Genomic DNA, 57,671 nt, shown 5'->3' on the forward strand with positions numbered 1-57,671 from the left:
GCGGTCGGCGTCGAGGCTGGCCACGTCAGTGAGTTGCTGCTCGATGCCGGCGAAGATCGCCTCGACCGCCGCCCGACGCGCCGGCACATCAACGAACTGCTGTTCCGGGTCGAATTTGGTGCGAAACGCCGTGATCAGCGCGGCGGCGATCTCGGGGTTGTCGTTCAGCGCGGCAGCCACGTAGGGCTGGCTGTAGGGGCTTCCGGCCTGCACCAAGTAGCGCGAGATGGCCCGCAACCAAGCGATCTCTTGCCAGGTGAGCCCGCCGGTCATCACCAATCGGTTGAATTTGCCCGGCTCGGCCAGCCCCCGGTAGGTCGCGTCGAAGGCAGCGATGAACCGGCTCTGCAGTTCTGGCCCCCAGTCTTCGGCGGCGTCCATGTCGCCGGTGAGTTTGAGCCCGAAGTCGTATAGGTAGACCGGCGTGCCGCGCAGCAGCCACTCGAACGGACGCTCGTCGACCACCTCCACACCCAGCACCGACAGATGCGGCATCGCATCGGCCAGCGACATGTGCCTGAAGCCGATCACCTTGAACCGCATGTCGGCCTCGTCCGACTCCCAGTTCGGCGAGTACACGTCGTAGGCGCGGTCGTTCAGATCACTCAGCCCGTTGGCCAACTGCAGGTCGCGGACCGCCATCGCGGCCGGGAACTCCTCCTTGTACGCGTCGCTGAACTCGACGCCGCGGGCCTCGCTGGCCAACCCACGGGCGGCCTGTTCGAACTCGTCGGCCCAACTTCTGGTGGCCGCTCCGATGCGTTGCTGCAGTAGGTCGAGGTCGACCCGGGCGTCGATCGGGTTGCCGTCGGGCCGTTTCACCACGAAGAACAACCGGGCCAGCACCCCCTCCGAGGCTCGCGCCTGGTGCTCCAGGGACTCCCCGCCCAACTCGTCGAGCAGAATCTGCTGTATCGCCTCGCGCACGTCGGTGGTGTAACGATCGCGGGGCAGGTACACCAGCACCGAGACGAACCGCCCGTAGGTACCGAATCGCACGAACACCCGCACCAGGCGGCGGTCTTTGAACTGAGCCTCTTGCGAGATCACCGGGAATAGCTCGTCGACACTGGCCTGGAACAGTTCATCACGAGGAAAGGCGCCGATCACCTGGCGCATGGCCGAACCACCGTGACTTTGCGGGTCGAAGCCCGACCTGTCGATCAGGAGTTGCGCCTTCTGGGCCAGAATCGGAATCTTCCACACCGTTTCGCCGTACGCGGCGGCCGAGAACAAGCCCAGAAAGCGGCGCTCGCCGGTCAGCTCGCCGTGGGCGTCGTAGCTACGCACCCCGATGTAGTCGAGATAGGCGGGCCGATGCACCGGCGAGCGTCGGGAATCTTTGGTGATCACGAGCAGTTCGTGGTCGCCGGACCGCGGGAACGCGTGAAAGGCCGTCTCATCGCCCTGTTCACCACGCAGAATGCCGAGCCCCGTGCCCGGTACGGTCACATACCGATCGGCCTCGCGCCGGTATTCGCGGTAGCCCAGCAGGACGAAGTTGCCACTCGACAGCCAGTCCAGCAAATCGGTGACCGCACGCACGTCGTGCGGGCTGACCGGTTGCAGCTTGTCGTTGAGCCATTCGATGGTCTGGGCCAACCGCTGCTGCATCGCCCGCCAGTCGTCCACGGCGGCCCGGACGCTATCCAGCCCCTGGCCGACGGCCTCGGCGAGCAGATCGGCCGATTCCGCAGCAGCGTGACCCAGCGGCGGGAAGGCTTCGACGCAGATCCACGACTCGGGAAACACCGAAGGGCCGTCGGCCAGGGCCGTCATCGTGCAATCCGCACCGCGCTGCACGCTGTACTGCGGGTGGTAGAGCGCCCTGATGCTCCAGTCACGGCGCACGATGTTCATGCTCACGGTGTCGACCAGGAACGGACGGTCGTCGGTGACGATCAGAATCAAGGTGGAATCGCCGGGGCGGTCGACCGGCGGCACCACGATCTGCACCTTGGCCTCACCCGGGTGCCGGACGCGTCCGAGCGCCACGTGAGCACGAATCAGCGCAGCAACGTGGGAAGGCTGCAACTGGGTGAGTTCGCCGTCGGGAAGATGCCGCAGGTACTGTTCGACGAACCCGGACGGCAGTACACACGCCGATGAATCCTCAGGCAGATCGGCCAAGCAACCATCCAATTTGGTGATCCACTCGGAACGCGACGCAATTGCCACGGTCACCATGCCTCCTTGTGGGCCACAACGCTGTTGGCAGCCAACTCTAGTCAGCAACTGCCCGAACGTCTGTGGACGCCCTGGCGTTGTCGCAGCCGAGAACCGGGGGTTGGCGGTGTGCGAGGAATTCCCCCCCGTGGCCGCCCCCTGCCGGCGGTCCAGTGTGAATTCTTCGCACGCGTGGCCAGTGCCTGAGGCGGCAACCCCTACCTGCCACACCACTGATGCGAAGAAATCACACTGTTCTGACTGGTCCTCAACCAGGGGCCACGCCGCCGCACGACCCGCACGACCCTCGCCCGGCCGCGGTTGCAGTGGGCCGCTCCCCGTGCTTGCCATTGCGGCACAATGGCGCGCATGCAGATCGAGGCCCGCAATGAATTTGCCGCTGACCCCTTCGCCACGCACGCCATGCTGACCGATCCGGTCTTTCTGGCGCGGGTGTGCATCGAATCCGGAGACCTCGATCACCGGGTCGACGCGGTTGCGGCCCACAGCGCCGTGCATCGCACGATGCGAACGCCCGGTTCGGTGCAGAAGTTTCTGGGCGACACCCTCACCCTGCTGCAAGACGTGCGCTGGAACGGCCCGGCTGCCGACGGGGCACGTACCGGCACCCTGCAGTTGACGGTTCAGGGCATGCCGGCCAGTGCGGAGGCCGCGATCGACCTGCACCCCGGAGGTCGGGGCACCGTGGTGAACGTCAGCGGAGACTTCACGATCAAGATCCCCTTTGTGGGCAGCAAGCTGGAGGCTCAGGCGGCACCCGCGCTGCTGGAGGGATTCGCGGTGCAGCAGCGGGTCGGTGACAACTGGCTAGCCCGACGGGACGGCTGATCACACCGGTCGGCGCCCACGGTCGCCCGTCGGCACGAACGCGCACAACGGGTCAGACTCGAGCGGATCGCCGGTCCAGGCATAGGCACGAGCCCGTGAGCCGCCGCACCAGCGCTTGAACTCGCATCGGCCGCAGCGTCCTTTGAACTCCTCCGGACGACGCAACGCCCGCATGGTCGGGTGGTTGCGGTACACCTCGACCAGTGATTGCTGCTTCACGTTGCCGAGTGCCAGCGGCAGGAACCCCGACGGCGTCACGTCGCCGGTGTGCGATACGAACACGATGCCGTTCCCGTCGCGAATGCCGAAGCCCCGTGCCATCGGCAGAGCCTCGATCTGGGCATCCGACAGCCCCCGACGACGGGCCGCCCGCGCGGCGATCCGCCGGTAGTGCATGGCCTCGGTGGTCTTCACCTGAAACGGAGCGGTGCGGGCAAGCCCGTTCAACCATACGATCAACTTCTCGGCCTCCGCCGACGTCAGCTCGACCAGTTCGCTGCCGCGGCCGATGCTGATCAGAAAGAACAGACTCCAGCGCAGCAACTTCTTGGTGACCAGCAGGTCATAGACGGCCGGAAGATCAGCGGCGGTGGTGTCGGTAACCAGTGTGTTCACCTGCACCGGGAGCCCCAGCTCAGCGGCCCAGTCGAGCGCCTGCAGGGTCGCTTCGAAGGTGCCCTCGACCCCCCGGACGCCGTCGTGCAACACCGCGGACGATCCGTCCAAGCTCAGCGAAATGGCCTGCACACCGGCCTGCTGCACCTGCGCCAAACGCTCGGCCGTGAGCAGCGGGGTGACGGCGGGAGCCAAGGAGACCCCGATGCCCCGGCGACCCGCCTCAGACAACAGCAGATCGAGATCGTGCCGGCGCAGCGGGTCACCGCCGGTGAAGACCACGTGCGGCAAGGGGTCGCCGAAGCGGGCCAGGTCGTCCATCAGGGACAGCGCCTGATCGGTGCTCAACTCACCTGGGGCGGGCAGCGGCATGGCGGTCGCGCGACAATGCCGGCAGGCCAGCCCACACGCATTCGTCAACTCCCAATAGACGATCATCGGCGCTCGGTCGTAGGCAAAGTCGACGGGACGCACAGCCCCGATTGCATGCCGATGAGCTGAGCGAATGGTCATCGTCGATCCCCTTGTAGCGGTGGGTTTGGCGGCGCCGACGGCGCCCGCAGACGGCTGGTGCGCCGTTCCTGGTTCCGTCCTATCACCGGTTCGCATGCCTCGGGCGCGGTTTCGCCAAACCGTCGAAACCCCTTGCCCCGGCATGATGTCCGAGGCTCGACAAGCTCGACCAACGAAAGAGCAGCGCGCCGTAGCTTGAGCGTGCGTGCAGTTGCCACGGCGAAACCTGGTGCCGGGCGCAACGCGGTGAACTACTCGAAGCCACCCGCCGGTGCGGCTGGTGCGAGGTCTCGAGCAACGGCCTGGACGAGTGGCGCGCGGGGTCTCAATAAGGCCACTCGGCTGAATCACTCAGACCATGTGCGGGTAGCCCGTTGAGGTCGGCGGCACCAGGGTCTCTTTGATCGCCCGGGGGCTCGTCCAGCGCATCAGGTTCCACAGCGATCCGGCCTTGTCGTTGGTGCCGGACGCCCGCGCACCGCCGAACGGCTGCTGGCCGACCACCGCACCGGTCGGCTTGTCGTTGATGTAGAAGTTGCCCGCGGTGTACCGCAGCCGGTTCTGGGCGAGCTGGATCGCCTCCCGGTCGGTGGCCAGGATCGACCCGGTCAGCGCGTAGGGCGACGCGCTGTCGACCAGTTCGAGCACCGCCTCGAAGTCGGCGTCGTCGTAGACCAAGATGCCGAGCAACGGGCCGAAGTACTCGGTGACGAAGATGTCCTGCTTCGGGTTGTCCGAGACGGCCAAGGTGGGCCGGATGAACCAACCCTCGCTGCGGTCGTAGCTGCCGCCGGCGACGATCTCGGCGTCGGGGCTGGCCTTGACCGCATCGATCGCACCGGTCACCTTGTCGAAGGCCCGCTCGTCGATCACCGCGGAGGTGAAGTTGGTGAAGTCGCGCACGTCGCCCACCTTCAGGGCTTCGACCTGCTCAATCAGATCCCTTGAAATCGCATTCCACAGGCTGCGCGGCAGATAGGCGCGCGAGGCCGCGGAGCACTTCTGGCCGGAGTATTCGAACGCGCCGCGGATCAGCGCAGTGTTCACCATCGCCGGATCGGCGCTGGGATGCACCAGGATGAAGTCCTTGCCGCCGGTCTCACCGACGATCCGTGGGTACGACCGGTACCCGGCAATGTTCGCACCAACCTGTGACCACAGGCTCTGGAACACCCGGGTGGAGCCGGTGAAGTGAATGCCGGCCAGATCAGGGTGCGCCAGCGCGACGTCCGACACCTCGGGGCCGTACCCCGGCACCAAGTTGATCACGCCGTCGGGCAACCCGGCGGCCCTCAGCACGTCGGTGAACACCGAGGCGGCCAGCATCTGGGTCAGCGCCGGCTTCCACAACACGGGGTTACCCATCAGCGCGGCCGAACTCGGCAGGTTGCCGGCGATGGCGGTGAAGTTGAACGGGGTGATCGCGTAGACGAAGCCCTCCAGAGGGCGGTAGTCCATGCGGTTCCACACCCCGGGGCTGCTCTGCGGCTGGTTGGCGTGAATCTCCTGGGCGAAGTGGGCATTGAACCGCAAGAAGTCGATCAACTCGCATGCGGAGTCGATCTCGGCCTGCTGCACGGTCTTGCCCTGACCCAGCATGGTGGCGGCGTTCATCCGAGCCCGGAACGGACCCGCGATCAGATCAGCGGCGCGCAGAAAGATCGCGGCACGCTGATCGAAGGCCAGATCGGCCCATCCGGGCGCCGCTGCCATGGCCGCGTCGACGGCCTGCTGCACATCACCGTGGCTGACCAGTTGCACCGTTCCCAGCACCGTGTGGCGATCCGAGGGCATGGTGACCTCGAAACAGTCCGCACCGCGGCCCGGCCTGCGTTCGGCCCCGAAGGTGCCGGTCAGCTCCACCGGCGCCGCCGACAGTTCGGCCAAGGCTGCCTCGAGTTCGGCGCGCTCGGCGCTGTCGGGGGCATAGCTCTTCACCGGCTCGTTCACGGGTAGGGGCACACGGCTGACGGCATCCACGGCTTGAGATTACCGCAGGCTCTCAAGAAGAAGCCATGGTGGCACCCCTCACCCAACTGGCGATTCTTCGGCACAACCAGTCAGATACAAGAACATCTATGCATATCAGCTCGCCTGCGCAGCTTCTTCGCGTCGTTTCTTCGCCGCCTCGACGGAGGCCCGCAATGCCGCCACCAGGTCGACGACCTCGGCCTGCGCGGGAGCTTCCTCGGTGGTCTCCGGAGCCGGCGCGCCGGCCAGCTTCGCCTGCACGACCGACTCCAGTGCTTCCCGGTAGACGTCGGTGAACTGGGACGGGTCGAAGTCGCCGGTGAGCTGGTCGATGAACATCCGCGCCATGTCGACCTCGGCGGCCGACACTTTGACGTCTTCGGACGGCGCCGCGAACGAGCCGTCCCGCAACTCGTCGGGCCACAGCATGGTGTGCATCAGCAGTAGGTCGTCCTTGGCCCGGATCAACGCCAGCGACTCCCGCGACCGCAGCGCCACCTTCACCACCGCAGCCTTGCCGGCGTCGGCCAGCGCCCGGCGCAGCAACACATACGGCTTCGTGCCCGGGCCGTCCGCCTCGAGAAAGTAGGTGCGCTCGAAATAGGTGGGGTCGACCTCGTCCACCTCGACGAACTGGACGACCTCGACCGCCTTGGTGGTGGGCAGCGGCAGGTTGTCGAAGTCCTCGGCCTCCAGGATCACCATCCGGCCGTCGCCGGTCTCGTAGCCCTTGGCGATCTCGGTGTAGGGGACCTCCTTGCCGCACACGTCGCAGACCCGCTTGTACTTGATCCGTCCGCCGTCCTCGGGATGCACCTGGCGAAACGACAGGTCCTTGGTCTCGGTGGCGCCGTAGACCTTGACCGGAATAGTGATCAGGCCGAACGAGATCGCACCCTTCCAGATGGAACGTGGCATGGCTTCCTCCTCGTCACGCACGGACTGGCGGCTCCCAAGCCTGCCGCATCGCCCGAAGTCACACCAGCACCAGCTTGTGGCTGACCGAGCAACATGATCATCCGACGTGCAGACGAACGGGTGACCCTGCGCGATGCTGACCGGACTGCACCCGGATCGCGGGCCCCACTTCCGGAAAGACCGAGGCTAATGACTTCAGTAAACCAGTTCGACGAAAACGGGCGCCGATTCAGCTATGGCCGCCGGTTCACGAGGTCGCCGCTCGGTCCCGCCGTGACCGCCTCACGAATCGCCATGCAGCGAGCCCGAGCGCGAGCGTGAGCCACGCCCACCACGACTCATTTGTTCCCGGCGGATCTGCCCAGGGGCCGTAGTACGTGCATATGCCCCCTATCACCAGCGTGGCGACGGCAGCGATGCCGGCGAAGATCGCGGCTTCCACGGCCAACCAGATGACTGCTCGCAGACTCGTGATCGGAGTTCCGCTTGTGTGCATCGTTCCCCCTAATCACACCATATTTGGACGAGCCACGTACCACCCCAGAGTCCGCTCAACGTCACCCAGCCTGTGCTGTGGAACGGATAGTACAACCCGAGAGCGGGCGCTTGCGTCATGCACGAGTTGGACGGGTGATGGCAACCATCCGTATCCGACCTGTCACCTATATCCGCGCTGGCTCGGTCGGCCCTCCGATGGTTCCACGGCCGATCTCGCGGTCGCCGTAGATGAGGGTGAACGGGCGACCCGGCGTTGCCAACTCACGAGCGGCCGGTGCCCAGAACTGCAGCGCAACTGCCCGACCGGAGTCTCCCGGGTTCAACGGCACCTGGTCGTCGGTGTAGATGTAGGCCCCCAACTCCACGTCACCGATCAGGAAGAGGAAGGACTGGGCCGGCGTCTCGAACCAGGTGCGCTTCAGTCCGCCGTCCGCGGTGCTCCGCACGTCAAGGGACGCGGTGACCCAGGTGGACTCGAACCCTGTCGCCGAGTCCGACGCCCGTTCGTGGTCGAGCGCCACCGGAGCCCCTGCGTCGTCACCGTCGAGCGGCCCCACCAGCGTGCTCCACTCCCCGGGACCGTGCCAGAGCAGTTCGTGCTCGGTCAGGAAGTCAGCGACCTCCTGCTCATCCCAGGCCGTTGCCAACGACCGGCCGCTCAGCCGCTTGCGAAGGACAGCGGCGGCGTCCGCGGCGTCGTCGCTGAACAGTGCGGTCACCGCGGTCCAGGGCAGCTCACCCACCGTGACCTCGCCGAACTCTGACCCAGGTACCGGGCGAGCGGACGCCTCCACGACCGCCACCAGCCGCTTCCGGCCGTACAACAGCCCGGCCAGGCCAGCAATGTGCAGCACGGTGTGCTCGGCGTCCTCCTCGTCGTCGGCGGTGAACCCGAACGCCTGCCGCAGTGAACTCGTCACAGCGAACGCCTGCCTCGGAACGATCGGGCCGCCCACGGCCCACCCGGTCAGCCGCGAGGCGGTCAGCGGCACGAAGACCAGCATCAGCGCACCTCCCGCCGCAGCACACCGAGCTCTTCGACGACGTCCCGGGCGAAGGTCGGCAGCGGAGCGATCGCGGTGGCGGCGAAGGTGACCCGACCGTCCAGGCTGCTGACGCCGACGCTGATCTGTTGGTCGTCGATCGTGGACGCGAAAGCGTGCAGGGCCCGCACCCGTTGCTCGCCGAGCCAGCGCGGCGTCGCCGGCCCGGGCACGTTCGCGATGAGCACCTGGTGCGGACGCCCCGCGGCCACCGTGGCGGCAGCGACCGCATGGGTGCTGGGTGGTGTGAAACCGGCGAGTTCAGTCAGCTCGGTCGCCGGCACCAGGCGATCGGAGTCGATCCGGGCCTGGGTGAGGGTGGCGATGGCGATCAGCCGTTCCCTCGCCGTGATCGTGGTCACCGGTAGCTGGATGAACTGGGGCACCACCTGGCAGCCCAGCGCGCTGGTTCCACCGTCGTCGACCGCCAACGGGATCAGTGCCACGGGGTCGTACAGGGGTTTGTCCCGGGCGGCCTGCCAGCCACGGACGCCGGCCGTGGCCAGCGCGACGATCACGTCATGCACCGCACAGCCGACGGCGCGGGCGATCGCGGCCAGATCGGCCAGCGGGCACTCGACCGACGCGACGTGACGCGGTTCCGGCACCGTCATGACCTGCCGGACGCCGTACTCGGCCAGTCCGCCCAGGCCGGCGGCGGTGTCCCGCAGCGCTCGCATCGGATCGCTCACACCGCGCAACAGACCGGCGATACCGAGTGATGGCTCCTCGTCGGACGGCCGCCACTCGGGCACGTCGGCCGCGATCGGGGTGGCTTCCTCATCGAGCAATTCGTGCAGCAGGTGGACATTGTCCGCACCGTCGATCAGGGCCGGATGGGCCCGCACGACCAACGCCCACGCACCCCCGGCCAGCCCGGTCAGGATCGTGGCGTCCCACAACGGGTGCAGCCGATCCAGCGGGACGGCGAGTTGCTCGGCCAGCCACTCCTCGATGGTCGTACCGGACGGCAGGGTGACGCTGTGCAGGTGGCCGCCGATGTTGAAGCCCCGGTCGTCCGCCCAGGCCTGCAAGCCGGTGCCGGCGAGCTTCTGCCGGAAGCGCGGCGCGTAGCCGATCCGTTGCCCGACCAGCCGGCCCAGGTCGGACGCCGCCGGCGCCGGCCCGTCCACCACCAGCACGCTCAGCTGATGCCAGGGTTGCGCCGGTTGGTCGCGGGCGAGCAGTTGTGCCTCGGTCCTGCTCACGGAAGCCACCACGTGCGGTTCTCCTTGCTGTCGCCGACTCGTCCGATCAGCCTACTTCGTGGGTATCACGGCCGACTGACGCGGAGAAACGTGCGTATTGATCCACGGCTACTGAATGTCTCGCTCCGGACGCGGCGAAATGAGCGTTATGGGCCTGGCGTAGCGGCCGCATAACGCTCGTTTCGGCGCGAGGAGCTTCGCTGCAACCGCCGGCGATCCTGAAAACGCACGTATCGCCGCGTCAGCCGGCCGAGGTCGACCTCTCCGAGATAGGCCCGATTCCGCCGATCCGCCCCCGGGTGTTCGACCGCCCGGCGGCCCGGTGCCGTGCCCACGCATGCAAGAATCGGCGGGTGCGCAGAATCCTTCCCGTGGCCGCTCTTCTCGTGCTCGCCGCCGGCTGTGCCGGTGCCCCGGCGTCCTCGCCGAATACCAGCAGTTCGCCGCTGGTGACCCCGGGGTCCGCGACGTCCTCCAGCAACCCGACGCTGGCCAGCCCAAGTTCCGCGCCGACTACCATCACCATCGAGCTTGCCGACGGGAAGGTGTCACCCAACGGCAGCCGGATCGACCTGACCAAGGGCGAGACCTTCGTGCTGGACATCACCTCCGACCGCGACGACGAGGTACACGTCCACGGTTTCGACAAGGAGATCGAGGTGAAGGCCGGCAAGCGGGTCAGGGTCGAGATGGTGGCCGACCGCACCGGCCGATACGAAGTGGAATCGCACCATCCCGAGCTACTGATCGCCGTCCTGCAGATCCGGTGAGACTGCCGCTGCACGGACTCGGCTCGCGGCAGGATCTGCCGCTGCCGTTCGAGTTCGTCCTGCTCGGCGCCGCGGTGGCGCTGGTGGTGTCCTTCGCGGTGCTGATCGCTGCCTGGCGCCGTCCCCGGTACACACGACCGTCCGGGCTCGCGCTGCCGGGCCTCACCCGCCTGGTCGACCACCCGGTTGCCCGCGCCGCCGTCCGGATCGTCGTACTGGCACTGTTCGGCTGGATGGCGCTGGCGCTGTGGTTCGGCCAGGACCTGGTGACGAACCCGATCTTCGGGTTCGTGTTCGTCTGGGTCTGGGTGGGCCTGGTGCCGCTGTCGCTGCTTTTCGGACCGGTCTGGCGCCGCGCCAACCCACTGCGGACGCTGGCCCGGCTGGTGCTCGCCGCGCGTGCCCCCGTCCGTCCGTTGCGGCAGGCGACCTGGGAGCGGATCGGCGTCCTGCCCGGTGTGCTGACCCTGCTCGGCTTCGCCTGGCTCGAACTGGTCCAGCCCGACAACAACACGCTTGCCGTGCTGCGCTGGTGGATGATCGCCTGGCTCGTCCTCACCCTCGGCGGTGCGCTGCTGTTCGGCGAACGCTGGATTGCGGCCACCGATCCGTTCGAGGTGTTCGCCGAGCGGATCGCCACGCTCTCACCGTGGCAATGCATCGACGGCGTGATCCACCTGGTCAACCCGCTCCGGCATGCCGCGACCGAGGTGGTTCCCCGCGGCGCAGCCTGGGTGAACTGCACCCTGTTGGGCATCACCGCCTACGACAGCTTCACCAACATCACCGGCTGGGTGGGGTGGGTGCAAACCTCGACCCTGCCCCGCGAGATCTGGGGCACCGCCGGGCTGATCGGGATGACCCTGCTGGTCGGAGCGGCTTTCGCGCTGGCGGCACGAGCCACCGCCACCGGCTGGTCCGACACCGCGTCATCGAGCCTGGTACCGATCGTGGTCGGATACTCGTTCGCGCACTACCTGAGCCTGCTGGTGCTCGAGGGCCAGCGGACGGCGATCCTGGCTTCGGATCCCCTCGGCCTCGGCTGGAACGTCTTCGGCACCGCCGAACTCGGGGTCAACACCGGCATCTTCGACTACCCCGAAGTCGTGGCGGTCATCCAGTTGACCGCCATCGTGGTCGGCCACCTGCTGGGTGTGCTGCTCGCTCACGATGAGTCGCTGGCCGTGCTACCGACCCACCGGGTGATCATCGGCCAGCTGCCCATGCTGGTGCTGATGATCGGCTACACCTGCGCCGGCCTGCTGCTGCTCTTCTCGCCCTAGGCAGGTGCTGAGCAACGCAACCAGCTCTCGCAGACCCGTTCATCAGCGCATCCCTGGGGAAACACTGACTTCCGCTGGTCGAGCCAGTCGAGACCCCCAACAGAGTGCCCCCACGAAGGGTTTCGACAAGCTCAACCAACGAAGGTTGCCTTCACCAGCGCATCCCTGGAGAAACACTGACTTCCGCTGGTCGAGCCAGTCGAGACCCCCAACAGAGTGCCCCCACGAAGGGTTTCGACAAGCTCAACCAACGAAGGCTGCCTTCACCAGCGCATCCCTGGAGAAACACTGACTTCCGCTGGTCGAGCCAGTCGAGACCCCCAACAGAGTGCCCCCACGAAGGGTTTCGACAAGCTCAACCAACGAAGGCTGCCTTCACCAGCGCATCCCTGGAGAAACACTGACTTCCGCTGGTCGAGCCAGTCGAGACCCCCAACAGAGTGCCCCCACGAAGGGTTTCGACAAGCTCAACCAACGAAGGTTGCCTTCACCAGCGCACCCTAGTTGTCCACAATTTCGGCTGCGGTGGGGCCCTGACACGCCTTCGGGGGGCGAGCGTGGGCCATGGTGTGGCTCATGACCGATGCAACCATCAGGCTGATCAGGGCACCGCTCGCGCTGGCACCGGCGGTGCGGCTGGTCGAACCGGTGTTGCTGCAACCGGTGCAGGAGCCACTGCTGCCCTGGCCGCCCGCCGCGCAGGCGGCGTCCGTCCTGGTCGAGATAGAGCCGCGGGTGCAGCGCATCGTGGGTCAGTTGACCGCTGCCGTGGTCGAGGTGCTGTGCGGACGACGCGCCCTGGAGCACCTCGAACCGCATCTGCACCCCAACGCTTACCAACTGGTCGGCCACCTGCGAGGTGCCGGATGTCTGACCGCCGTCCGGCTGGCGTCACTACGTCTGCAGCAGCCCGCCAAGCAGGTGATCGAGGCGTCCGCCAGGCTGCGACACGGCCCCCGTTCGCTGGCCGCGGCACTCTGCTTCAGGTGCGCCCCGAACGCCGAGCGGTGGCGGCTGGCCGAGCTCGAACTCGCGGTCGACCCCGCGGTGGTGCTGCGCAGCGGTTGAGAACACGGGCGCAGTCGGGTCTCGGCCACCGATGAACTGATCACCAGACGCGTCGCTGGTCAAGGTCGAAACCGGTTACCAGAGGTCCAGCGTCGAGGTCTCGACAAGCTCGACCAGCCGAGGCAGGGTCAGCTCTCGCGGCCGCGGCAGATCATGAGGTCCGACGTCGAGGTCTCGACAAGCTCGACCAGCCGAGGCAGGGTCAGCTCTCGCGGCCGCGGCAGATCATGAGGTCCGACGTCGAGGTCTCGACAAGCTCGACCAGCCGAGGCAGGGTCAGCTCTTGCGGCCGTGGCAGACCTTGAACTTCTTGCCTGAGCCGCAGGGGCAGGGCGCATTGCGTCCGACGCCTGCGTACTCATCGTCCGGGGTGCCGCCGCTCGTGGTTGCCGCTCCGGTCTCGGACGGCGCCGAGTAGCTCATCGGCGTGCGCTTGCGCTCCCCCAGCCCCTTCGCCCGCACCACCGGACGCGCCTTCGCCTGCTCCCCCGCCGGGCTCTGCTCGGGCTCGTCCACCCCTGCGCCGAGACTGCCCAACGCATCGGCGTCCGGGCCCGAAGCGATCAGTTCGTCGAGCACCTCCGCAGACATCGGCACCGCTTTGCCGGACGCGTCCGGCACCAGCCCGACCGGCTGCTGCACCTTGACCTCAAGGTTGAACAAGAAGCCGACGACCTCTTCCATGAACGCCTCCATCATGGCGTTGAACATGGTTCCGCCCTCGCGCTGGTACTCCACCAGCGGGTCGCGCTGGGCCATCGCCCGCAGACCGATGCCCTCGCGCAGGTAGTCCATCTCGTAGAGGTGTTCGCGCCACTTGCGGTCGAGCACGGTGAGCAGCACCTGCCGCTCCAGCTCGCGCATGGTCTCTTCGCCGAGATGTTCCTCGCGCTTGTCGTAGGCGGCCTGGGCATCGGCCTTGAAGTCGTCCACCAACTCGTCGGCGGTCAGATCGACACCCTGGTAGTCCTCGACGGCGAGCCCCACCGGGTACAGCGTGCCCATCTGGGTCCACAGTTGCTCCAGGTCCCAGTCCTCGACGAACCCCTCGGTGGCGCCTCGCACATACTGCTCGACCACCTTGTCGACGGTGCCGCGCAACTGCGTCTCGACATCGGCGCCCTCAAGCACCGCCCGACGGTCGCCGTAGATGGCATGCCGCTGCCGGTTCATCACGTCGTCGTACTTGAGCACGTTCTTACGCATCTCGAAGTTCTGCGCCTCGACCTGCTCCTGGGCCTGCTGAATCGAGCTGCTCACCCGCTTGTTCTCGATCGGGACGTCGTCGGGCACCTTGAGCGCCACCATCACCCAGTTGATGATGTCGGACTTGAATAGCCGCATCAGGTCGTCTTCGAGGCTGAGGTAGAACCGGCTCTCGCCCGGGTCGCCCTGGCGGCCGGACCGGCCCCGCAACTGGTTGTCGATGCGCCGCGATTCGTGCCGCTCGGAGCCGACGACGTACAGGCCACCGAGTTCGACCACCTCGTCGTGCTCCGCCGCGACCTGCGCTTCGATCTCGGCGATCACCTCATGCCAGGCCACCTCGTACTCGTCGGCGTGCTCCACCGGGTCGAGGCCCTTGGCCCGCAGGGCCGCATCGGCGAGAAACTCTGGGTTTCCGCCCAGAATGATGTCGGTACCGCGGCCGGCCATGTTGGTGGCCACGGTGACGGCGCCCTTGCGCCCGGCAAGCGCGATGATCGCCGCCTCACGGGCGTGGTTCTTGGCGTTCAGCACCTCGTGCTTGACTCCGGCCTTCTTCAGAGCCCTGCTGAGCAGCTCTGACTTGGCCACCGACGCGGTGCCGATCAGAACCGGCTGGCCCTTTTCGTGCCGCTCCGCCACATCTGCCACCACGGCGGCGAATTTGGCCTCTTCGGTGCGATAGATCAGGTCTTTCTCGTCGACGCGGATCATCGGCTTGTTGGTCTCGATCGGCAGCACGCCCAGGCCGTAGATCTTCTGGAACTCGCTCTCTTCGGTCTTGGCCGTGCCGGTCATGCCCGCCAGCTTGTCGTACATGCGGAAGTAGTTCTGCAAGGTGATCGTGGCGAGGGTCTGGTACTCGTCCTTGATCTCGACGCCCTCTTTGGCCTCCAGAGCCTGGTGCAGGCCCTCGTTGTAGCGGCGGCCGACCAGGGTGCGGCCGGTGTGCTCGTCGACGATCAGCACCTCGCCGTTGAGAATGACGTAGTCCTTGTCGCGCTTGAACAGTTCCTTGGCCTTGATCGCGTTGTTCAGGTAGCTGATCAGGGGCGTGTTGGCGCTCTCGTACAGGTTCTCGATGCCCAACCGGTTCTCGACCTCGGTGATGCCGGCCTCGAGAATCGACACGGTGCGCTTCTTCTCGTCCACCTCGTAGTGGGTGTCACGGGTCAGCCGGGCGGCGATCTTGGCGAACTCGGGGTACCAGTCGTGGTTGTCCTCGGCCGGGCCGGAGATGATCAGCGGGGTGCGGGCTTCGTCGACCAGAATCGAGTCGACCTCGTCGACGATCGCGTAGTGGTGGCCACGTTGCACGCAGTCGTCGAGGCTGAGCGCCATGTTGTCGCGCAGGTAGTCGAAACCGAACTCGTTATTGGTGCCGTAGGTGATGTCGGCGGCGTACTGCTTGCGCCGTTCGGCCGGCGACATTGACGCCAGGATCACGCCGACGCTGAGGCCAAGGAAGTGATGCACCCGGCCCATCTGCTCCGACTGGTACGTGGCCAGGTAGTCGTTCACCGTGACGATGTGCACGCCCTTGCCGGTGAGCGCGTTCAGGTAGGACGGCATCAGCGCGACGATGGTCTTGCCCTCGCCGGTCTTCATCTCGGCGATGTTGGCCCGGTGCAGCGCCACCCCACCCATCACCTGCACGTCGTAGGGCCGCTTGCTCAGCACCCGCCTGGTGGCCTCGCGCACGGTGGCGAATGCCTCGGGCAGAATCTGGTCGAGCGTCTCGCCCTCGTCGATCCGCTTGCGAAACTCGTCGGTCTGGCCGCGCAGTTCGTCGTCGGTCATCGCCTCGTAGTCGGGCTCGATCATGGCCACCTGTTCGGCGACCTTGCGCAATTCCCTGAGCTTGCGCCCGTCGCCCATGTTGAGCAGCTTGTCCAGTACACCCACGGCGGTATCAACACTTCCTGGTCGATGACATTCTCAGCCATCGTAGTGCGCCGGTCAGAAGAAGGTGCGCACGGTGTCAACCACCACCGCACGAGTCGGGTCGGCGGACTGATCGAGCACGGGGATCAGGGCCCACTTGTCGAACGCAGTGCAGGGGTGCGAGAGGCCCAGCCGCAGCACGTCGCCGGGCCGCACGTCGGCGTCCGGGTCGTGGCGCACGAACGCGTGCTGGTCGTTGAGCGCAGTGACCGTGGCACCGGCCAGCGGTTGCAACGGAAGGCCCAGCTCGCGAGCGGCGCCCTGCGGCACCGGCAATCCCTCGTCGAACGGAAAGTCTCGCCTGCCGCCGTCGATGATCGCCAGGCCGGATTCGGTTCGCGATACCACGCGTGCCCAGCCGTGCATCGCAGCCCTGAAAGCGCTGGCGGCGTCGGGGTCGTTGCGCCCGAAAGGTGAGATGCCGCGATAGAAGCCGTCGTCGTGAATCAGGTAGGCGCCGCTGCGCAGCAGCACCCGGACCCCCTGCGAAGCCAGGGGCGCCAGCGATTCGACCACGTCGTCGAAGTAGGCGCTGCCCCCGGCGGTCACGATCACCTCGTCGCACTCGTACAACCCGTGATCGGCCAGGGCGCGGTGCAGCCGGACGAAGTCGGCCAGGTAGCGGCGCACGCGGGCCAGGTCGGCGGCGCTCCGGGTATGCGCGAGCGCACCCTCGTAGCCGCTGACCCCGCCGAGGGCCAGCCTGGGCGCCTGTGCGACGGCCAGGGCCACCTGCACAGCGGCGTCGTGCCCGCGGGCACCGGTGCGTCCGCCCGAACCGCCGAGTTCGACCAGAACCGGTAGCGGCCCGGCGCCGGTTTGGTCGAGCACCCGCTGCAGCCGCTCGACCGCAGCGAGTGAGTCGACCCACGAAACGATCCGTGCGCCGGCCGCCACCTCACCGGCGACCCAGGTGATGGCCTCCGGGTCGGTGAGGCAGTTTGCCAGCATCAGGTTGCGCACGCCGAAATGCCGGCCCACCCGTAACTGGGCGGCGTTGGCGAGTGTGATGCCCCAGGCACCGGCGTCGAGCTGCCACTGCCACAGCGCCGGCGCCATGGTGGTCTTGCCGTGCGGTGCCAGGCCGACACCCCAGTGTGCGCACCAGTCGGCCATCAGGGCCGCGTTGTGCGCCAGTGCGCCGGCGTCGAGGGTGAGCAGCGGCGTCTGCAACTCGGCCAGCGGCACCCCGGCGGCCGCGAATTGCCCTGCGCTGACACCGTGAAACCGAGCCGGGATCGCCTTGTGCCGCCAGTCGAGCACCTCGTTTGCCAGGCCTGCCACGACAGCGGCGGCGATGCCTTCGTCGGGGCCTTCGACGAACCGGTCCCGACACGTCATCGCTCACCCCGTGAGCCACGCGAAGCCACGGCGAGGTCGTCGGCGAGTGTTCCGGCATGGTGCACCCGCACGTCCGGCAGCCCGAGCCACTGCGCCATCAGCCGCAGCTCGGCCAACAACCGCGACGCCACCTCGGAGCGTCGCCGCTCGCCGTGCGGTTCGAGCCACGCCGACAGCACCTGCAGCACACCGGCAGCGCGATCGGCCTTGAGGTCGACCCGGGCGACGATCTCGTCGTCGGCCAGGAACAGGTACACGTAGTACCCGTAGTCACGCTGCGCGGCCGGAGTGTAGATGCCGATGCGGTAGTGCAAGCCGAACAACTGCAACACCCGTGGCCGATGGTGCACCAGGGTGTCGAATGGGGCGATCAGTGCCTGCCCCTCGATGCGTCGTGGACGCCGGGCGCCGGACGCCAGCCAGAACTGCTGCGGTAGCCCCGCAACCGTGACCGGTTCGAGGGTTCCGGACGCCTGCAGCCGTTCGATGGCGGCTGTGGCCGGGGCGTCACGCAGATAGAAGTAGTCGATCAGCGCCTTTCGGTCGGCGACTCCGAGTGCGTTTGCGGCGCGGGCCATCAGGGTGTCGTAGGACGTGTCGTCACTCGGGTCGGGCAGGGCCAGCACACTCGGCGGCAGCACCCTGTGATTGAGGTCGTAGAGCCGCTCGAACGCGGAATTGCGGCCGGCCACGCCAAGCACGCCGGCGTCGAACAGATGCTCCAGCAGGTACTTGGCCTCGGACCAGTTCCACCCCCAGTTATCGGTGCGGCGAACCTCTTCGTTGTTGATCTGCCGAGCGGTCAACGGCCCGCGACGCGTCACATCGTCGAGCACCTGATCGAGCAGGCCTGGTTTCGTGGTCACGATGCGCTGCACTGCCTCGCGCTCGAGCCCCTGACGCCGGCGCATCGCCATGCGGAACGCGGGCTGCAGGTTCACGTCGATCAGGCATGCGGCATGCCCCCAGTACTCGAAGAGCCTTCTGGGCGCCTGGCCCGCGGCCCGCTCGAGCAGGCCGACGTCGTAGCTGCCCAGCCGGCTGAACAGTGGCATGTAGTGAGCCCGGACGGCCACGTTCACCGAGTCGATCTGAAACTGGCCGACGGTGTCGATCACCCGCTGCACCTGCCGCATCGTCACCGACTCGGGCCGGGGACGCCAGAAGCCCTGCGCCGCGAGTGCGATGCGACGGGCCTGGGCCAGGCTCAGTTCAACCATGCCACGACCCTAGTGTCGACGGCCGACACAAACCGGCTCAGGCACCCACGCCGCACCCGCCACCCAGGCGAGGGATGCGCTCAGCAATGCGCCCACCGCTGGTAGAGCTTGCCGAAACCCCTTGCCAGAGCACCAGATCCGAGGTCTCGACAAGCTCGACCAACGACGGATCAGGCGCTCTGCTCGCTCACGGATCGGTCGAGTTCGAGGTGGATCACGCCGTAGTCGTAGGCCCTGCGCCGGTAAACCGCGCTCGGCGCCCCAGACTCGGCGTCGACGTAGAGAAAGAAGTCGTGCCCGACCAGCTCCATCTCGTCCAGGGCCTGGGCGAGGGTCAGCGGGGCTGCCTTGAACAACTTCTCGCGCACCACCAGAGGCCCGTCGCCATGCACCTCCAGGCCGGCGATCTTGCGAATCTCGGGACGCTCCTCGTCTTCGATCTGCGGAGTAGTGGGAGGCAGCGGCGGCTCGCCGAACTGTTGGCCCGCGCGAAGACCGCGGTGCACCTTGCGCCGGTCGGCAGCGCGGCGCAGTTGCGACTTCAGCCGGTCGAGGGCGTGATCGAAGGCGATCAGCTTGTCGTCGGCGTTCGCCTCGGCGCGCACCACCGGACCCCGGCTGCGCAGCGTGATCTCGACGGTGGTCGCCTGGTCAGGCTGCCGGGCATGGGGATTGGCCGACACCTGCACCTCGACCCTGATCACCCTGTCGCGCAGCTTCTCAACCCCGCTGATTCGTTGGCCGACATGAGTGCGAAAATCGTCGGTGATCTGGCAGTGCCGGCCGGTGACGAGAACGTCCACAGCAACCTCCTTGGTCGATCGAGCCCGCTCAGGCGAGCGGACGGGACGCGAAAGCGCCAGGCTCCCCCCGCGAAGCGGCAGTACAGCTTGGCGCCATGTCGTTGACCCTACTAAGGCCCGCTGTGCAATGCCAGGGTGTCGGCTGTGCGCCGCCTGGAACGGCACGCAACATAGCTGTAACACCCCGCAATCCACGTGTAACGCAGCCCGAATGCGGGAGAAACACCCATCCCCGATTGTTCTGCCATGAACATCCTTGAAATCGACTCCGGCGACACCGCCTGGATTCTCGTCAGCGCCGCCATGGTGCTGTTGATGACCCCCGGTCTCGCGTTCTTCTACGGGGGCATGGTCAGGGCCAAGAGCGTTCTCAACATGATGATGATGAGCTTCATCTCGATGGGCGTCATCGGAGTTCTCTGGATCCTGTTCGGCTACTCGATGGCGTTCGGCAACTCGGTGGGCGGAGCCGGCATCATCGGCGATCCGTTCGAGTTCGCCGGGCTCAAGGGCCTGCTCACCTACAGCCCGGACGCCGGCTACCCGGCGCTGGCTTTCGTGGCCTTCCAGGCCTGCTTCGCGATCATCACCGTCGCGCTCGTGTCCGGCGCCATTGCCGACCGGGCCTCTTTCGGCGCCTGGACCCTGTTCACCGTGCTCTGGGGCGTGTTGGTCTACTTCCCCGCCGCCCACTGGGTTTTCGCCTTCAGCAGCGCCGACGGCACCGTGGTCGGTGGCTTCATCGCCAACGTGGTGGGTGCCCTCGACTTCGCCGGTGGCACCGCGATTCACATCAACGCCGGCACCGCGTCACTGGTGCTGGCCCTCGTCATCGGCCCGCGGGTCGGCTTCGGCAGCAAGCCGATGCGTCCGCACAACATGACGCTGGTCATGCTGGGCGCGGCCCTGCTGTGGTTCGGCTGGTTCGGCTTCAACGCCGGCTCGGCCGTGGCTGCCAACGGCCTGGCCAGCCTGGCCTGGGTGAACACCCTGGCCGCAACCGCCGCCGCCATGCTCGGCTGGCTGATCGCGGAGAAGTTCCGCGACGGTCACGCCACCTCGCTAGGTGCTGCCTCGGGCATCGTGGCCGGCTTGGTCGCGATCACCCCGGCCGCAGGCTCGGTCGACCCGCTCGGCTCCCTCGCGATCGGCCTCATCGCCGGCGTGGCCTGCGCCTACGCCGTCGGCCTGAAGTACAAATTCGGCTACGACGACTCGCTCGACGTGGTTGGAGTGCACCTGGTCGGCGGCCTGGTCGGCACCCTGTTGATCGGCTTCTTCGCCTCGCCGCTGGCGGCCACCACCGTCGCCGACGGTGACGACCCGACCAAGGCTGCGGCCGAGGGCGTGGCCGGGCTGTTCTACGGCGGCGGTTTCGACCAACTCGGCAAGCAGGCCATCGGCGCCATCTCGGTGATGGCCTACTCGGCCGTCGTCACCTACCTGATCGCCCTGCTGATCAAGCACACCATCGGCTGGCGGATCAGCACTGCCGATGAGGTCAGCGGCATCGACCTGATCGAGCACTCCGAGGCCGGCTACGACCTCAGCCCGGTCTACTACAGCAACAAGGTTCAGCGCACTCTCGTTCTGAGCAAGGACGACCTGCCCGAGACCGAAACGACAGGAGCAAGCAAGTGAAGCTGGTTACCGCGATCATCCAGCCCGAAATGCTGGAGCAGGTCATGAAGGCTCTGGTCCGGCACGGGGTCGGTGGCATGACGATCAGCGAGGTGTCCGGCTACGGACGCCAGCGCGGTCACGTCGAGGTCTACCGCGGCGAGGAGTACACCATCGACTTCATCACCAAGGTGCGGCTCGAGATTCTGGTCGACGACCCCGAGTGCGAAGAGGTGGTGCAGGTCATCGCCGGCGCGGCTCGTACCGGCAATGTGGGCGACGGCAAGGTCTGGGTCACCCCCGTCGACGCCGTCGTGCGGGTGCGCACCGGCGAGAGCGGGCTGGCCGCCGTCTGACGAAACCCGCGTCAGCGCCGCTGGGAGGACGGCGCACGCACAACTGAACGTGCAGGGGCTCCGAGTAATCGGGGCCCCTGCAGTCACGTTCGACCCTTGGAGAACCTCTGATTCTTCGCTGGTCGAGCTTGTCGAGACCTCAAACGGGATGCTCCGGCAAGGGGTCTCGACAAGCTCGACCAGCGGTGGTCGGGTTGATCAGCCTTAGTGGATTCCGGTGCGCGATGCGGTTCGGGTACCCGGCGTTCCGGTACGTGGCGTGGCCGCCACCACGGCCGCTCCCAGCACCGAGTGACCGGCCACGGTCAGCGCACGCCGCGCTTCGGCCAGCGTCGCGCCGGTGGTGACGATGTCATCGATGAGCAGCACCTGCACAGGCTCGCCCGGCCGGGCCACGAGGCTGGCCCGTCGGTTGGCGGCCCGCTCTGCGATGCCGAGACCGGCCTGGTCGGCCGACCGACGCACCGGACGCAACGCCCGCCAGCCGCGGACGTCCATGCCCACACCGCGCAGCGTGACGGCCACTCGCCCAGCCATCATGCCGGTGAGGTCGAAGCCGCGTTCGCCGATGGTCGAGCGGGCCGACGGAATCGGAGCGACTCGCACCGCCGCGCCCGACCAGCGCTCGTGCAACAGCGCCGCGGCGCTGCCGGTGACCAGTTCGGCCAGCATCGGCACCAAACCCAGGCCCTGGCGCTCCTTGCAGGCCAGAATCACGGCACGCAACTCGTCGGCGTAGTCGCCGCGGGCGATCGTGGGCGGCACCCCCGGCCGCACCGGCACCGCCTGGGTGGGCAGTCGACGCAATAACCCAGCACAACCCGGGCAGAGCACCGGGCCTGGCGCGGCGCAGGCCGCGCACGCCCCGCCCCAAGCCAGGTCGGCCGCCGCTGCGGCCAGTGCACGCCACCCCATTCGTCCGATCATGCCGCGCGCCGAGCCTCCGTGGGCCGCTCTCCACAGGTCAGGGCATCGAAACGTGCTGCACCTTCGATAACCACGGCTCCCAGGTGAAGTCGTCGACGAACCGCCAGGTCTGGCCGTCCGAACCGCGCAGCACGGCCCGTCCGGCACCGCCGACGGCCAACTGGGCGGTGGCCGATGAGTCGGTGGGCCCCACCGCCGTGGCGACCGCTCCTTCACTGTCAACCCGCACCACCTGCGGAGTGCCGGCCACAGTCAGCAGCACCAGCAGTTCGGCGGCGTCCGACCAGCCGACATCGACCGGCCGGTGGGTGGACGGCGCCCACCACGTGCCCGACAGCTCGCGCCACCCCGTGAACCACACCTCGTCGCCCTCCCGCACCATGGCCGTGGTGCCGAGCACGGAGCGTCCCTGTTCTTCAATCACCAGTGCGACCCGCACCCCGTCGGGAGCGACTGCGAGCGACCTGATGCGTCCAGTCGGCAGAGCATCGGTGCGCACGGGCACAGTCGTTGCATTGCGCACCATGCGCAGGCGCGTGTCGTGGGTGCGCTCCAATGCCACCAGCAGCTCGTTCTGCCGGGTCCAGCGCACAAGCGCCAGGCCCTGGGCGGCAAGTTCGACCCGCGCCGTGCCCTCGCGCACCTGCACGGTGCGCAGCCGTGTCCCGCCGTCGGTGACGACCGCCACCACTTGGCCGTCGGAGCGAGCCGCGATGGTGCTCGCATTGCCGACGACACCGGCACCCAACGGCTGGGCATCGCCGGCCGGCGCGTCCCAGCCGAGCCGCTGGATCGCACCGTCACGCAGCACGAAGACCTGGTCAGAGACGAGCGGTTGAACCGGTGCACCGGTCATATTGTCGGCGGTGGTGATCAAGCCCGCACTGTCGCCAACGTCCCACAATGCGCCGTTGCCGCGAATGCGGATCGCCGTCACGCCTTCGAGCGAGGTGAGCGACCAGACCAACTCTGCCGCCAGCCGCCGCTTGGCCTCCTGGCCGAGTTCGTCGGTGGCGCCGCCCAACTCGACCTCGGCCAGGCCATTGGCGCTCAACGACACCGCGGTGGCCTGGAGCTGCGCCACCAGTGGCACTCGGTACGCGGCTGCAGTCAACGAGGACGGCCCCATGAGCACCGCGCGGACGGTGTCGAGCAAACCGATCCTGCCTTTGGGCACGAAGCGCGGGTCTGGCACCAGAACCGTTCCGGTCGCGTCCCAGAAGCACACGTCGGCACGCACCCAGGTGCTGACGAACAGCGACTGCGAGATCAACAAGCCACGGGGTGGCTGCGAGATGCGCCACTGATTGTCGGCGTCGCGCACCAGACCGAAGTCATGCAGGTACTGCGGGGCGCTGGTCGAGACCGTGGTGAAGCTGCCCTGCGCGTTGAGCCGTCCGATCAACGGGGCGGTCAATACCACGCCCGAATCGCTGACCTGTGGCGGGTACCCGGCGGCGTAGATCTCAACCCCGGCCTCGGGTTGCCACAGCTCGCTGGCAGCACTGGTGAGAAACTGCCGGGCCACCGCATAACCGTCCTGGTAGGTGGCCATCGCATGCAGAAAGCCCTCCACGATCAAGCCCGGCGGTGCGTCGGCCGCCGGCGGCACGGGTGCGATCTCGACCCCCGGGTTGGCCTGCTCGGCCGCCGGTGAGTGTCGCTCGACCGGTCCGCTGGTGGGCACGGCCACGCAGCCGGCGAGCACCATCGCCAGGCATACCGCCATGCCGCCGAGCCGCCTCACGCCGAGACCTCCGCGTCGTCGGGCACCACCGGCCAGGGCGAGCCGAACACGATCCCGCCGGCCCGCCGTGGCACGGTGAGGCGAAACTGTGCCCCCTGGCCGGGGCGGCCCCACGCGTTGAGCCAGCCGCCGTGCAACCGGGCGTCCTCCAGCGCGATCGACAGGCCGAGCCCGGTGCCCCCGACGGTGCGGCGACGTGACGGGTCGGCCCTCCAGAACCGGTTGAACACCTGATGGGCCTGCGCGGCGCTGAAGCCGACGCCGTGGTCGCGCACGGCCACCGCCACTGCCGCATCGTCGGCGTGCACGTGCACCGTGACCGGGCGTCCCTCGCCGTGCTCGATGGCATTGGTGATCAGATTGCGCAGAATCCGTCGGATGCGCCGCAGATCGACTTCAGCGACACACGGCCTCGGTGCGTCCAGCACCAGCGGCGTCGCGTACTTCTCGGCCAGGCGAGCCTGAGCCCTGAGTTCTTCGGCCGCAGTCTGGCTGAGGTCGACCTCTTCGAGACTCAACTCGGCCGCGCCCGCATCGAACCGGCTGATCTCGAGCAGATCGGTGAGCAATACCTCGAAATGATCGAGTTCGGCCGACAACAGTTCGCTGCTGCGGGCGGCCAGAGCGTCGAACTCGTCGCGCCGTCCGTACAGCACGTCCGCCGCCATGCGCACGGTGGTGAGCGGGGTGCGCAACTCATGGGACACGTCCGAGACGAACTGCTGCTGCACCGTCGAAAGCTCTTCGAGTTCGGTGATCTTGCGGTCGAGCTCGGCCGCCATGTGGTTGATCGACCGGGCCAGGCTGGCCAGATCCTCGGTGCCGACCACCGTCATCCGGTCGTCCAGATGACCCGCGGCCAGCCGCTCGGCGGCCAACCGAGCGGCCCGGATCGGCCGCAGCACCTGCAACGCGATCAGCCACACGGTGGCCACCACGCCGACCAGCACGATCAGGCCGGCGACGACGGTGGCGCGCTGCACCACGGCCAGGGTCTCGGCCTCGGGCTGATTGGTGAACACGAAGTAGACCGGGTAGCGCTTGCCGTCCGGCGCGGTGAGAGCCGAACCGATGGCCAGCCCCGGTGCTGTCGGACGGGCGTCGGCGAAACTGATCTCGGTGGGAGTGGAGTACAAGCCGTCGGACGCCAACACCGCCCTGCGCAGCGACTCGGGCACGCTGCTGTAGTCCAGCCCCGCCGAGCCGATGTCAGACACCGGGCCGGCAACCACCACGTAGTACTGGTTGCCCACCGAGCCGCGGTAGGCGGCGTCGCGAGCCAATTGGGTGAGCCGCTCGTTGATGGACGCCTGCCGCAGGTTCAGGGTGCGCAGGTCGCGCTGCATGCCGTCGAGCACCACGGACGCCTCGGCCAGGCTCGACTGCCGTTTGCCGTCGATGATGCCGCGTGAGGACTGGTCCATCAGGAACCAGCCGGTCGCCGCCAGGATGGTCAACGCCGCCACCAGGGTGGTGGTGACCACCCGGAACGGCAGCGAACGCGACCACAGAGCGCGGCGGGCGGGCGGCTGCCCACCCGGCCGAGTCACGAGACCTCGCGAGCGTCTCCGGCCCGGTAGCCCACGCCTCGTACCGTGACGATGATCTCGGGGTGCTCGGGGTCATGCTCGATCTTGCTCCGCAGCCGCTGAATGTGCACGTTCACCAGCCGGGTGTCGGACGCGTGCCGGTACCCCCAGACCTCTTCGAGCAGCATCTCGCGCGTGAACGCCTGGCGGGGCCGTCGGGCCAGGGCCAGCAGCAGGTCGAATTCGAGCGGGGTGAGCGCGATCAGGTCGTTGCCACGGCGCACGGTGTGCTCGGGCACGTTGATCACCAAGTCGCCGATGGCGAGGGTTCCCGAGTTCTCGGTGGGCACATGGCGGCGCAAGCGGGTGCGAATGCGGGCCAGCAGCTCTTTCACCTTGAACGGCTTGGCCACGTAGTCGTCGGCACCGGCCTCCAGGCCCTGCACCACGTCGCGGGTGTCGGTCTTGGCCGTGAGCATGACGATCGGCACCCCTGAGACGGCGCGGATGTCGCGGCACACGTCCACCCCGTCGCGGCCCGGCAGCATCAGGTCAAGCAGCACCAGGTCGGGCTTGTGTCGCTGAAACGCCTCCACGGCACCGTCGCCGCAATTGCACCAGAAGGCGTCGAAACCGTCTGCGCGAAGCACCAACTGCAGCATCTCGGACAGTGCGACATCGTCGTCGACCACCAAGATGCGCTGTATGCCTTCCGACACCCGTCACCTCACTCGCCGAAGCCCGTGGCTGTTGGGTCGCAGTCTAGAGCGTGAGTCCCAACCCGGCGCGCAAGGCTGCTTCAGCGCGCGCGTACGGCACCCGAAGCCGGCTCAGTTTCGTTCGGGAGTAGCGGTCCAGCTCGCCAGCAACGCCAGCTCACCGCCCTGCCTGCGCAGCACCCGGCGCCACAAGGTGTCGGGGTCTGGGTCGTACACGTCTGCGTACGAGGCGCGCACGACGTGCCACCACCCCTGCTCCAGTTCGCGCTCCAGTTGGCCGGGGGCCCAGCCGGCGTAGCCGGCGAAGATGCGCAGGTCGCGGTAGGCGCCCTCGGCGATCTCGACGGGAGTGTCGAGGTGCAGCAGCCCGACCGCGTCGAACAGCGAGCGCCAGCCCGGCGGCTCCTCGTCCGGACGGCGGGGGCTGGCCAGGCAGATGGCGCCCTCTTGCGAGACCGGGCCGCCCTCGAACAGCACCTTCGGCTCGCTGACCAGCGGAGCCCAGGCGGGCAGTGCGGTGCGTAGGTCGATAGTGGCCTCGCGGTTCAGCACGACCCCGAGCGAGCCGGACTCATCGGCGTCGAGCACCAGCACGACGGTCTGGTCGAAGACCCCGTCGCTGAGTTCGGTGCTGGCCACGAGCAGCACGCCAGGCGTTGCTTCACCGGTCATTCCGCTCCCCCATCATGGCTCCAAGCATGCCATTGCAGAATCGATGGGTTCCTGCTCACTGAGCGACCACCAGCAAGCCTCAGACCAGTCGCGATCACAGTGCCGGCTCAGAGCCTCGCCCGTCGGGGGCGTCCCTGACGGCGGGCGGCAACCGGACCTCCGCCAGCAGTTCGTCCAGCCCCACGCCGAAGGCGCGCGAAAGCCTGAGCCAGGTTCGCAGGTCGCCGTTGGATTTACCGGACGACACGTTCAGCAAGGTCTGGCGGCTCACACCAGCCCGACCAACGAAAAATTCGCAATTTCCTAATCGTCGGTCCACCCCTGGCCGAGCCGCTCGCCACCATCATCGGCGAAGCCGATGACAGCGGTGACGACGGCAAGCAAGCCAAACGGGAACACTCAACATCGTCCGATGTCGTGTGTTCCCGTAAGACACTTTGGGTGGAGGTGGGGGGAGTCGAACCCCCGTCCTCAGAAGGTGAACCAGGACTTCTCCGGGCGCAGTTGACGATTCGGTTTTCTCGGCTCCTACCCTCGTGTCAACCCGTGGTAGCCAAGCCCAGTTCCAGTGAAGTCCCGAGCCGCCCCTGGAACCCAGGCGGCTCAGCAAGCCTTCTAGACGAGGCCAGTGATCGGACGGAAGGCTACGTCCGGACTGACCCTTCGGTCACTGCTCAGGCAGTGAGAGCGAAGTCTGCGCGAGTGTTTTCGGCAGTTGTTGTTTTCCAGGAATCGTTAACGAGATGTTCCTGGATCCTCGGCCCGCTTCTCCTGGGACTACCGTCCCGAGTCGAAACCAGTCACCCCCTGTTGAGTTGTGCACCCGCCATCGCTGGCGAGCGGTACAGCATATCAAGCCCGGCGCTCAGACAAAACTTCCAGCGGCACAAGCCGGCGAATCGGGTTGGTCCAGTCGGCACCCTTTCCCGCCATGACGGCACCGAACACGGTCAGGATCACCCACCCGGCCGTCCAGATGCCGGTGATCGGGTTGCCTTGGCCGGGAATGATCCAGCCGATCACCGAGACGAGCATTCCGCCGATGGCGGCCAGCACCTGCCAGTTGAACGCCTTGGCGGCCTCGCGACGCTGGTACGACCCCTTCGCGCTGATCGCCCAGATCACCGCGGGCCCGATCAACCAGGTGAGAAACGGTGCCAGGTGGGCGATCACGGCCATGGTGGTGCCGTTGCCCGCCAACGGACGCCGGCTGGGCAGCACGCTGCCGGCGAACGTCGGTTTAGCGGGTGGGATGCTGCCACCGTAAGACGGGAAGCTCGTGCTGCTGGGCAGCGGCCCGTCGACAGCCGCCGCCAGATCGCTTTGCCGCTCGGCGGTGATCACGCGCGCCATGCGAACGTCGAACTCAGTGGCATTGATGCGGCCGAGTTGATGGGCTTCGCGCAGCCGCTGTTCGGCACGATCGCGGTCGGACTTGGTCACGCTGACGACGGGAGCAAAGAAGTCGTTGGTCATCGCTCCAGCATGACCTCATCGCGTCCGAGCCAGTATCGGGCCGGTCCCGGTCCCGGCCCGGAACGCCTGGGTCAGGGTGAGCCTCCGGGCCGCGATCCGTCCGAGATCATCCCTGACCACGCCCGCCACCGTGGTTGAGCGTCGAAACATCTGAGTGGGCTGATCAAAGCGACCACCACTGGTTGAGCTCGAAGCCCTTCCCACGGCGGTCTGTCCGAGGTCTCGACAAGCTCGACCAGCGACAACCAGAGACTCCCTCACAACCGAGGTCTCGACAAGCTCGACCAGCGACAACCAAGGTCGCGACCAGCCGCCATGCCGGGCTGTTCTGGCGAACTCGGCACGCACGACACTAGGGTCGCAGCATGCCCACGACGCTCCCCTTAGCAGAACTCGGCGAAGGCATCGGCGACGCCACCGCCGTGCTGCGCAACAATGCTGCGGTCGCGGGTTTGGACGCGACGGTCCCGACCTGCCCCGACTGGACGGTGCGCGATCTGCTGACCCACCAGGGCCTGGTGCATCGCTGGGCTGCCGGCATGGTGCACGGCGAGGCCGAACGTGCCGAGGCTGAGGTCGAGGCCGAGGCCGCGCAGGCTCCCGATCTGCTGCAGTGGCTGGACGACGGCATGGTGCTGCTGCTCAACGCGCTGGCCGGTGCTCCCGCCGACCTCGATGTGCCGTTCTTTCTGGACGACGCTCCCTCGCCCCGACAGGCCTGGGCACGCCGGCAGTGTCACGAGACCACCATGCATGGGGTCGACGCCATGGCCGCCCGACTGGGCCGGGCACCGCGTCCCGACGAGTTGTGGTTCTCCCCTGCACTGGCCCGCGACGGCATCGACGAGTTGCTGCTCGGGTTCGCGCCGCGCGCGAAATCCAACCCGAAGGCCGACGCCCCCACCAGCATCGCCGTGGTCACCGACGACGGGCTCGGCCGTTGGACACTCAGCCTCGACCTCGACGGAACCAGGGCCTCGGTCGGAGCCGACGACGACGCGGACGTCCGCATCGCAGGCACCGCCCGCGGCGTCTACACCAGCCTGTGGAACAGGGGCAGGCACTTCGAAGTCACCGGCGATGCCACCGTGGTGGAGTCATTCCTCAATCAACTCAGGGTGACCTGGTAGCCGTGGTCGAGCGTGCCGGACGGCACACACAGGAGTTTCGACAAGCCCGACCAACGGGAACTCGCCGCTCAACGAAGCGCCTACCGGTGGTTGAGCGTGTCGACACCTCGCAGCTCAGGGCAGGTCCGGGGTCTCGACAAGCTCGACCAGCGTTTAGCTCAGCGACGGAGGCCTCCCCACGATCGGCCAGCGAAGGGGTTACGACTTCAGGCTCAGCAACCAGGCCAGCGTGTAGCTGTAGGTGTTGCCGTCGTCGATCTTCGCCTTGTCGAAAGCACGCAGTTCGTCGAGGGCCTTGACCCTGGCATCCTCCCCCGCCAGTGCGGAGTACATCAGGATGTAGTCGCCGTACTGCTGGTTGAAGCCCTTGCTGCCGATGCCTTCGGCAACGTTCTTGGCGATGCGCTCGGCGTCACCCTTCAACTGGTCAGAGCTGGGGCTGACCGGAATCAACAGAATCGCCAGGGCGGCAGCCGGCTCGGCCGAGAACCAGGTGGCGTAGTCACGCTTGCCACCGAAGTTGAGCGGAATCACCGAGTGCCCAAACCCGGAGTACACCGGCTGCGTGGTGTCGAAGTTCGTCCAGTAGGCCTGGGCAGAGGCACCTTCAAGTGCGTGCATCCAGCGGGCCTCAACCTGCAACGACTCATTGCCGGACGCCTGCGCCCACAGGGTGAGACCCGCGTAGGCGGTGACCGCCTCGGAGGCCGACTCCTGGTTGTTGGCGTCGGCGAACGGCGAGGTGCCCGAGGCCCACGAGTGCGCCGCGTAGCTGTCGAAGTTGCGCCGCGACACGAAGTACTCGGTGCCGGGCGAACTGGCGATGTCGGCCGCCAGCAGGTTCATCACCGGGGCCAGCTTCTCTGCCAGGGCCGAGTCGTCGGCAGCCAGCACTCCCGCGGCGTACAGAAAGTACCCGTAGTGAAAGTGATGATCGTTGTACTCGTCGGAGCCGAACGACGGGGTCTGGCCGATCAGGCCGTGGTTGGTGGTGTCGTAAAAGAAGCAGAACGCGTCGCGGGCCTCGCAACCCTTGGGGTCGGTCCACTTCTCCAACTCGGCGGTGACCTGCTGTTTCAGCGTGTCGGCCACGTCGTCGGCACCCACCTGGCGGGCGATCTGCAGTAGTTGGGCATCGCGGTAGAGCGCCTTGCCGCCGAAATAGGTGTCGGCCGGGTACGGTTCGGCCGCTTCCACATCGGCCTTGACCGCCTCGGCGACCTCGGTGCGCTCGGCGTCGGTCAGCCCCGACAGATCCAGCCCTGGGCGTGCTGCCAGCAGCTCGTCTGTCCAGGTCAGCTTGTTGCCGGCGTAGACCTTGAGCGTGCCGTAGCTGCTGGCGTAGCTGCCGAGTTCGTCGCCCTGGCCGCTCAGCGTGCCCTGCTGATGCGGCATGGTCGCGAAGGCGGTCTTGCCGCCCCCCGCCGTGGTGTAGTTCAGCGTCGTGGACGCCTTGTCGGCCACCTGGTACTCGACGGCTGTCGAGGTGACCGGGTCAGCGGCCAACGGTGCCATCGCCTCGAGCGAGCCACCGTCGGGAACGGCGAACCAGGTCGCCGTCTGCCCCTTGCCCAGAGTGACCGCCGTGCCCGACACCTCGCCCTTGGTGACCAGGCCGTAGACCGAGGCCCCACCCTGCACCGAATAGGCGTCGCCGGCCACGGCGAACGGCAGATTCGTGGTCAGGCTGACATCACCGGCGGCGGTAAAGGTGACGAAGGGTGAGCCCTCCGCGATCAGCACGCTGCCGACGACGTCGCCATCGGCGGTGCCGGTCAGCGTCACCGAGAGCTCGTCGTAGGCGGTGACCTGCCAGGTGGTGGTCGAGCCGGTGCCCACGGCGATGATCGGGGCGTAGCCGCCCATGATGGTCTTGTCGGTGGTGGTCACCGTGGGCATGCCGAACGCGAAGCCCTTGGCATCCACGCCGAAGCTGAGCGGCAGCGGGAACACCGGCAGTGCGGTGTCGCCGAAGACCAGCCCCGAGAACCACTTGTTGGTCGGGGGCAGCAGGCCCTCGCCCAACCGCTCGGGCTTGAGATCCTTGCCGGCCTTGCTGACGATGTTGCTCACCAGCGGGCCGACCTGATCGGCACCGAACACGGTGCCCGATGGGCCGCTGGCGCCCGCGGTGACGGTGGAGCCGGCAGACCCGGTGGCCCCGCCCGCCGTCGGTGACGACGACGAGCAAGCCACCAGGCCGCCGATCAGACCCCCCGCGAGCACGCCGAGAAAGGTACGTCGAGTGGTATCGATGACAATCACCTCAAGCCGATCTTGGTGAAGAAGGCGAGCATGGCCTCGGACGGGCCGGCCAACCAGCCGTCGTCGCGCAGTTCCATGATCACCGTGACCGGCGTGTCGAGGCGGGTCAGGGTAGTCAACTTCGCATCCAGCAGCGCATCGCTGTCGATCGTCACGAACGTGATCGCCTTGCCCTGGTCGTTGGTTTTCACCTCAACGCCGGCGACCGTTCCGGCCACGGTCTGGTTGTTGGGCAGCACGATCCGCGCATCGGCACCCTGCTCGACCCGTCCGTAGTCGGTCGATTCGAGTTCGAACTGCGCGGTCACGGTGCGCTGGCCGTCGGCGACCACCACCGCCATGGACGATCCCCCGGCGAGAAAGCTGCCGGGGGCGGCGTCCAGCGAAGCGACGTAACCGGAGCTGACCGCTTTGTAGGTGATCGTGCCCATCTTGGTGTCGATGGTGTACGCGTCGGTCGACGTGGGCCGCAGGCCGTTGCCGACGTCCTGCTGCAACTGCACGCTGGTCAGCGTGAACAGTTTGTCGCCGGCCGACACGGCATCACCCTGCTTGACGAACACCTCAGTGACCACGCCACCGTAGGACGAGCCCACGATCGAGGTCGGGGCTTCCACGGCGGCACTGACGCTGGCCACCTGGGACTGGCGCTGGTTGAACAGCACGGTGAGCGCGAAAACGAGTGCGGCGATGCCCAGGATGCCGCCCCACAGTTTGAGTCGATTGATCCAGGTCATGATGGCTGTTCCTCAAAACTTTCTTGGTGTGATCGGTGAGGGCATTCAGTTGATGCCTGCGGTGTCGACCGCACGCTTGGGGGTGACTTCGGTCGGCGTCGAATCGGCGGGCGCGACCTCCAGCCCCGGGTCGACCGGCGGCTCTTGGAGCCACTCGCCGGCGACCTCGGCCGGAGCCGAGGCGAGTAGCTCCACCTGACGGCGGGCCCTGGCGATGTCGTCGCGGCTCAAGGCAACCAGGGTCTGGTTGTCGACCAGCGCGGCGGCCAGGTCGACATCGGTCGGGTCGGCGACGCCCTGCACCTCGCGGGCCTCGCGAAAGGCGACGCCGATGAATGCGGCGATCGCCAGGGTGTTGACGATGCTCCAGAAGGTGGCCACGTTGAACTGGTCGAGGTTCAGGTCACGCCAGATCGAGACGATCGAGACGCCCAGCAAGAAGACGAAGGTGAGCACCTGCGGAATGATGAAGTTGAAGGCGGACGACTTCTTGGTGGCACCGGTGACGTGCCACTTGGTGTCGACCCCGATGAAGGCGTTCTTGAAGGCCCGTAGGTAGATCGGGAACGAGTTCGCGGCCAACAGCAGCACCTCCCAGCGGAACGTGCCGAGGGTGAGGGCGGCGAGCAGAATCTGCAGCACGTAGAAGCCGGCATAGAACATGAACCAGGTGGCCACGTCGACCTGCAGGTTCACCGGATGCAGGTCGAAGAAGACCTCCAGTGCCGGAACGAACAGCAGAATGCCCGGAGCAATGCCGGTGAGGTAGAAGGTCGCGGTCACGAAATACATGAAGCGCTGGTCGAGCGTCAGCTTGTGCTTGGGGTTGAACGGGTTGTGGGTGAAGAGAATCTCGAACCCGCCGGTGGCCCAGCGCTGTTGCTGCTTGGTGTACGCCTCGATGGTCTCGGGGGCATCGCCCACGGCCAGCGTCTTGGCGATGAAGATCGACTTCCAGCCGCGCTCGTGCAGCATCAGTGAGGTCCAGACGTCCTCGGACTTCGACTGGGTGTACATGCCGCCGATGTCGAGCACTGCGGCACGCCGGAAGAGCACGTTGGTGCCCACGCAGAAGGCGGCGTTGAACTCGGTGCGACCCGGCTGAATGAAGCGGTAGAACATCGTCTGCATGTAGCCGGCCCCACGGCTGATGATGTTGTGCATGTTGCCGTAGGTCTGCGGGGTCTGAACGAACGCCACGTTGCTGTCGACCATGAACGGCAGGGTCTCTTCGAGAAACTCTGGGCGCGGCACGAAATCGGCGTCGAGAATCACGAAGTAGTCGCCCTTGGCCACGGTGAGCGCGTTGTTGACGTTGCCCGCCTTCGCACCATGGTTGGTCAGTCGGCGGATGTAGCCGATCTGCAGGCCGGCGGCCAGGTCGCGCACCTCGTCGGACTTGCCGTCGTCCAGAATCCAGGTCAGATGGGCCCCCCGGACGGCCTTTGCCGCCACGGCGGTGCGCCGAATGACGTCCAGCGGCTCGCCATACACCGTGATCAGCAGGTCCGCGGTCACGGGCTCGCCGTCCAGGTGCAGTGGCCACTGGGTGGGGTCGTCGGTCACCCTGAGACCCTCGTTGGCAGCGGGATCGTACAGGGCACGCCGAGCGTCATGAAAGGCGAACGTCCGCGGATCCTTCTGTCCCGCCAGGATCGCCCACATCGCCATCAGCGCGTGAAAGATCAGAACTGCCTCCGCGACGATCACCATGGCCCAGGGCAAAATGTCGCCACGATTGCCGGGGTTCAGCAGAAACCAGGCGTAGGCCAGAATGCCGAGGGTCGCCGCGATCGACACGGCGAGCATCACGGGCGTGAACGGGGTCTTGGTCCGGGCCCGTCTGGCCTCGGGCGCGAGGCCGTCGACCGGCACAAAGTCGTTGGTGATGATGGGTGTGGACATAACTCTCCCCCGGGAGCTCGTCTTTGGGTGTAAAAGTCCGCCTCGTCCGCGGCGGTTGCCGCGGGGGCTTTGTTCACCGGCCGGTGCTGCCGGCTCCAGGGAGTTCGGGAATCGTTCCTCGCCGTGGAGTTACTACCAGAGTAGGCACGCGGGAGGCCGAAAAGCAATGTATTGGTCCCAGATACTAAAAACTGCGTGACGACCGTGTTCCAGGGGTCCGGACGAGGGCTGCCCCGACGCCCCGTCGATCGGAACCGGTCCCCAGGGAATGCCCTTGTCAGACCGATTGCCGAGGCCCGGGCCCGTCGCCGCAGGACTCCCCGCCACGACCACCACCACCACCACGGAAAACAGACCCGCCGCGAAACCTCTGTCTCCGCTCAGGTCGGCCGCGGCCGTCGCGGCCGCGTTCACCGCCGACGCCTCGCCGTCCAACCCGGCAGCCGTCCCGGCGGAATCTCTGCAGATCCGCAGACTCTCGCTGGTCGAGCCTGTCGACACCACAGTCACCACCCTGGGGCAAGGGATTTCGACACGCTCAACCAACGATGAGCGCATAGATCAGCACGTCCCCAAGCTTCCGCTGGTCGAGCCTGTCGACACCACAGTCACCACCCTGGGGCAAGGGATTTCGACACGCTCAACCAACGGTGAGCGCATAGATCAGCACGTCCCCAAGCTTCCGCTGGTCGAGCTTGTCGAGACCACAGTCATCACGCTGGGGCAAGGGGTTCGACACGCTCAACCAACAGTGGTGCACGTCGAAACCCCTAGTGAGGGCACTCCGTTCGAGGTCTCAAACAACTCGACCAGCGAAAAATCGGCGTTTCCCTCGTCGTCGCTGGCGCCGGGCATCGCCAACAACACAAGCGTGAGCGCGATCAGGCCACGAACGCGCCAAGGGCGAGTCTGCCCATCACTCACCCCGGTTGCGCGCCGCCAGGGCTCGGGCCGCATCACGATTCGCTTCGCGCTCGGCAATGGTCTGACGCTTGTCCCAGTCCTTCTTGCCGGTCGCCACGGCCAGTTCGACCTTGGCGTAGCCGTCGTTGAAGTACACCGCCAGTGGCACGATGGTGCGTCCGGACGCCGCGGTGGCCCGGTCGAGCTTCTCGATCTCACGCCGGTGCAGCAGCAGCTTGCGCTTGCGCCGGGTGGCGTGGTTGGTCCAGGTTCCGAAGGTGTACTCGGGAATGTGCGCGTTGCGCAGCCACACCTCGCCATCGTCGACCGTGGCGAAGGCGTCGGCCAGCGACGCCCGGCCCAGCCGCAGCGACTTCACCTCGGTACCGGTGAGCACCAGGCCGGCCTCGAAGCGATCGCCCAGGTGATAGTCGTGGCGCGCCTTGCGATTCTGGGCGACCATGATGCGCCCCTTCTCACGTGGCATGGTGCTGGAACTCCTTTGGTTGGACGCCGTTCAGAATAGCTTGCAGCGCCGACTGGGCCTCGTTCCGCCTTCGAGGAAGCGCTGATTATCGCTGGTCGACCAGCGCTTCCCGCAACCTCGATCCACCGATCTACGCCTCCTGCGCGACTCCAGTCAGGCGCGCACTGGCTGCACCGGGCACGCTCGCCGCACGACCCGATACTCCTTCGCATGCCAGGCTCGCCAAGGCATCCCTCTGCTGCCGCTTGCTAGATGACTAATTCCAGGGGGTGTTAGTGGTCGTAGGCGACCAGGTTTCTTCTGGCTAGGGAGTTTGCTTGGTGGTTGTGCCAGATGGCGGTCGTGAGGGCGAGGATGCGTTGCGCGACCCGGGCGGCGACACCGGCCGGGGTGCGTCCGCCGTGTGCTTCGAGGTCGAGTTGGCCTTTCAACGTGTCGTTGACCGATTCGATGATTTGGCGCAGTGGCTTGAAGAACCGCTGCCCGGGTCGGGGCTTCTCTCCTTTACGGGCCGGGCGGAGCAGATCAATCCCGACCTCGGTCAGTCCGGTTTCGAACTCGCGGCCGCTGTAACCCTTGTCCGCGATGATGATCTGGCGTCGCCGGGTGGGCCGGTCCTGCAACGCCGCAGTGGAATCGAGCAGGTGCTCCACCACGTCACGTTCGTTGGCTTTCGCGCCGGTCAACGCCCACGCCAACGGCAATCCGTGCAGGGTGCACACCAGATGCAACCTGAGCCCCCAAAAGTAACGGGAATGGGACGCGCAATAGCCGTACTCGGCCCATCCGGCCAAGTCAGAGCGTTTCGCGGTCTCCCGAGACCGGCCACACTCCACCGGGGTGGAGTCCACCACCCACACATCATCACTCGCGACCGGCACATGTCGGGCCAGCTCGGCAGCGAGCCACGCCATGGTGCCGTTCAGCTTCCGTAACCGCTTGTTGTAGCCGGATTGTCGCGGCAGATACGGAAACATGCCGGTGAGATGCCGGTGGGCGTACCGCAACCAGCGGGCCTCCGAGGTGTAACCCAGGAACGCCTGCATCACCGCCAACACGATCAGCTCAGCATCACTGATCCGCTCCACGAACCCGACCTCAGGCCGTTGCGGAACCTGTTCGGGATGAGCCTTCAACAGATCATCAGCAGTCACGTAGAGTGCAGTCGCGAGGGTGTCCAGATCGGTGTCCATCAAAGCCTCCAGAGCTTGACATGGGTTAGCAACACCGACTCTGCGACACCCTCCCCTTCAACCCCCAGACGCCACACCGACCTTGGACTTACTCATCTAGGCCGCCCATCGGTGAATCAAGGCTTGAGGGGAAGTTCCGATCGATACGTCCACCGCTGGTTGAGCCCGTCGAAACCCCTCGCCCCAACGTGATGACCCAGGTCTCGACAAGCTCGACCAACGAAAGAGCACCGCTTCCCCAAACGCACGTGTCCACCGCTGGTTGAGCCCGTCGAAACCCCTCGCCCCAACGTAATGACCCAGGTCTCGACAAGCTCGACCAACGAAAGAGCACCGCTTACGTAAGAGAATCTGCAGGTGGGCGAAGGTGGCTGGTCGCCGCCCCGGCACACACCTGACTCGACACTCCTACCAGCGGAATCTCCTACGGGATGTAGATCAGCGGGTTCACGACGCCCCCGTTGACGTACACCTGCAGGTGCAGGTGGCAGCCCGTCGACAGTCCGGTGGTGCCCACGTAGCCGATCAACTGGCCCTGCTTCACCCTCTGCCCCCGCTTCACGATGATCCGCGACTGGTGGGCGTAACCGGTCGAGACGTATTTGCCGCCGATGATGCCGTGGTCAATCACGGTGTAGTTGCCGAAGCCCCCCTGCCGGCCGGCACTGGCGACCCGTCCATCGTTGGCGGCGTAGATCGGCAGCCCGCAGGCAGCCCCGAAATCGGTGCCCCGATGCATGCGCCACACGTGCAGAATCGGGTGGAAACGCAGGCCGAACGGCGAGCCGGGCGAGGCATTGACCGGGCGAATGAAGCCCTTGGACGACTCGGCACTCGACACATAGGTCTTGCCGGCCTTCTTCGCGGCGGCACGGCGCTTCGCTTCGGCCGCGAGCGCCTTCTTGCGAGCGATCGCGGCGCGGCGCTTGATCTCGGCCGAGATCTGCGCCTCTTGAGACTGCAGCTTGCGGTATTCGGCCTGCTCGGCGTCGAGGTCGGCTTGAGCGGCCTTCTTCGCCTTGGCCAGTTCGGCCACCTTGCTGGCCACGCCCGCCTTGGCCAGAACAGCCTTGCTCTGGAGCACCTTGAGCCAGGCCAGGTTGGCCTCGGACTCGGCCTTGTCGGCCGAGATCTGCTGCTCGATGGCTGCTTGTTCCTTCTGAGCCTCCACCACCTTGGCCTGCAGGTCACGCAGCCGCTTCATCTGGGCCGTGGTGGCGTCGAAGATGGTGGTCGACCACTGCAACCGCTGCGACAGGTCGCCGGTGTCGGCAGAGTCGAACACCACACTCAGCCCGACCAGATCGGTCTGCTGCTGGTATGCCTCGCGCGCGGCCTGCCCCATTAGGCTGAGTTGCGCCTCTACCGCTGCCTTCGCCTTAGCGACGGCTCGCTTGGCGGCGGCGAGTTTGTCACGCGCCGTGGCCAGCCGGGCGCCGATCTGGGCGTCCACGGCTTTTGCGTCGCTGACTGCGTCGCTGGCCGCGGTGAGTGCCCGCTGGGCCTTGGCAAGGCTGGCCTGTGCCTTGGCAAGCTTCGCCAAGGCCTTGGTGGTCTCGGCCTTCGACTCCGACACATCCTGTTTCGAGGCGACGATGGCCTTGCGCACGTGGTCGCGCTTGTCGTTCAGGTCGTCGGCGACAGCCGGCGAGCCGAGGCTCAGTGTCACCCCGACCGCCAGCGCGGCGATCAGCGGACGAAACCAGCGCCGAGCGATGGTCTTCGAGTCTTTCGCTGTGCAGGTGGGGGAAGTCACCTGGTTCACGATTGGGCCCCAATCAGTTGGCGAGGGCCGATCGGTGTTTAGACCCTCAAGTACTTTCGAGTGGCAATCAATGTGGGGACGACGGAAAGCACGACACCCACTGCAACAACAGCGAGCATGGCCAACCCAACGTGTGACCAGCCAATCCACTCCACACTCTTGAGTGAGGGTTGAGCCTTGTCGATGATCAAGAACTTCTGCAGCGCCGCCAACGATCCGCAGGCCAAAAGTGCTCCACCCAGAGCCGCGACGAGAGATTCGAGCAGGAACGGCAGCATGATGTACCAATTCGATGCCCCTACCAGGCGCATGATCCCGAGTTCGCGGCGCCTGGAGAAGGCCGCCATGCGAATCGTGGTGGCGATCTGCAGGGCAGGCCGCCAGCAACAGCAACAGGCTGATCCCGATGGTCGTCCACTTGGCCAGGTTGAGCCACTCGAACAGCGGGTCGAGGTACTGCCGCAGGTCTGAGACGGTCTGCACCCCCGGCAGCCCCGAGACCGCGGACACCACGCCCTCGTACTGTTCGGGGTTCTTCAGCTTGATGCGAAAATTGTCTTGCATCATCTCCTGGGTCATGTCGGCCAGCACCGGCGAGTCCTTGTAGACGCGCTGGAAGTCGGCCCAGACCTCGGCCTTGCTCTCGTAGTAGACCGTCGCCACCTCGGGGTTGCTCTCAAGGGTCTGGCGAATGGCGTCCTTCTGGGCTTCAGTGGCCTCTTGCCCGGGGTCGCAATTGCCGCCCTTGGAGTCTTGGACGCACAGAAAGACGCTGATCTCGATCTTGTCGTACCAGCGGCCTTTGAGCAGTTCCACCTGTTGCGCACCCAGCAGGCCGCCACCGAAGAGGGTGAGCGAGACCCACATGGTCACGATCACGGCGAACGTCATGCTCAGGTTTCGACGTAGGCCAGACCAGGCCTCACGCAGGGTGTGCCGCATGGCGGGCTCCTTCGGCGGGTCGGGACGGGCGGGGTTGGAGTGTGTCGCAGATCGTCATCAGTACCCGTAGATGCCTTTGCTCTGGTCGCGGACGATCTCGCCGTCCACCAACTCGATCACCCGCTTGCGCATCTGGTCGACGATCGTCGAGTCGTGGGTGGCCATCACGACGGTGGTGCCGGTGCGGTTGATTTGGTCGAGCAGTTTCATAATGCCGATGCTGGTGGTGGGGTCGAGGTTGCCCGTCGGTTCGTCGGCCAGCAGGATCGCCGGACGGTTCACGAACGCCCGGGCAATCGCCACGCGCTGTTGCTCGCCACCCGACAGTTCGTCAGTCTGCCGCGAGCCCTTGCCCTCGAGGCCGACCAGTTCGAGCGTCTCGGGCACCAGACGCTTGATGGTCGACTGCGGCTTGCCGATCACCTGCAAGGCGAATGCAACGTTCTCGGTAACCGTCTTGCCGGGCAACAGCCGAAAATCTTGAAATACGGTGCCGATCTGCCTGCGCAGACCGGGCACCTTCCAGCCGTGCAACTTGGTCAGATCTTTGCCGGCCACGAAGATGCGGCCCTTGGTGACCCGGTACTCACGCAGCACCAGGCGCATGAAGGTGGACTTGCCACTACCCGAACTACCCACCAGAAAGACGAACTCACCCTTGTCGATGGTCACGTCGACCCCCGACAGGGCAGCCCGGCGCTGGCCCTCGTAAACCTTGGTGACGTCTTCGAACGTGATCACGTTGTGCACTCCGGTCGGGTTCGACGATGGTGAAGTTTCTGAGAAATGCTCAGCCGACCAGGTTGGAGTCTAGGCGAGCCGGCTATGCCCCTGGACTCGCCACGCCCGCACCCGACCGGTTCGACGCTGCTTGCTCCGCCGGGGACGATCAGCGCTCCCCCTGCTGACGCCTCCAGCGGATTCCGGCGTCGATAAAGCCGTCCAGATCGCCGTCGAACACGGCATCGGGGCTGCCCACCTCGTGGTCGGTGCGCAGGTCCTTGACCATCTGGTAAGGGTGCAGCACGTAGCTGCGCATCTGCGAGCCCCACGAGTTGCCGGCGTCGCTCTTGAGCGCGTTGAGCTCTGCCTCGCGGTCGCGGCGCGCCTTCTCGAGCAACCGCGACTGCAGCACCTTCATGGCCGCCACCTTGTTCTGCAGCTGGCTCTTCTCGTTCTGGCAGCTCACCACGATGCCGGTGGGCAGGTGGGTCAGCCGCACCGCCGAGTCTGTGGTGTTGACGCTCTGCCCGCCGGGGCCCGAGCTGCGGAACACGTCGACCCTGATGTCGGCCTCGGGAATATCGATGTGGTCGGCCTCTTCGGTGACCGGCAGCACCTCGACCCCGGCGAACGACGTCTGGCGCCGGCCCTGGTTGTCGAAAGGGCTGATTCGAACCAGCCGATGGGTGCCCTGCTCGACGCTCAGCGTTCCGTAGGCGAACGGGGCCCGGACGGTGAACGTGGCCGACTTGATGCCGGCCTCTTCGGCGTAGGAGGTGTCGTAGACGTCGGCGGCGTAGCCGTGCCGCTCGGCCCAGCGCAGATACATGCGCAACAGCATTTCGGCGAAGTCTGCCGCGTCGACACCCCCCGCCTCGGAACGAATGGTGACCACGGCGTCGCGTTCGTCGTACTCGCCGTTCAACAGGGTGCGTACCTCCAGCCCCTGCACGTCGCTGGCCAGCCGGTTCAGTTCTTTCACGGCCTCGGCGAGGGTGTCGGCGTCATCCTCCTCCTGGCCCAACTCGATCAGCACGGCCAGATCGTCCACCCGCTGACGCAGGCCGGTCAGCCGATCAACCTCGGCCTGCAGCACCGACAGCTTCGAGGTGACCCGCTGCGCGTTCTCCTGGTCGTTCCATAGGTCGGGGGCGGACGCCTGCTGCTGCAGGTCGGCGATCTGCTGCCGCTTGCCCGTCGGGTCGAGAACGGTCTCGATCGACGTCAGGGTCTTGTCGAGGTCGGCGAGATCAGAGAACAGGTCAGCGGCAGCCACGAGGGAACAGCTTACCCGCGAGTTGCCTGGGCAGCGCCGAGGCGATCGTGATGAGCGCCACGGCTCACGCTGCCAGCACGCGACCACCGCTCGACAAGGCATTCCTACTCGAGGCTTCGAGCAATTCGCGCGGCCTCATCACGGGCGTCCTGGAAAGGTGGGCCAGGTTCAGATCGCGCGCGACCCGGTTGTGAGTTTCCCGTACCCGCAGTACCGTTCGCCAGACGACTGCTGGCTTCTGTGATGATGCGGACGCCTATCGCGCGAAGGTGCCCTGCCCACCGGCCACTCGCGCACCGTGTTGTGGTTCTTCAACGAGGAAGTTGTACGCAATGTTGGCATTATTCGGACTGATCATTGTCGCCGGATTCATGACGCTCATCATGACCAAGAAGGCAACCCCCTTCACCTCGTTGGTGCTGGTTCCGTTGGTGGTGGGTATCGTCGCCGCCTTTGTCACCGGCGCCTTCACCTGGACCGACATCTTCAAGTTCAGCATTGCCGGCATCACCAGCAACACCGACCTGCAGATCACGGGCGTCGCGGGCACGGCTGTGATGCTGCTGTTCGCGATCCTGTACTTCGGGTTGATGCTGACCGCCGGCCTGTTCGACCCGGTCGTGGCGTTCATCCTGCGCGTGGTGAAGGGCGACCCGTTGAAGGTGCTGGTCGGCACGGCGGTGCTGTCGCTGGCGGTGTCGGTCGACGGTGACGGATCGACCACCACGCTCGTGGTGTGCTCGGCGATGATTCCGGTGTATCGCAAGCTGAACATGAAGATGATGGACCTTGCGGTGTTGATCATCTTGGCCAACTCGATCATGAACCTGCTGCCATGGGGTGGCCCGACCGCCCGAATCATTGCGGCACTCAAAGTGGACGAGGGCGAACTGCTGCGTCGCATCCTCCCCGGAATGGTATTGGCGGCGCTGTGGGTTATCGGCGTGGCCGTGATCCGCGGGCTGGCCGAGCGTAAGCGACTGGGCGTGGTGGAAATCACCGCCGAAGAACTCGCCGAGGTGGGCAAGACCACCCACCCCGAAGACATCGACCTGGGACGGCCGCACACCATCTGGTTCAACTTCGCACTGACCATGCTGATGATGGTGGTCTTGGTACTGGGCGGCACGGTGCCATTCGTGCCCAAGGTGAACGCCGCCCTCATCTTCGCGATCGGCTTTGCGCTGGCATTGGTGATCAACTACGGCAATCTGATCGACCAGCGCCGCGTGGTCGAGAAGTACGGCTCGTCGGCCGTCCAGGTGATCATCATGGTGCTGGCCGCAGGTGTCTTCATGGGCGTCCTGGCCGGCACCGGAATGAGCGCCGCAATGGGTCAGGCGCTTTCCGACTGGGTTCCAGACGCACTGGGCTCGCACTGGCCTCTGGTCACCGCGATCGCTTCGGCACCCGGCACCTTCCTGCTCAGCAACGACGCCTTCTACCTCGGGGTGTTGCCGGTACTGAACCAGGTCGGCGTCCAGAACGGGTTCGCCCCGATGGATATTGCCATCGCCTCCACCGCGGGCCAGGCCTTTCACCTGCTCAGCCCACTGGTCGGCTTCATCTACCTGCTGCTCAACCTGACTGGCGTCGAGATGGGCAAATGGCAGCTCACCTCGGCGAAGTGGGGGTTGGGCACCTTCGCCGCCTTCCTCCTGTGCATGTTCACCGTGGGCGGCGTCCCGCTCTGATCGGTCGCTTCGGTCAGTTGCTGCTGGGCGGACGCTGGTCGATCCGGTGGGCGACGCCGGACGCCGCCAGCACAGCCGCCGAGAACCACAGCGCACCGGCCGCACCGAGCCAGCCGGTGCCGATCGCGGCCAATGTGGGCAGCACCACCTGGCCCACCCGGTTCGACACCAGTCGCAGGGCCAGCGCGGCGCCGCGTGCTGCAGCGGGAACCGAGCGCACCACCAGCGTCATCGTGAGCGGCTGTCCGATGCCGAGCAGGAACCCACCGATCAGGGCGGTGGGCACCAGCACCGTCAGCGATGAGACGGGCAGTGCGATGGCGGCCAGCGCCACCGCCGAGCCGACGGTGCTGGCGGTGACCAGCAGGTCGTGACCCCACCGGCCTGCCAGCCGTCCGATTCCGATTCGCGAGGCCAGGGACGCCGCGGCCCGCAGCCCGAGCAGCACCCCCACGGTGGTGGCATCGATGCCTCGATCGTGCGCGACCAGCGGAAGGTAGGCGGTCAGGATGTCCACCGCGGTGAGCAGCGCCAGGCTGGTGAACAGTGCGCTCGCGACCCCGGGCCGCCGCATCAGCTCAAGGCTGCCGACCCGCTCCGACGACTTCGGCGGCTGTGGTACCGCGTGCCGCCCAGATCGGCTGGTGAGTGCGAGACAGGCCGCCACCGGGATCGCTCCGACGGCGACGGCGGCAGCCAGTCCGGCGGCCCGGGCCGAGCCGCCGACATCGACCGCTGCCGATCCGAGCGCGAAGCCGGCCAGCAGGGGGCCGAGCAGTTGCCCCGCCGAGACCGCGGCCGTCGTCCAGCCAAACCCACTGTCGAGTTCGTCATCGGTGGCGATCTTGGCGACGTGACCCTGCGCACCGACCATCAGCAGTACGTGAGCGAAACCGAGCGCGGTGGACGACGCGGCGACCGTGACCAGATCGGGGGCCAGCGCCAGCCCGGCGATCGCCCCCGCGCACAGCACGGTGCCGATCACCAGCAGGGTCAGGGTGCGGCCGGTTCGGTCGGTGAATCGTCCCAGCGGCATCGCAGCAAGCACCGACAAGATCGCGAAAGCCGCGGCCGCAATGCCGACCTCGAACCCGCCACCACCCATCGCGATGGTTCGGTAGGAGATCAGCGGACGAGCCGCGTGCAGGCCGGTCTGGGTAACCACCAGGGTGACCAGCAGCAGCACGAACTGGCGCCGCTTGCCACCGCTCATCCGACCGTCACAGCGGGCCACTTTATCGGCGGGACCGGCGAACTGGCCGGGCTCACCGGCACTGGCGAGTTGATCGTCGACCCGGATGACTCCCCTCGAACCGATCTACCAGTCGCCAGGCTGACCCGCCACACAGTGCGTGCCGATATGGACCAGGCGTAAGGAGACGCTGATTCTGGCTGGTCGAGACCTCGAACATGCCGTGTTGGCAAGGGGCTTTGACATCGCTCACCCACCGCTGGTTGAGCTTGTCGAAACCCCTCGCCCCAGCAAGAGGACCGAGGCCTCGACAAGCTCGACCAACGAAACTCAACTCGTCCCCAAATCTCCTTGAGTGGGAATTCCTGGGTGATTGTCAAACTCGTGTCCGGCACTGAGAACCCCGCGGCGCCCTCAGCCAGCGCTCAACCACTACCTGCGGAGTCTGCGAGGGCGGCCGCTCGCGGCTGTTGATGTTGGCTCGGGGTCCGTGCAGTCCAGGCCGGCGTCGAGGGTGCGACCGCTGCCGGGTCGGGCGGGCGCCGACGGAATGGCGTTCGTGCGCCAGTGGTGCTCGGCGCGGCGCCCCAGGTGACGGCGGCGAGAAGGACGAGTCCGCCAGCGAGCCCGATAGGGCCTATGGTGTCGCCGGCGATGCCGATGCCAATGCTGAGTGCCCAGGCCGGTTCGGTGCCGAGCAGAATGCCCGCACGGGAGGCGGAGGTGTGCTTGGTGGCCCAGAGCTGCCCGAGGAAGGCCAGCAACGTGCAGCCGACGCTGAGGTAGGCGAGCACCGCCCAGTCGTGCCCGGTGAGGTGCGGCAGGCTGCCGAGGGCTGGGCCCCCGCCCCACAGGGTGAAGGCGATCGCGCCGCAGGTGAGCTCGATGGTAGTGAGCGGAAGCACGGCGGCTCCGCCTGCGGTGAGGCGGGCTCCGGCGACGCCGAGGAGGGCACGGGTCAGGGCGGCGGCGAAGATGAGGAGGTCGCCGATGTTCGGGGCAGACAGGCCCTCGCCGCCGACCAGGAGCGCGACGCCGGTGAAGCCGAGCAGCACGGCCGCCGTGAGCTGGCCGGAGAGTCGCCTGCGGGTCGCGGTGGATTCGAGGATCGGGGTGATGAGCACGGACAGGCCGATGATGAGGCCGGCGTTGGTGGCGCTGGTGAGGGTGACGCCAATGGTCTCCAGGGCGATGGTGGCCGCCCGCAGGGTGCCGAGCAGCAGTCCTGGCCCGGTGACCGTGCGCACCGCGCGAAGCCGGCCGCGGACCGCGGCGATGGCGAGCAGGATGAGGGCAGCGGGCAGGAACCGCAGGCACATCACCGCGACCGCGGAGGTGGCTTCGGCGAGGTCCTTCGCGGCGAGGTAGCTGCCGCCCCAGACGACGGCCACGACGAGCAGGACGGCATCGGGCACGAGACGGGAGCGAGACACGCACCCACGATCACCCACACGCATCTTTAGAACAACGGGCACCTTCTTCACCGACGTGTAAGCATTGCTTCATGGAAGTGCATCACCTCAAGACGCTGCGGGAGCTGCGCGACCGCGGCTCGGTCACCGCAGTCGCGCAGGCCCTTCACCTGTCGCCCTCGGCGGTCTCCCAGCAGCTCGCCGCGTTGCAACGCGCCACCCCGGTTCCGTTGACCGAGCAGCGCGGGCGGGTGCTCACGCTGACCGCAGCGGGCCTGCGAGTCGCGGACGCCGCCGAAGAGGTCATCGCCGCACTGGCTCGCACCGAGGGCGCGGTCGCGGAGTTTCTGGCCCAGCGCGGCGAGACGGTGACGGCGACCGCGTTCCACAGCGCGGGGCTGGCGTGGTTCCCCGCCCTCATCGAGCGAGCCGGCGCGGAGCCTGCCGGGCCGGAGGTGCAGGTGCGAGACGAGGACGTCTCAACCGAGGAGTTCCCGCTGCTCGCCGCCGACCATGACATCGTGATCGCCCACCGTCCGCTCGGCTCCGAGCCCTGGCCCGAGGCACGGGTGAGCGTGACCCCGCTGATCGAGGAGCCCATCGACCTCGCGGTGAGCCGCACCCACCGCCTCGCCTCACGGCCCTCGGTGCGGCTCTCCGAACTCGCCGGTGAGACCTGGTCGGCTGCGCACGAGGGATTCCCCCTGGAGCCCCTACTCGTCCAGGCCGTGTCGGCCAGCGCCGGCGAGCCGATTCGCATCGTCCACCGGGTCAACGAGTTCAACGTCGCCGCCGCGATCATCGCCCGCACAAACACGGTCGGCCTGCTGCCGCGCTACACCGGCCTCGGCTCCCACTTCGCCGATCACGTGGTACTGCTGCCCATCGAAGACCTCCACGTCGGCCGGCACATCGATCTACTCACCCGCCGCGACACCATCGCCCGCCACAGTGTCCGCACCGTCATCAAGTGGATCACGACCATCGCAAGACGCTGAACGACCAGTATCCGCCCGGCGGAAGCGACCGGCCGCATCGTGCGCTCGCACAACGTCGGGTCGTCTCGCGTGCCGCACGCACGGCCTCGGCGAGCCCCTGCTCAGCAGCGTCACGCCACCAGGCAGCAAGTTTGACAGGCAAGTACTGCTCAATGCGCCCACCGCTGGTTGAGCGTGTCGAAACCCCTCACGAGGGCACTCTGTTCGAGGTCTCGACACGCTCGACCAGTGAAGCCTCAGCGACTCCACAGCCATCGCGGGCGATTCTCGTTCCGCCTTGATAGGAATTTACACCGTTGAAAGTACAGTCCCTCAGAGCGCCTTGGCCACGCCTGCGCGGTTGCGGGCGCGCACGGCGAGCAGTGCGCACCCGATTACCGCGATGCCGCCGAGGATGGTCTGCCAGCCGATGTGTTCTCCGAGCAGCAGACCTGCCCAGAGGATGCTCATCACTGGCTGGGAGAGTTGTACTTGGCTGACCTGTGCCATCGGGCCGATGGCCAGGCCTCGATACCAGGCGAAGAATCCGAGGAACATGCTCACCGCTGCGAGGTAGGCGAACGCGGCCCATTCGGCCGGTGTGCCCGTGGGCGGATGCTGCACCACGGCCATGCCGGTCAGCACCATCATCAGTGGCGAGGCGAGCACCAGTGCCCACGAGATCGTCTGCCACGAGCCGAGCGTGCGGGAAAGTAGCCCGCCTTCGGCGTAGCCAATAGCGCATACGATCACCGCAGCGAACAGCAGCAGGTCAGAGACGTGCAGCCCACCGAGACCGCCGCCCTGGATCACGGCGAAGGTCACGGCTGTGACCGCACCGAACGCGGCCGCAACCCAGAACGAGGGTGCGGGGCGTTCGCCCGTGCGCAGCACGGCGCAGACGGCGGTAGCTGCGGGCAACAGAGCGATCACCACGGCCCCGTGACTCGCGGGGACGGTCGTCAGTGCGAACGAGGTGAGCAGCGGGAATCCGACGACCGCGCCGCCCGCAACAACGGCAACTTGCAGCCATTGCCTCCCCTGCGGGACCTTCTGCCGGGTGACAAACAGCGCCGCCGCCGCGAGTATGGCCGCGATCACTGCGCGGCCAGAACCAACGAACAACGCCGACATGTGCCCGTTCTCCACCGCGACGCGGGTAAACGGCACCGTGAACGAGAACGCGGTGACGCCAAGCAGACCCCACCACAGGCCAGCGCGCGACCTTAGTAGCGGTTTCGCGATTTCGATAGTAGCGGTATCATTGTGGCTCATGTACAATAGTAGCAGTGACCGTATCGTGTCTGCGCTCCGCGAACGGATCGCTGCCGCGTCCGCTGGCGCGCAGCTTCCGTCGACGCGTCAGCTCGTTGCCGAGTTCGAGGCCAGCCCGGTCACCGTTCAGAAAGCACTGAGAACGCTTATCGGGCAGGGTGTCATCGAGTCGCGTCCAGGTGTCGGCACTTTTGTTCGAGCGATCCGCACCGCACGTCCGAACGACTATGGCTGGCAGACTGCCGCACTCGGGTCACCCCAGCACCGCATTCCCGATTCGTCGTCGGCGCTGCGCACCACGCCGAACGATGTGATCGCGCTGCACTCCGGCTACCCCGACAAGGAACTCCTTCCCGAGCGACTCGTGCGCGCCGCGTTCACTCGCGCAGCGCGAAGCGAGGCAGTGGTAAGTCGCCCTCCGACGGCGGGCCTGCCCGAACTCCAATCGTGGTTCGCTTCCGAACTCGGCACGATCACCCCCGCCGGTGTCACGTCGCCTGTTGCCAGTGATGTGGTCGTGCTCCCTGGCAGTCAAAGCGGCCTCAGCACGCTCTTCCGTACCCTCGTCGGTGCGGGGCGGCCGCTGCTGATCGAATCTCCGAGCTACTGGGGCGCGATGCTTGCCGCCGCACAAGTCGGGGTACAGCTCATCCCGATCCCGTCCGGCCCGCGCGGCCCGAACCCCGACGACCTCGACCGGGCGTTCGCACAGACCGGCGCGCGAGCGTTCTACGCGCAACCGAACTTCACCAACCCCACCGGCGGGCAATGGTCAGCCGAGCTGGGAGATACCGTGCTCGGAATCGTCCGCGAACATGGCGCGTTCCTCATCGAAGACGATTGGGCGCACGATTTCGGAATCACGGCAAACTCCGTACCCCTCGCGGCTCGCGAAGACAGCGGGCATGTCGTCTACCTACGCTCGCTCACAAAGAGCGTGTCGCCGTCTGTGCGTGTCGCAGGTCTTGTCGCTCGCGGCCCAGCCCGTGATCGCATCCTCGCAGACACCGGGGCGCAAGCGATGTACGTCAGCGCGGCGCTACAAGCCGTCGCACTTGATGTCGTCACACAGCCCGCATGGCACACCCACCTGCGCTCAGTCCGCCAACAACTCAAATCGCGACGGGACATGCTCGTCACCGCGCTCCGTGAATACGCCCCCTCCACCCACCTCGAAGCAGTGCCACACGGCGGACTGAACCTCTGGCTCCGGCTCCCAGACGAGACGAACCTGCACCAGCTCACCCGCGACTGCGAAGCCCAAGGCGTCATCATTGCTGCGGGCGACGACTGGTTCCCAGCCGAGCCTGCGGGCCGCTACCTCCGGCTCAACTACTCCGGCCCAAACCCCGGCGCATTCGCCAACGCCGGACGAATCATCGGTGAAGCACTTGACGCTCAGCAACCATCCCAGCGGCCTGTCGTCAACCAACCAACCGCGTCAGCCCCTTCGTGACGCTGCTTCCACGAGCCCAGTGTGCCCATTCGTTGACTGCGCGAATATCTACGCCCGCACCGATGAGCAAGGCAGACGACTCGCGAACCAAGCCCTCACCGACGGCATCGACATCAGCGAAGACGAAAAAGCGACGATCCGACTCGCCGAGCCGTTCGCCGCCCTCGCACCAACACCCGAATTTTCCGATGTCAGCGGTTCTTGTACGTCTGAAATTGTGGGCGCAGAGGGACTCGAACCCCCGGCCACCTGCTTGTAAGGCAGGTGCTCTAACCAACTGAGCTATGCGCCCGTGAACTCCGGCGCACCATTGTGCCAGTTGACCGACGACACCGGCGACCTGCTCAGCGCCGGACGCCTCGCGGCCGCACCAGTTTCAGCGCCTGCCAGTGCGACGACACCGAGGCGGGGTTGGCCACGGCCAACCCCGCGGTGAGCGCGCCCTCGGTCAGATCGGTCGGGTCAACGTAGTCTGCGCGGCCGACCTTGGGGGTCAGCAGCCAGATATAGCCGGTGGGCGAGAGATCGGTCAGGGCGTCCACCAGGCCGTCGGCCACATCACCGTCACTGTCGCGCCACCACAGCAGCACCACGTCAACGGCTTCGTTCGCCTCGTACAGCAGATCGGCGTCGATGGCGTCCATGATCTGCTCGCGCAGTACCTCGTCGACATCGTCACCCCAGCCGAGTTCCTGCACGGCCATACCGGTGGCCAACCCCAAAGGGGCGACTGTCACCTTTCCAGTGCCGTCCATGCTGGGCAACTGCTCCTATCGAAGGGAAAACGTCTGTGCGTGCGTCACAGCCTGCCAGATTCGACCGGTACACGAAAAGCGCTCCACAAGCGTGGACATGACCGGGCCGGCACCCCCGAGGTGGAAGTGCCGGCCCGTGAACGCCAGCGATCAGGCGTCGCCACCCGCGCTGCCGGATGCTCCGGCCGTCACGTCGAGCAGCCGGTACTTGTCGGCCGCCTGCTTGGCGGCAGCCGGGTCGACCTGACCCTTCTTGGCCAGCGCCTGCAGGGTCTGAACCACCAACGACGGCCCGTCGATGTGAAAGTACCTGCGGGCCGCGGCCCGGGTGTCGGAAAAGCCGAAGCCGTCGGCACCCAGCGAGTGGTACTCCCCCGGCACCCATTGGGCGATCTGGTCCTGCTGCAACCGCATGTGGTCGGACGTCGCGATGAATGGCCCCGGACGGCCCCCGAGTTGCTTGGCCACGAACGGCACCTGGGGCTCTTCGTCGGGGTGCAGGAAGTTGTGCTCGTCGACCGCCAAGCCGTCGCGCCGCAACTCGTTCCACGACGTGACGCTCCACACGTCGGCCACCACGCCCCAGTCGTTCTTGAGCAACTCCTGGGCCTCCAGTGCCCACGGCACACCGACCCCGGAGGCCAGCAACTGGGCCCGCGGAGCGTTCTCGCCCACGCCCTCGAACGAACCCTCCTTGAGCAGGTAGATACCGCGCTTGATGCCCTCGACATCGACGCCCTCGGGTTCGCGCGGTTGCACCATCGGCTCGTTGTAGAGCGTGATGTAGAAGATCACGTCCTGCGGGTTTTCGCCGTACATCGTCTGCAGACCGTGCTGCATGATGTGCGCGATCTCGTAGGCGTAGGCCGGGTCGTAGCAGCGCATGGCCGGGTTGGTGGAAGCCAGAATGTGGCTGTGCCCGTCCATGTGCTGGGTGCCCTCGCCGGCCAGCGTCGTGCGGCCGGCGGTGGCGCCGAGCAAGAAGCCACGGGCCAGCTGGTCGGCGGCGGCCCACATCGAGTCGCCGGTGCGCTGAAAGCCGAACATCGAATAGAAGATGTAGATCGGCACCATGTGCACGCCGTGCGTGGCGTAGGCGCTGCCCGCGGCGGCGAAGGCACCCATCGAGCCGGCCTCGTTGATGCCGACGTGCAGGATCTGGCCGGTCTTCGCCTCGCGGTAGGCCAGCATCAGCTCGTGGTCGACCGGGGTGTAGGTCTGGCCGTGCGGGCTGTAGATCTTGATCGTCGGGAAGAACGAATCCAGGCCGAAGGTGCGCGCCTCGTCGGGAATGATCGGCACCACGTGCGGCGCGAACTCCTTGTCTCGCATCAGGTCTTTGAACAGCCGCACCCAGGCCATCGTGGAGGCGATCTGCTGCTGGCCCGAGCCCTTCTTCACCGAGGCGTAGGCCGAGTCGTCGGGCAGCTTGATCGGCTTGGGGTTGTTGCGGCGTTGCGGCAGCCCGCCGCCCAGCGCACGCCGGCGTTCCAACGCGTACTGAATGCGCTCGTCGGTCGGCCCCGGGTTGACGAAGGGCGGCCGGTACGGGTCGGCCTCGAGCACGGCGTCCGTGATCGGCATGTCGAGCCGGTCACGGAATTGCTTCAGATCGTCCAGCGCCAACTTCTTCATACCGTGGGTGGCGTTGCGGCCGGCAAAGTGCGAGCCCAGGAAGTAGCCCTTGATGGTGTGCGCGAGAATGACGGTCGGTGCGCCGGTGAACTCGGTCGCCGCCTTATAGGCCGCATACACCTTGTGATAGTCGTGACCGCCGCGGGTCAGCTTCCAGATCTTCTCGGCGTCCCAGGCATCGACCATCTTGGCCACCCGCGGGTCGCGTCCGAAGAAGTGCTCCTTGACGTAGTCGCCGTCGTTGGCCCGGAAGGTCTGGTAGTCGCCGTCGGGGGTGTTGTTCATCACGTTGACCAGCGCGCCATCGCGGTCGGCGGCCAGCAGCGGATCCCAGCCGGCACCCCAGACGACCTTGATCACGTTCCAGCCGGCACCACGGAAGAAGCCCTCCAGCTCCTGCATGATCTTGCCGTTGCCGCGCACCGGGCCATCAAGCCGCTGCAGGTTGCAGTTGATCACGAAAGTCAGGTTGTCGAGCTCGTCGTAGGAGGCGAGCTGCAGCGCGCCGCGGCTCTCGGGCTCGTCCATCTCACCATCGCCGAGGAAGGCCCACACCCGCTGCTGCGAGGTGTCCTTGATGCCCCGGTTGTGCAGGTATTTGTTGAACTGCGCCTGGTAGATCGCATCCAGCGGGCCGAGCCCCATCGAAACGGTCGGGAACTCCCAGAAGGTCGGCATCTGCCGCGGGTGCGGGTAGGACGGCAGCGCACGGACGCGTCCGTCGACCACATGACTGTGCTCCTGGCGGAAGCCCTCCAGGTCGGCCTGGTCGAGCCGGCCCTCGAGGAACGCCCGGGAGTACATGCCGGGCGAGGCGTGACCCTGGTAGAAGATCTGGTCGCCGCCACCGGGGTGGTCCTTGCCCCGGAAGAAGTGGTTGAAGCCGACCTCGTACAGGGTCGCCGACGACGCGAACGACGAGATGTGGCCGCCGACGCCGATGCCCGGACGGTTGGCCCGGTGCACCGTTATCGCAGCGTTCCAACGCACCAGGCGGCGGAATTTGCGCTCCAGTTCGACATCACCGGGGTACCAGGGCTCGCTCTCCGGCGGAATGGTATTGATATGATCGGTGACCGTCAGCGAAGGCACCCCCAGGTGGCGCTCCCGCGACCGCTCCAGCAGCTTCAGCATGATGTAGCGCGCCCGATTGCGGCCGCCCTCGTCGATGATGCCGTCGAGTGAGTCCAGCCACTCCGCCGTCTCTTCCGAGTCGATGTCGGGCAAGCCGGTGGGCAGACCGTTCAGGATCGGGCCGACGTTCTCAGTCATGGCCACTGTGAAGTCCTTTCTTCATACGCGAACCCGGTTGGTACCGCGACGTACGCGGCCGAGCCGCCCGGGTGGGTCGGGGACCATCCTGCCTCATCCGGGCAGCGCGCACACCGGGGCGCCCACGGATCGGCAGAAGCTCTACCCGCGCGCCCAGTCGAGCAGGCGCTGCAACGGCCAGGTGGTGATGATCCGGTCGGGATCGATTCCGGCCCGAGCGGCCCGGTCGGCGCCGTAGGCGATGAACTCCAGTTGACCCGGGGCATGAGCGTCGGTGTCGATGCTGAACAGGCATCCGGCGTCACGGGCCAGGGCCAGCAGATCGTCCGGCGGGTCTTGGCGCTCGGGGCGGCTGTTGATCTCGACCGCGACGTCGAACGCGCGGCACGCCTCGAAGACCACCTCGGCGTCGAACGAGCTCTGGCCGCGGGTGCCGCGCTCGCCCTCGACCAGCCGTCCGGTGCAGTGGCCCAGCACGTTGCTGCGCGGGTTGGCGATGGCAGCCACCATGCGATGGGTCATTGATTCGGAATCCATCGACAGCTTGGAGTGCACGCTGGCCACCACGATGTCGAGCCGGTTGAGCAGGAACGGCGACTGGTCGAGCCGGCCGTCGTCGAGAATGTCGACCTCGATGCCCTTCAGCACCCGGAACGGGGCCAGTACCTGGTTCAGGACGTCGATCAGGTCGAGCTGGTCGGCCAGCCGCTCCGCACTCAGCCCGCGCGCCACCGTGAGGCGCGGTGAGTGGTCGGTGACGGCTGTGTACTCGTGGCCCAGTGCCCGCGCCGCCAGCATCATCTCTTCGATCGAGCTGCTGCCGTCCGACCAGGTGGAATGGGTGTGCAGGTCGCCCTTCAGCCGTTGCAGCAACGGCGGCGGCGGGTCGACCAGCGGGGTTGCGCTGGCCCGCTTGGCGGCCAGATAGTCGGGCACCCGGCCAGCCAGGGCCTGCTCGATCACGGTCACCGACGTGGCCCCGAGGCCCGGCACCTGCTTCCAGCTTCCTGCGGAGGCGTGCTCGGCGCGCTGTTGCGCGCTCATCGCCTCGAGAGTTTCTGCGGCGCGCCGGAACGCCCGCACCCGGTAGCTGTCCGCGCGCTCGCGCTCCATCAGGTACGCGATCTCGCGCAATGTCACCACCGGGTCCATCGAACCTCCTTCGCTGAACCCGATCCTCCCGGGTTGAACGGATCGAAACCACCGCCGGCGCAGCTTGTCGAAACGCTGATCTGTCGCTGGTCGAGCTTGTCGAGACCCCGAACCCACCGCTGCGGCAACGGGTTTCGACAAGCTCAACCAGCGCTGGTCGAGCTTGTCGAGACCCCGGACACACCGCTGCAGCAACGGGTTTCGACGTAGCTCAACCAGCAGTGGGCCCATTGATCAGCACGTGTACGTCGAAACGACGCCGAAGCGGCTCCGTTCGAGATTACGGTTCACGAACCAGCGGTTTCAGGCCAGTGATCCTGCCCACGGACGCGGCTCGCTACGCTGTCAAGGCTACGAAGGGAGTGTGGTGGCAGCAATACCCGGCATCGGACGCGGCTGGCAGCCGTCCCCGCGGCAACGCACCACGATCGCCAAACGGCTGGCCGCCTCGGCGGCTGACCTGACCACCGAGGCACTCGCAGAAATAGAGCAACGGCACCCCTGGTTCGGCGAGTTGGACGCCGAGCACCGCTCCTGGGTCACCCTGGTCGCCAGGGCCGGCATCGACGGGTTCGTGCAGTGGTTCGCCGACGAAGGGCGCGACGTCAACCCGTCGGCCGTATTCGACGCGGCACCGCGCGCCCTGATGCGGCGGATCACCCTGCACCAGAGCGTCGACCTGATCCGCACCACCATCGACACTGTCGAGGGGCAGCTAGAGAGCGTGGTCGGCCGAGGCGATCGTCCGATGGTCTTCGTGGGCATCGTGCAGTACTCCCGTGAGATCGCGTTCGGCGTGGCCGAGGTCTACGCCCGCGCAGCCGAGGCCAGGGGCGGCTGGGACGCCCGGCTGGAGGCCCTCGTGGTCGATGCCGTGATTCGCGGCGAAGCCGACGAAACCGTGCTCTCGCGGGCCTCGGCCCTGGGCTGGCGCTCGCCCGCCGCGATCACGGTGACCATCGGCGGTGCCCCGACCAAGGATTCTGCGATCGAGACCATGCGTCGATTGGTCGCCGAGCGGGGGTTCGACCTGCTCGCCTCCACCCAGGGCGACCGGCTGGTGGTGGTGCTGGGCGGTCTGTCGGGGGCTGCCGGCACGGCGCTGTCGGTGATCACCGAGGTCGCCGAGCACTTCGGGCCAGGCCAAATCGTGGTCGGCCCTGAGGTGAGCGACCTGGTCGAGGCGGCCACCTCGGCGCGCGGCGCGCTGTCGGGCATCCGGGCCGCGGACGCCTGGCCGAGCGCGCCCCGGCCGGTAGCCGCCGAAGATCTGCTGCCCGAACGGGCGCTGGCCGGGGACGGGCACGCCCGCCGAATGCTGGCCCGGGAGATATACGGGCAACTGCGCGACGCCGGCGCCGACCTGCTCGAGACATTGGTGGCCTACCTCGACAACAGCGGATCGGTGGAGGCCACGGCGCGCACGCTGTTCGTGCACCCCAACACGGTGCGGTACCGGCTGCGGCGCATCGCCGAGGTCTCCGGCTACCACCCAGCAGACGCCCGGAGCGCCTACGTGCTGCGGCTCGCCGTCACCCTCGGACGGCTCATGACGTCGTAGTACCACAAAAGCCGAGGACGTTTCATTGGCTGTGGCTACGCTCGGCGTTGTGAGAACCCGACAAGAAGGTCTGTCGCTTTTTCGTCATGTCCGACTGTCACTCAGAGCGGGTTTCGCGCAAGAGTAGTGCCGTGCTTGCAATTCTCGCACCAGGTCAAGGTGCCCAGACACCGGGGTTCCTGGCACCCTGGCTCGCCGACGAAGCCGTCCGGTCACAGTTGCAGACGTTGTCTGAGGTGGCTGGGCTCGACCTCGCACAGGCCGGTACCGAGGCCGACGCCGAAACGATCCGGCAGACCGACATCGCGCAGCCGGTGCTGGTCGCCGCCGGCATCGTCGCCGCACAGGCTCTGCTCGCCGACGGCCCCGTGCCCGACGTGGTGGCCGGGCACAGCGTCGGCGAGATCACCGCGGCCGCGGTCACCGGTGTGCTCACCCCCACCGAGGCGATGGCGTTCGTGGCCACCCGCGGCCGGGGCATGGCCGAGGCCGCTGCGGTGCGGCCCACTTCAATGATGGCCGTGGTCGGCGGCGCACCTGAGGACGTGCTGGCCGCCATCGATGCCGCCGGCCTCACCGCCGCGAACAACAACGGGCCGGGTCAGATCGTCGCCGCGGGCACGGTCGAGCAACTGGCCGTGCTGGCCGCCAATCCCCCGGCCCGCGCCCGGGTGATTCAGCTCAGTGTCGCGGGCGCCTTTCACACCGTGCACATGCAGCCCGCGGTGGCCACGCTGAACGAACTCGCTGCAACACTCAGCCCGTCCGACCCCGGCACCCTGCTGCTCAGCAACGCCGACGGCGCAGCGGTGGGCAGCGGTGCCGCGTTCTTGGCCCGCCTGGTCAGCCAAGTGGGCAACCCGGTGCGGTGGGATCTCTGCCTCGATGCCCTGCGCAGTCTGGGTGTCACCGGCATTCTCGAACTGCCCCCATCGGGAACCCTCACCGGAATCGCCAAGCGCAACCTCAAGGGAGTCGCGTTGTTCAATCTCAACACCCCTGATCAGTTGGATGACGCGCGGACGTTCGCCGCCGCGCATGCGGGTACGGCGGCATGAGCGTCTCGATCAAGGCCAGCACCGGCAACCCCTTCGCCAGAGTGCTGTCCGTGGCCTCGTACGTTCCCTCGCGGGTCATCGACAACGCCGAGATGTGTACCTACATCGACTCCTCCGACGAGTGGATCCAGCAACGCACCGGAATTGCAGAGCGCCGCTGGGTGGGCGAAGAAGAGACGGTCGAGTCGATGGCACTTGCCGCTGCGCAGCGCGCCGTCGAACGGGCCGGCATCGAAGGGTCCGAGCTGGGCGCGGTGATCGTGTCGACAGTCACCTATTTTCACCAGACGCCGAGCCTGGCCGCCAAGCTGGCCCACCAGTTGGGCACCAACGGTGCCGCCTTCGACATCTCGGCCGCCTGCGCGGGTTTCTGCTACGGCCTGGGTCAGGCCGAGTCGCTGGTCCGTTCCGGTGCCGCTCGGTACGTGCTGGTGGTCGGCGTTG

The 57,671-nt window shown here is 66.9% G+C and carries 44 protein-coding genes, 1 tRNA gene, 1 other RNA gene and 1 pseudogene (2 of these 47 only partly in view); 13 read left to right on the top strand and 34 right to left on the bottom strand.

Translation table 11 applies throughout. The features are described from left to right. A protein-coding gene (locus QM721_RS07720) for an NAD-glutamate dehydrogenase (protein WP_415120636.1) crosses the window boundary here: on the bottom strand, positions 1-2,184 show its 5' end (the start). It extends 2,583 nt beyond the left edge of the window; only the first 2,184 of its 4,767 coding nucleotides appear in the window; it begins with the start codon at positions 2,182-2,184; its stop codon lies off the left edge, out of view. A 351-nt stretch (positions 2,185-2,535) separates the two neighbouring features. Between QM721_RS07720 and QM721_RS07725 the strand changes: the two genes are divergently transcribed. Then, positions 2,536-3,015, top strand: a complete 480-nt coding sequence (locus tag QM721_RS07725; protein ID WP_415120638.1) for a DUF2505 domain-containing protein — start codon at positions 2,536-2,538, stop codon at positions 3,013-3,015. Here QM721_RS07725 and QM721_RS07730 read toward each other — a convergent pair whose 3' ends face one another. The 5 genes from QM721_RS07730 to QM721_RS07750 all read right to left on the bottom strand — a co-directional run bounded on the left by QM721_RS07730 (position 3,016) and on the right by QM721_RS07750 (position 9,781). Next, positions 3,016-4,104, bottom strand: coding sequence for a TIGR04053 family radical SAM/SPASM domain-containing protein (locus QM721_RS07730; RefSeq protein WP_415120640.1), 1,089 nt, complete (start codon positions 4,102-4,104; stop codon positions 3,016-3,018). It abuts the gene before it with no gap. A 390-nt stretch (positions 4,105-4,494) separates the two neighbouring features. Beyond that, entirely contained in the window at positions 4,495-6,123 is a 1,629-nt protein-coding gene (gene pruA, locus QM721_RS07735) for an L-glutamate gamma-semialdehyde dehydrogenase (RefSeq protein ID WP_415120642.1), read from the bottom strand. A gap of 105 nt (positions 6,124-6,228) precedes the next feature. Beyond that, positions 6,229-7,032 (bottom strand): Ku protein, encoded by an 804-nt coding sequence (locus QM721_RS07740; RefSeq protein ID WP_415120644.1) that lies wholly within the window; start codon positions 7,030-7,032, stop codon positions 6,229-6,231. A gap of 662 nt (positions 7,033-7,694) precedes the next feature. After that, a complete protein-coding gene (locus QM721_RS07745) occupies positions 7,695-8,534 on the bottom strand; it encodes a DUF6912 family protein (RefSeq protein WP_415120646.1) in 840 nt (279 codons plus the stop codon). Beyond that, the gene (locus QM721_RS07750) at positions 8,534-9,781 is read right to left on the bottom strand and encodes a wax ester/triacylglycerol synthase domain-containing protein (protein WP_415120648.1); all 1,248 of its coding nucleotides are present in this window, start codon (positions 9,779-9,781) and stop codon (positions 8,534-8,536) included. The genes QM721_RS07745 and QM721_RS07750 overlap by 1 nt, the downstream gene beginning before the upstream one ends. A gap of 371 nt (positions 9,782-10,152) precedes the next feature. Here QM721_RS07750 and QM721_RS07755 point away from each other — a divergent pair, with 371 nt between their 5' ends. From QM721_RS07755 to QM721_RS07765, 3 genes are all read left to right on the top strand, one after another. Next, positions 10,153-10,551, top strand: a complete 399-nt coding sequence (locus tag QM721_RS07755; RefSeq protein ID WP_415120650.1) for a cupredoxin domain-containing protein — start codon at positions 10,153-10,155, stop codon at positions 10,549-10,551. Continuing rightward, positions 10,548-11,834: a hypothetical protein gene (locus QM721_RS07760; RefSeq protein ID WP_415120652.1), complete on the top strand. Its 1,287-nt coding sequence runs from the start codon at positions 10,548-10,550 to the stop codon at positions 11,832-11,834. Before QM721_RS07755 ends, QM721_RS07760 begins: the two co-directional genes overlap by 4 nt. A gap of 576 nt (positions 11,835-12,410) precedes the next feature. Continuing rightward, a complete protein-coding gene (locus tag QM721_RS07765; protein ID WP_415120654.1) occupies positions 12,411-12,902 on the top strand; it encodes an Rv3235 family protein in 492 nt (163 codons plus the stop codon). 276 nt (positions 12,903-13,178) lie between these two features. Here QM721_RS07765 and secA read toward each other — a convergent pair whose 3' ends face one another. The 4 genes from secA to hpf all read right to left on the bottom strand — a co-directional run bounded on the left by secA (position 13,179) and on the right by hpf (position 19,416). Continuing rightward, positions 13,179-16,004 (bottom strand): preprotein translocase subunit SecA, encoded by a 2,826-nt coding sequence (secA, locus tag QM721_RS07770; RefSeq protein WP_415121041.1) that lies wholly within the window; start codon positions 16,002-16,004, stop codon positions 13,179-13,181. Between the two features lie 63 nt (positions 16,005-16,067). Next, on the bottom strand, positions 16,068-17,393 hold the full coding sequence (locus QM721_RS07775) for an amino acid deaminase (RefSeq protein WP_415120656.1): 1,326 nt from the start codon (positions 17,391-17,393) through the stop codon (positions 16,068-16,070). Further along, a complete protein-coding gene (locus QM721_RS07780; RefSeq protein ID WP_415120658.1) occupies positions 17,390-18,613 on the bottom strand; it encodes a winged helix-turn-helix domain-containing protein in 1,224 nt (407 codons plus the stop codon). The genes QM721_RS07775 and QM721_RS07780 overlap by 4 nt, the downstream gene beginning before the upstream one ends. Before the next feature lie 170 nt (positions 18,614-18,783). Beyond that, positions 18,784-19,416, bottom strand: coding sequence for a ribosome hibernation-promoting factor, HPF/YfiA family (gene hpf, locus QM721_RS07785; protein ID WP_415120660.1), 633 nt, complete (start codon positions 19,414-19,416; stop codon positions 18,784-18,786). Between the two features lie 246 nt (positions 19,417-19,662). Between hpf and QM721_RS07790 the strand changes: the two genes are divergently transcribed. Both QM721_RS07790 and QM721_RS07795 read left to right on the top strand, forming a co-directional pair. Then, complete coding sequence (locus QM721_RS07790) at positions 19,663-21,057, top strand: ammonium transporter (RefSeq protein ID WP_415120662.1); 1,395 nt, start codon at positions 19,663-19,665, stop codon at positions 21,055-21,057. Continuing rightward, on the top strand, positions 21,054-21,392 hold the full coding sequence (locus QM721_RS07795; protein WP_415120664.1) for a P-II family nitrogen regulator: 339 nt from the start codon (positions 21,054-21,056) through the stop codon (positions 21,390-21,392). Before QM721_RS07790 ends, QM721_RS07795 begins: the two co-directional genes overlap by 4 nt. 204 nt (positions 21,393-21,596) lie before the next feature. On the opposite strand, the gene QM721_RS07800 is transcribed toward QM721_RS07795, so the two are convergent. The 8 genes from QM721_RS07800 to QM721_RS07835 all read right to left on the bottom strand — a co-directional run bounded on the left by QM721_RS07800 (position 21,597) and on the right by QM721_RS07835 (position 28,462). After that, the gene (locus QM721_RS07800) at positions 21,597-22,307 is read right to left on the bottom strand and encodes a ComF family protein (protein WP_415120666.1); all 711 of its coding nucleotides are present in this window, start codon (positions 22,305-22,307) and stop codon (positions 21,597-21,599) included. A gap of 49 nt (positions 22,308-22,356) precedes the next feature. After that, positions 22,357-24,066 (bottom strand): LpqB family beta-propeller domain-containing protein, encoded by a 1,710-nt coding sequence (locus tag QM721_RS07805; protein WP_415120668.1) that lies wholly within the window; start codon positions 24,064-24,066, stop codon positions 22,357-22,359. Then, positions 24,063-25,616 carry an MtrAB system histidine kinase MtrB gene (gene mtrB, locus QM721_RS07810; protein ID WP_415120670.1) on the bottom strand — a complete coding sequence of 518 codons (1,554 nt, stop codon included), beginning with the start codon at positions 25,614-25,616 and terminating at the stop codon, positions 24,063-24,065. The genes QM721_RS07805 and mtrB overlap by 4 nt, the downstream gene beginning before the upstream one ends. Then, entirely contained in the window at positions 25,613-26,314 is a 702-nt protein-coding gene (mtrA, locus tag QM721_RS07815; protein WP_415120672.1) for an MtrAB system response regulator MtrA, read from the bottom strand. Before mtrA ends, mtrB begins: the two co-directional genes overlap by 4 nt. A 111-nt stretch (positions 26,315-26,425) precedes the next feature. Next, complete coding sequence (locus QM721_RS07820; RefSeq protein ID WP_415120674.1) at positions 26,426-26,986, bottom strand: YqgE/AlgH family protein; 561 nt, start codon at positions 26,984-26,986, stop codon at positions 26,426-26,428. Between the two features lie 94 nt (positions 26,987-27,080). Continuing rightward, a complete protein-coding gene (locus tag QM721_RS07825; protein WP_415120676.1) occupies positions 27,081-27,257 on the bottom strand; it encodes a hypothetical protein in 177 nt (58 codons plus the stop codon). Between the two features lie 168 nt (positions 27,258-27,425). Continuing rightward, positions 27,426-27,794: a transfer-messenger RNA gene (gene ssrA / locus QM721_RS07830) on the bottom strand. A 44-nt stretch (positions 27,795-27,838) separates the two neighbouring features. Beyond that, entirely contained in the window at positions 27,839-28,462 is a 624-nt protein-coding gene (locus QM721_RS07835; RefSeq protein ID WP_415120678.1) for a DUF4870 domain-containing protein, read from the bottom strand. Positions 28,463-28,827: 365 nt separating this feature from the next. Between QM721_RS07835 and QM721_RS07840 the strand changes: the two genes are divergently transcribed. Next, a complete protein-coding gene (locus QM721_RS07840; RefSeq protein WP_415120680.1) occupies positions 28,828-29,592 on the top strand; it encodes a maleylpyruvate isomerase family mycothiol-dependent enzyme in 765 nt (254 codons plus the stop codon). Positions 29,593-29,790: 198 nt separating this feature from the next. On the opposite strand, the gene QM721_RS07845 is transcribed toward QM721_RS07840, so the two are convergent. The 9 genes and pseudogenes from QM721_RS07845 to prfB all read right to left on the bottom strand — a co-directional run bounded on the left by QM721_RS07845 (position 29,791) and on the right by prfB (position 41,788). Continuing rightward, the gene (locus QM721_RS07845) at positions 29,791-31,818 is read right to left on the bottom strand and encodes a glycosyl hydrolase (RefSeq protein WP_415120682.1); all 2,028 of its coding nucleotides are present in this window, start codon (positions 31,816-31,818) and stop codon (positions 29,791-29,793) included. A 35-nt stretch (positions 31,819-31,853) separates the two neighbouring features. Next, complete coding sequence (locus QM721_RS07850) at positions 31,854-32,594, bottom strand: HlyD family efflux transporter periplasmic adaptor subunit (protein ID WP_415120684.1); 741 nt, start codon at positions 32,592-32,594, stop codon at positions 31,854-31,856. Positions 32,595-32,639: 45 nt separating this feature from the next. Further along, positions 32,640-34,499 carry a glycosyltransferase family 2 protein gene (locus tag QM721_RS07855; protein WP_415120686.1) on the bottom strand — a complete coding sequence of 620 codons (1,860 nt, stop codon included), beginning with the start codon at positions 34,497-34,499 and terminating at the stop codon, positions 32,640-32,642. A gap of 916 nt (positions 34,500-35,415) precedes the next feature. Then, a complete protein-coding gene (smpB, locus tag QM721_RS07860) occupies positions 35,416-35,889 on the bottom strand; it encodes an SsrA-binding protein SmpB (RefSeq protein ID WP_415120688.1) in 474 nt (157 codons plus the stop codon). Positions 35,890-36,161: 272 nt separating this feature from the next. After that, positions 36,162-37,082, bottom strand: a complete 921-nt coding sequence (locus QM721_RS07865; RefSeq protein WP_415120690.1) for an IS982 family transposase — start codon at positions 37,080-37,082, stop codon at positions 36,162-36,164. A 424-nt stretch (positions 37,083-37,506) separates the two neighbouring features. Next, positions 37,507-38,427, bottom strand: a complete 921-nt coding sequence (locus tag QM721_RS07870) for a M23 family metallopeptidase (protein ID WP_415121043.1) — start codon at positions 38,425-38,427, stop codon at positions 37,507-37,509. A gap of 458 nt (positions 38,428-38,885) precedes the next feature. Next, positions 38,886-39,789: pseudogene (ftsX, locus tag QM721_RS07875) on the bottom strand (permease-like cell division protein FtsX). Between the two features lie 57 nt (positions 39,790-39,846). Then, positions 39,847-40,530 (bottom strand): cell division ATP-binding protein FtsE, encoded by a 684-nt coding sequence (gene ftsE, locus QM721_RS07880; RefSeq protein WP_415120692.1) that lies wholly within the window; start codon positions 40,528-40,530, stop codon positions 39,847-39,849. Positions 40,531-40,678: 148 nt separating this feature from the next. After that, positions 40,679-41,788, bottom strand: a complete 1,110-nt coding sequence (gene prfB / locus QM721_RS07885; protein WP_415120694.1) for a peptide chain release factor 2 — start codon at positions 41,786-41,788, stop codon at positions 40,679-40,681. 332 nt (positions 41,789-42,120) lie between these two features. Between prfB and QM721_RS07890 the strand changes: the two genes are divergently transcribed. Further along, on the top strand, positions 42,121-43,482 hold the full coding sequence (locus tag QM721_RS07890) for a CitMHS family transporter (RefSeq protein ID WP_415120696.1): 1,362 nt from the start codon (positions 42,121-42,123) through the stop codon (positions 43,480-43,482). Between the two features lie 13 nt (positions 43,483-43,495). On the opposite strand, the gene QM721_RS07895 is transcribed toward QM721_RS07890, so the two are convergent. Both QM721_RS07895 and QM721_RS07900 read right to left on the bottom strand, forming a co-directional pair. Next, positions 43,496-44,695, bottom strand: coding sequence for an MFS transporter (locus tag QM721_RS07895; protein WP_415120698.1), 1,200 nt, complete (start codon positions 44,693-44,695; stop codon positions 43,496-43,498). 404 nt (positions 44,696-45,099) lie between these two features. After that, complete coding sequence (locus QM721_RS07900; RefSeq protein ID WP_415120700.1) at positions 45,100-46,107, bottom strand: DMT family transporter; 1,008 nt, start codon at positions 46,105-46,107, stop codon at positions 45,100-45,102. Between the two features lie 71 nt (positions 46,108-46,178). Between QM721_RS07900 and QM721_RS07905 the strand changes: the two genes are divergently transcribed. Beyond that, on the top strand, positions 46,179-47,084 hold the full coding sequence (locus tag QM721_RS07905; RefSeq protein WP_415120702.1) for a LysR family transcriptional regulator: 906 nt from the start codon (positions 46,179-46,181) through the stop codon (positions 47,082-47,084). Positions 47,085-47,396: 312 nt separating this feature from the next. Here the strand turns inward: QM721_RS07905 and QM721_RS07910 are convergent, their stop codons facing one another. After that, positions 47,397-48,338 (bottom strand): DMT family transporter, encoded by a 942-nt coding sequence (locus tag QM721_RS07910; RefSeq protein ID WP_415121045.1) that lies wholly within the window; start codon positions 48,336-48,338, stop codon positions 47,397-47,399. On the opposite strand from QM721_RS07910, the gene QM721_RS07915 reads away from it, so the two are divergent. Then, a complete protein-coding gene (locus QM721_RS07915) occupies positions 48,337-49,794 on the top strand; it encodes a PLP-dependent aminotransferase family protein (protein WP_415120704.1) in 1,458 nt (485 codons plus the stop codon). The two genes, QM721_RS07910 and QM721_RS07915, sit on opposite strands and share 2 nt — an antisense overlap. A 218-nt stretch (positions 49,795-50,012) precedes the next feature. Here the strand turns inward: QM721_RS07915 and QM721_RS07920 are convergent. The 4 genes from QM721_RS07920 to QM721_RS07935 form a co-directional block, all read right to left on the bottom strand. Further along, a tRNA-Val gene (locus QM721_RS07920) sits at positions 50,013-50,086 on the bottom strand. A 52-nt stretch (positions 50,087-50,138) separates the two neighbouring features. Next, a complete protein-coding gene (locus tag QM721_RS07925; RefSeq protein WP_415120706.1) occupies positions 50,139-50,549 on the bottom strand; it encodes a DUF3052 domain-containing protein in 411 nt (136 codons plus the stop codon). Between the two features lie 150 nt (positions 50,550-50,699). After that, complete coding sequence (gene aceE / locus QM721_RS07930) at positions 50,700-53,456, bottom strand: pyruvate dehydrogenase (acetyl-transferring), homodimeric type (RefSeq protein ID WP_415120708.1); 2,757 nt, start codon at positions 53,454-53,456, stop codon at positions 50,700-50,702. Between the two features lie 141 nt (positions 53,457-53,597). Beyond that, entirely contained in the window at positions 53,598-54,608 is a 1,011-nt protein-coding gene (locus tag QM721_RS07935; RefSeq protein ID WP_415120710.1) for a PHP domain-containing protein, read from the bottom strand. A gap of 367 nt (positions 54,609-54,975) precedes the next feature. Here QM721_RS07935 and QM721_RS07940 point away from each other — a divergent pair, with 367 nt between their 5' ends. From QM721_RS07940 to QM721_RS07950, 3 genes are all read left to right on the top strand, one after another. After that, a complete protein-coding gene (locus QM721_RS07940) occupies positions 54,976-56,169 on the top strand; it encodes a PucR family transcriptional regulator (protein WP_415120712.1) in 1,194 nt (397 codons plus the stop codon). Positions 56,170-56,300: 131 nt separating this feature from the next. Then, positions 56,301-57,227, top strand: a complete 927-nt coding sequence (locus QM721_RS07945; protein WP_415120714.1) for an ACP S-malonyltransferase — start codon at positions 56,301-56,303, stop codon at positions 57,225-57,227. After that, positions 57,224-57,671 carry the beginning of a beta-ketoacyl-ACP synthase III gene (locus QM721_RS07950; RefSeq protein WP_415120716.1) on the top strand. The gene runs 548 nt beyond the window's last position, so the window shows 448 of its 996 coding nt (coding positions 1-448); its start codon is at positions 57,224-57,226; the stop codon falls past the right edge of the window. The genes QM721_RS07945 and QM721_RS07950 overlap by 4 nt, the downstream gene beginning before the upstream one ends.

It is taken from the genome of Micropruina sp. (genome assembly GCF_047602085.1).
Taxonomy (GTDB): Bacteria; Actinomycetota; Actinomycetes; order Propionibacteriales; family Propionibacteriaceae; genus Micropruina.

Bases quoted from the DNA above. Each gene is read 5' to 3' on its own strand.
- QM721_RS07725 (WP_415120638.1), top strand. From the start codon at position 2,536: ATGCAGATCGAGGCCCGCAATGAATTTGCCGCTGACCCCTTCGCCACG.
- QM721_RS07740 (WP_415120644.1), bottom strand. From the start codon at position 7,032: ATGCCACGTTCCATCTGGAAGGGTGCGATCTCGTTCGGCCTGATCACT.
- QM721_RS07745 (WP_415120646.1), bottom strand. From the start codon at position 8,534: ATGCTGGTCTTCGTGCCGCTGACCGCCTCGCGGCTGACCGGGTGGGCC.
- QM721_RS07765 (WP_415120654.1), top strand. From the start codon at position 12,411: ATGACCGATGCAACCATCAGGCTGATCAGGGCACCGCTCGCGCTGGCA.
- QM721_RS07775 (WP_415120656.1), bottom strand. From the start codon at position 17,393: ATGACGTGTCGGGACCGGTTCGTCGAAGGCCCCGACGAAGGCATCGCC.
- QM721_RS07780 (WP_415120658.1), bottom strand. From the start codon at position 18,613: ATGGTTGAACTGAGCCTGGCCCAGGCCCGTCGCATCGCACTCGCGGCG.
- QM721_RS07790 (WP_415120662.1), top strand. From the start codon at position 19,663: ATGAACATCCTTGAAATCGACTCCGGCGACACCGCCTGGATTCTCGTC.
- QM721_RS07800 (WP_415120666.1), bottom strand. From the start codon at position 22,307: ATGGGGTGGCGTGCACTGGCCGCAGCGGCGGCCGACCTGGCTTGGGGC.
- QM721_RS07820 (WP_415120674.1), bottom strand. From the start codon at position 26,986: ATGACCGGTGAAGCAACGCCTGGCGTGCTGCTCGTGGCCAGCACCGAA.
- QM721_RS07835 (WP_415120678.1), bottom strand. From the start codon at position 28,462: ATGACCAACGACTTCTTTGCTCCCGTCGTCAGCGTGACCAAGTCCGAC.
- QM721_RS07840 (WP_415120680.1), top strand. From the start codon at position 28,828: ATGCCCACGACGCTCCCCTTAGCAGAACTCGGCGAAGGCATCGGCGAC.
- QM721_RS07850 (WP_415120684.1), bottom strand. From the start codon at position 32,594: ATGACCTGGATCAATCGACTCAAACTGTGGGGCGGCATCCTGGGCATC.
- QM721_RS07855 (WP_415120686.1), bottom strand. From the start codon at position 34,499: ATGTCCACACCCATCATCACCAACGACTTTGTGCCGGTCGACGGCCTC.
- smpB (WP_415120688.1), bottom strand. From the start codon at position 35,889: ATGCCACGTGAGAAGGGGCGCATCATGGTCGCCCAGAATCGCAAGGCG.
- QM721_RS07865 (WP_415120690.1), bottom strand. From the start codon at position 37,082: ATGGACACCGATCTGGACACCCTCGCGACTGCACTCTACGTGACTGCT.
- QM721_RS07870 (WP_415121043.1), bottom strand. From the start codon at position 38,427: ATGGGGCAGGCCGCGCGCGAGGCATACCAGCAGCAGACCGATCTGGTC.
- QM721_RS07890 (WP_415120696.1), top strand. From the start codon at position 42,121: ATGTTGGCATTATTCGGACTGATCATTGTCGCCGGATTCATGACGCTC.
- QM721_RS07895 (WP_415120698.1), bottom strand. From the start codon at position 44,695: ATGAGCGGTGGCAAGCGGCGCCAGTTCGTGCTGCTGCTGGTCACCCTG.
- QM721_RS07905 (WP_415120702.1), top strand. From the start codon at position 46,179: ATGGAAGTGCATCACCTCAAGACGCTGCGGGAGCTGCGCGACCGCGGC.
- QM721_RS07915 (WP_415120704.1), top strand. From the start codon at position 48,337: ATGTACAATAGTAGCAGTGACCGTATCGTGTCTGCGCTCCGCGAACGG.
- QM721_RS07910 (WP_415121045.1), bottom strand. From the start codon at position 48,338: ATGAGCCACAATGATACCGCTACTATCGAAATCGCGAAACCGCTACTA.
- QM721_RS07925 (WP_415120706.1), bottom strand. From the start codon at position 50,549: ATGGACGGCACTGGAAAGGTGACAGTCGCCCCTTTGGGGTTGGCCACC.
- aceE (WP_415120708.1), bottom strand. From the start codon at position 53,456: ATGACTGAGAACGTCGGCCCGATCCTGAACGGTCTGCCCACCGGCTTG.
- QM721_RS07935 (WP_415120710.1), bottom strand. From the start codon at position 54,608: ATGGACCCGGTGGTGACATTGCGCGAGATCGCGTACCTGATGGAGCGC.